The sequence below is a fragment of the Streptomyces sp. NPDC003300 genome, from assembly GCF_040610915.1.
In the GTDB taxonomy this organism is placed as follows: domain Bacteria; phylum Actinomycetota; class Actinomycetes; order Streptomycetales; family Streptomycetaceae; genus Actinacidiphila.
This window is the reverse complement of the sequence record NZ_JBEXNE010000044.1, coordinates 1-47,481: the sequence shown is the minus strand read 5'-3', so window position 1 is coordinate 47,481 and position 47,481 is coordinate 1. Positions and strand designations below refer to the sequence as shown.

Below are 47,481 nucleotides of genomic sequence, written 5' to 3'. Positions count from 1 at the left end.
TCCTCCTGCGCGGCGGCCAGCGCCTCCGCGGCCTCCGTACCGAGGCGCTCGGCCGCCGCGGCGGCCTCCGCGCGGACCCGGTCCGCGTGTTCCTTGGCCTCCGCGCGCCGCTGCTCGGCCTCCGCCGCCGCCTCCGCCTGGAGCCGTACGGCGACGCTCTCGCCCTCCGCGCGGGTCTGCGCCGCGTCCGCCGCGGCCTCGTCCCGCAGCCGTACCGCCTCGGCCTCGGCCTGCTCCTGGAGGGTGCGGACCCGCTCGGCGGTCTCCTGGCGCAGCCGCTCGGCCTCCTCGGCGGCCTCCCGGCGCAGCCGCTCCGCCTCGGTGTCCGCGTCGCGCAGCGACTGCTCGGCGGCGGCGAGCCGGGCCTCGGCCTCCTCGCGGAGCCGTACCAGGTCGGTCTCGGCCTCCTCGCGCATCCGGGCGACGAGCGTCTCGCCCTCCGTGCGCTGCCGCTCGGCGGCCTGCTCGGCCTCCTCCTTGACCGTCGCGGCCTGCCGCTCCGCCTCCTGGCGCAGCTCCTCGGCCTCGGCGCGGGCGTGCTGGAGGGCCTCCTCGGCCTTGGTGTTCAGCGCGGAGGCCCGCTCGACGGACTCGGTCCGCATCCGGTCGGCCTCGGCGGCCGCGCCCTGCCGCAGCTCGTCGCCGTCGGCCTTCGCCTTGGCCAGCAGCTCCTCGGCGCGGCTCGCGGCCTCCTCGATCTGCTGGACGGCCTCCCTGCGGGCCTCACCGCGGATCCGCTCGCCCTCGGCGACCGCGTCGGCCCGCAGCTGCTCGGCCTCGCCGCGCAGCCGCCTGGCCTCCTCCTGGAGCTCGACGGTCCTGGCCCGGTACTCCTCGGTGTCGTCCTGGGCGGCGCCGCGCAGCTCCTGCGCGGACGCCTCGGCCTCGCTGCGCAGCCGCTCGGCCTCCGCCTCGGCCTCGCGCCGGATCCGCTCGGCCTCCTCGCCCGCCGACTTCGTGGTGGAGCGGGCGTCCTCCGACGCCTTGGTCAGGATCTCCTCGGCCGACCTGGCGGCCTGCGCCAGCTGGGCGGCGGCGTCCTCGGACGCGGCGGCGCGGGCGGTCTCCTGCGCCTCGGTACGGATGCGCTCGGCCTCGGCGCGGGCGTCGGCGACGGTCTGCTCGGCCTCGGCCTTGGCGCTGTCCACCTGCTTGGTGGCCTCGCCGACCATGCGGGCGATCTCGGCCCTGGCCGTACGGGTGCGCTGCTCGTTCTCCGTCTCGGTGGCCGCCAGGCGCTTGGCGGCGCCGGCCGTGGCCTCCTCGCGCAGCCGCTCGGCCTCCGCGCGGCCGGTGCGCAGCGCCTCGTCGGCCTCCCGCAGCCGCTCCTCGGCCAGCCGGGACAGCTCGATCGCCCGGCTTCTGGCCTCGTCGGACTCGCTGCGGGTGGAGGTGCGCAGCTGCTCGGCCTCGCTGGTGGCCTCCTGCGCCTGCGTCGAGGCGGCGGTCAGCAGCCGCTCGGCGTCGGTGCGGGCCCGGCGCAGCAGCTGCTCCGCCTCGTTGCGCGCGGCCTGCGCCTCCGAGGTCAGCCGCTCGCGGGTCTGCTCGGCGACCCGGGTGGCCTCGGCGCGGGCGGCGGCCAGCGCGGCCTCGGACTCGGCGCGGGTCTCGTCCAGCAGGCGGCGGGCCTGCGACTCGCTGCGGGCCCGCAGCTGCTCGGCCCACGCCACGTTCTCGTTGACGTGCGTCTCTACGGTCGCGCGGCGCTCGCCCAGCTCCTCGTCGAGCTGCCGCCGCCGGGCGATGGCCTCGGCGTGCCACTCCGCCTCAAAGCGGGCCTGGTGCTCGGCCTGCTCCTGGAGCAGCCGCTGGGTCTGGGCGCGGGCGTCGCGCAGCTCGCGCTCGGCGTCGGCGCGGAGCTGGTCGGCCTGGATCTGGGCGTTGCGCAGGAGCTGGTCGGCCTGGTGGCCGATGTTGTCGTAGGCAGGGCGGGACGCCAGATTGCGGCGCGCCTCGTGCAGCTTGGCGCGCAGCACCTCGACCTGGTATCCGAGGTCGTCGGCGTGGTCGACGGCCTTGCCCCGCTCGGTACGAAGCCGCTCCATCTCGGCTTCGAGCTGAGAGAGGTGGTCGTCAGCCTGGTAGCTGTCGTTGCCCCGCACTCCGCGGTCCCATCGGTCTCCTGGCGTACTCACCCGCCAACCGGGTGAGATTCCTCGTCACTCCGTTTGAAGACAGAGCTCTACGAAGAATGGTGTCAGATCAACGTCGCGGAGCGCGAGCGTACCCGCGTGCCCACCCCGGTCGGCCCGGTCACTCTACCGGGCAGGACGGGGGTTGGGTCAGTGGTCCCGGGAGCCCTTCGCTGTCTCTGCCGTGGTCTTTTCCGCCGAGGTGACCAGCTCGGTCAGTACGCCGTGGCAGTCCTTGGGGTGCAGGAACGTGATCCGGGAGTCCATCGAGCCCCTGCGCGGCTCGTCGTAGAGCACCCGTACGCCCTTGTCGCGGATCGCGGCGGAGTCGGCGTCCACGTCCGCGGTGCCGAAGGCGATGTGGTGCACGCCCTCGCCGTTCTTGGCCAGCCACTTGCCGACCGCGGAGTCCTCCCGGGTGGGCTCCAGGAGCTGGAGGTAGCTGGCGCCCCCGTCGGAGGTGCCGTTGATCCTGAGCATGGCCTCGCGTACGCCCTGCTCCTCGTTCACCTCGCTGTGCGCCACTTCGAAGCCGTAGGTGGCACGGTAGAACTCGACGGTCGCGTCCAGGTCGAAGCAGGCGATGCCGATGTGGTCGATGCGGGTCAGCCCAGTAGCCATGGACACAGTGCACCGCACCGGTATGTGGTCACGCAACGTGCGCGCCGTCACACGTTCCGACGGGTGACCGAGCGGCCTACCCCTCAGTACATTGACGATAACCCTCGTTAACTTCTCTCTTCAGCCGAAGGGGCCGCACCATGACCAGCCAGGCGCGTACATCCGTGATCGTCGCAGGTGCCCGAACCCCGATGGGCAGGCTCCTGGGCAGCCTGCGCACCTTCTCCGGGTCGGACCTCGGCGGTGTCGCGATCAAGGCCGCGCTCGACCGCGCCGGAATCGGCGGCGACCAGGTGCAGTACGTGATCATGGGCCAGGTGCTCCAGGCGGGCGCGGGCCAGATCCCGGCCCGGCAGGCGGCGGTCAAGGCCGGCATCCCGATGAGCGTGCCCGCGCTCACCGTCAACAAGGTGTGCCTGTCCGGCCTCGACGCCATCGCGCTGGCCGACCAGCTCATCCGGGCCGGCGAGTTCGACATCGTGGTCGCGGGCGGCCAGGAGTCCATGACCAACGCCCCGCACCTGCTGCCCAAGTCCCGCGAGGGACACAAGTACGGCGCGATCGAGATGCTGGACGCGATGGCGTACGACGGGCTGACCGACGCCTTCGAGAACATCGCGATGGGCGAGTCGACCGAGACGCACAACGGGCGGCTCGGCATCGAGCGCGCCCCGCAGGACGAGTTCGGCGCGCTGTCCCACCAGCGGGCCGCCGCCGCGCAGAAGAACGGCGTCTTCGACGCCGAGATCACCCCGGTGGAGATCCCGCAGCGCAAGGGCGACCCGGTGGTCTTCAGCCAGGACGAGGGCATCCGCCCCGAGACCACCGCCGAGTCGCTGGGCAAGCTGCGGCCCGCCTTCAAGAAGGACGGCACGATCACCGCCGGTACGGCCTCGCAGATCTCCGACGGCGCCGCCGCCGTGGTCGTCATGAGCCGCGCCAAGGCGGAGGAGCTGGGGCTGGAATGGCTCGCCGAGATCGGCGCCCACGGCAATGTCGCCGGCCCGGACAACTCGCTCCAGTCCCAGCCGTCCAACGCCATCAAGCACGCGCTCGGCAAGCAGGGCCTGACCGTGGACGACCTCGACCTCATCGAGATCAACGAGGCGTTCGCGGCCGTCGCCGTCCAGTCGATGAAGGACCTGGGCGTCACCCCTGAAAAGGTGAACGTGAACGGCGGCGCCATCGCCCTGGGCCACCCGATCGGCATGTCGGGAGCACGTATCGTGCTGCACCTGGCCCTCGAACTGAAGCGGCGCGGCGGCGGTACGGGAGCGGCGGCGCTGTGCGGCGGCGGCGGACAGGGCGACGCGCTGATCATCACGGTCGCGGGGAACTGACGGGCCCCGGCCCTTCGGCGCCACGGCTTTTCCGGGTTCTTCCCGGGTCTTTTCGGGCTTTTTCGGTAGTGAGCGGGAAGAGGGAGCGAACAGACGTGGTGGACGTCCTCACCTTGGTCGAGCAGGCGCGGCAGGGGCGGCCGAGGGCCGTGGCCCGGCTGATCTCGCTCGTGGAGGGGGCGTCCCCGCAACTCCGCGAGGTGATGGCCGCACTCGCGCCGCTGACCGGCGGCGCGTACGTGGTCGGCCTCACCGGGTCGCCGGGCGTCGGCAAGTCCACGTCGACCTCGGCGCTGGTCACCGCGTACCGCAAGGCGGGCAAGCGGGTCGGCGTCCTGGCCGTCGACCCGTCGTCGCCGTTCTCCGGCGGCGCCCTGCTCGGCGACCGCGTCCGTATGTCGGAGCACGCCTCCGACCCCGGCGTCTACATCCGCTCCATGGCCACCCGCGGCCACCTCGGCGGCCTCGCCTGGGCCGCCCCCCAGGCCATCCGGGTGCTGGACGCGGCGGGCTGCGACATCGTCCTCGTCGAGACCGTCGGCGTCGGGCAGTCCGAGGTCGAGATCGCCGCGCAGGCCGACACCTCCGTCGTGCTGCTCGCCCCCGGCATGGGCGACGGCATCCAGGCCGCCAAGGCCGGAATCCTGGAGATCGGCGACGTCTACGTGGTCAACAAGGCCGACCGCGACGGCGCCGACGCCACCGCCCGCGAGCTGAACCACATGCTCGGCCTCGGCGAAGCCCGCGAGGCGGGGGACTGGCGGCCCCCCATCGTCAAGACCGTCGCCGCGCGCGGCGAGGGCATCGACGAAGTCGTCGAAGCCCTGGAGAAGCACCGCGCCTGGATGGAGGAGCGCGGCGTCCTGGCCACCCGCCGCCGGGCGCGCGCCGCCACCGAGGTCGAGCACATCGCCGTCACCGCCCTGCGCTCCCGCATCGGCGACCTCCGCGGCGACCAGCGCCTGGACTCCCTCGCCGAGCGCGTCACCGACGGCACCCTCGACCCCTACGCGGCGGCCGACGAACTGATCGCCGGCCTCACCTCGAACGAGCCCCGGGACCTCTCCTGAGGACTGAGGCGCTGAGGCGCTGAGCCCCTGAGCCCCTGGGACCCGCGGGGCTACTTCTCGCGGACCGTGCGGAGGTGGTCGGCCACCGGGGCCATGGCGCGGCGGTAGGTCGCGAGGTCCTCCGGCGCGATGAGGTCGATGAAGTGCGCGCGGACCGCGGCGACATGACGGGGGGCGACCTGGCGCATGGTGGCCCAGCCCTGGTCGGTGAGGACCGCGTAGAGACCGCGGCGGTCGGACTCGCAGTTCTCGCGGCGGACGAGACCGGCCGCCTCCATGCGGGTGATCTGGTGCGAGAGGCGGCTCTTGGACTGGAGCGTGGAGCGCGCCAGATCGCTCATGCGCAGCCGCCGCTCCTCGGCCTCGGAGAGGTTGACCAGGATCTCGTAGTCGTTGTTGGTCAGGCCGAAGGACTGGAGGTCCCGCTCGAGTTGGTACATGAGCAGCCGGCTGACGTCCAGATGGATGCGCCAGGCGCGCTGCTCGTCCTCGGTGAGCCAAGCCGTAGCGCTTTCAGCTTCTGCTGTCACGGTCTCCATAGAGTGAATTCTACCGGCGGTCACACCGCGGATGATCGTCAGGGTAGCGGGACGGTCACCGTCCGAAACGGCCCTGCCCGGGTGCGCCCGCGCCGGGGACGCCGGGTCCGGCCTGTCCCGGCACGCCGCCGGTGTCGACCTCGGCCATCAGCGTCTCGGTGGACTGGAGCAGCACCTGCCCCGCGCCGACGAACTCGAACTGGTGCTCCTCGCCCGACGCCCCGCCGAGCCCGGTCATCGCGCGGATACCGCCGAGGACACCGCGCAGATACGCGTGGTCGTAGTGGTGGCAGGGGGACGGGCAGTCCGCCCAGCCGACCAGCGCCTGCGGGTCGACCCGGATGGGCGGCTCCACGAAGTGCACCGCGCCGTTCGACGCGGCCACGAACTTCCCCGTGCCGATCAGCGTCAGAAAGCCGGGAATGATCGACTGCTTGAGCGCCAGCGTGGGCTCGAAGGCCAGCAGATTCCCCGACCTGATGGTCAGATTGCCGTCCTCCAGATCGTACGAATTGATGTCGTACGACCGGTCGGCGAGCAGCATCTTGCCGCGCCCCTGCGCCACCACCCAGTCCGCGGCGTGCAGCGGCGAGTGGAAGCTGGTGGCGACCAGCCGGTCCAGCGGGCCGTGCCCGATCGCGTGGAAGTCGACCTGCCCGTAATAGGCGATCATCTTCCCCTTCTGGAGGAACCACTGCCCGTCCAACTCCACGCAGAAGGCGTACGGGTTGACGTTGTCGTTCACCGGCAGCGTGTACGGGTCGTACACCACGGGCCCGCCGCTGTCGCCCGGCGCGCCGCCCCCCGGAGGGCCCCAGCCCATCGGACCGCCGCTCACAGCTTCTCCTCCGACGCCTGTACGTAGACCATTCCCTGCCCGGACAGCTCCAGTTGGAACGCCTCGCCCGAACCGCGCCCGACCATCTCGCGCCAGCCGAGCGCCGCGGACAGCTTGTTGCGTACGTCGCCGCGGTGGGCGACATACGCCTGCGGATCGACGTGCACCGGGCGCTGCGGGGCGATGGGCAGTTCGATGACACCGCCGTGCGCCATGACGGCGACCGACCCCTTGCCCTGGAGCGTGGTGGTGAACAGGCCCTGCCCGGTGACCTGACCGCGTATGACGCCCATGACACCGCCCTGCGAACCCATGAACATGGTGCCCTGCCGGAGCGAGCCGTCGAAGGCGAGCAGCCGGTCGGCCTCGACGTACAGCGTCTCGCCCGCGAGGTCGATGGAGTGGATGTGGTGCCCGCCGTGCCCGAACATCACCGAGCCGTCGCCCTCGATGGTCATCAGCGGCGTCGCCTCGTTGGCGACCCGGCGGCCGATCATCGACATCACACCGCCCTGCCCGCCGGTGATGCTCGGCGTGAAGGAGACCTCCCCGCGGTACGCCAGCATCGCCCCGCGCTGGCTGAACATCCGCTGGCCCGGGGCGATCGCGGCCTCCACCATCTTGGAGTTGATCCTGGTGAACGGCATCAGAGCTGACCCCCGATCGTGGTGCGCTCGCTGGGCTGCACGTACACCAGCCCCTCGCCCTCGAAGCGGATCTGGAAGCTCTCGCCCGACCCCTCGCCGATCACCGTGCGCCAGCCCACCGACTGCTGGAGCTGCTGCCGCAGATTCCCGGTGTGCGCGATGTACGCGCCCGGGTCCACGATCAGCGGCGTCGCGGCCGACACCCGCAACACGATCGCGGGCCCGTCGGACATCACGGCCGCCTGCCCGGTGCCCTCGACGGTCGTGGTGAACAGGCCGTTGCCCTGCGAGGCGCCGCGCAGCCCGGTGAAGGTGGTGCCGGTGCGCAGCGCGGAGTCGGTGGCCAGCAGATTGCTCGCCTCGACGTACAGCTTCTCGCCGTTCAGCCGGACCAGATTGATCTCGGTGGCCCGGTCGGCGAAGTAGCACGTGCCGTGCCCCTTCACCTCCATGACGGCCATCGACTCACCGGTGATCCGGCGGGTGACCAGGCCGCGCAGGCCCTCGCCGCCGCCGGTCATCTTCTTGAACGTCATCTCGCCCTCATAGGCGACCATCGCGCCGTTCTTCGCCTTGACGGTGTCGCCGGTGAGGTCCACGGCGAGCACCCGGGTGCCCTGGAGCCGGAAGCGTGGCATCGCGGATCAGACGCCGTCCGCTGTGGACCGCTGCCGCACCGGCAGCGGCGGCTTGGGCGCGTGGTCGCCCGGCACCTCGCCCGCGGCCTCCTCGACCTCCAGCAGCGACGCGCTCCGGCGCTCGGCCTCGAACGCCTTGTGGCCGCCGCGCAGCCCGAACAGCCGCTTGCCGAGCAGGATGTAGAGGACGGCCAGCACATTGAGCGTGATCGTGGCGACCTTGAACCAACTGACCCGCTCGGTCAGCTCGTAGCCCTCGATCGGCAGGAACGCGGCGGTCGCCACCACCGCCAGATACTCCGCCCAGCGCTTGCCCCACCACAGGCCGAAGCCCTCGATGATCTCGATCAGCGCGTACGCCAGCAGCAGCGCGGCGACGAGCTGGAGGGTGGAGTGCTTGTAGTCGAACGTCTTGCGGATGGTGTCGACGACCGGCGAGTGGTCCAGGTCGTAGTGGAAGTGCTCGGCGACCGGCTTGAAGACGGTGAGGTCCTTCTCGAACAGGTCGCGCACCGCGTTCTGCGAGTTGCTGAACCGCCAGACCGCCCAGGCGGCGATCAGGACCAGCAGGCCGCGCAGGATTCGCTCGACGGCCAGGAAGCGCAGGATGAACAGGTCGCGCAGCGCCCGGCCGCGCGGCACCTCGGGGGCGCGGTCGGCGGGGCCGGCGCCGTGCGGGTCGCCGAGGACGAAGTCCCCGCAGCGCAGACAGCGCCACACCGTGCCGACGGCGGTGCTCGCGTGCAGCTTCTGCCGCAGGTGGTTCTCGTCGGGCGCGTAGGTGATGTGCCCCTTGCGGGCGCAGTGCCGCCGGTCCCAGTCCATCGTCATCGTGTCTCGGTCCCCGTTGGGTGGTCGGTCAGGTCGTGCGGATCACGTCGTGCGGGTGGTGCGTACGGGTCGTGTCGTGGACAGGGACGCTATCGCCCGTCCCGCGGTTTCCTACCCCCGGGGCGGACCATCGATACGGGCCGGTGATAATGGGGTGGTCTTGTGATCACGTTCACAAGCCTGTTTCCCGTCACCGACAGTGAGGTTCTCGTGGACCTGAAGACCGCCACCGCCCTGCGCAGACTCCGTCTGATCTCCGCCCCGGAAGCGGTGTCGTTCCTGCTGCTGATGGTCTGCTCGGTGCTCAAGCGGACCACCGACTTCAACGCGGTGCCCGTCATGGGCATGGTGCACGGAGTCCTGTTCGTCCTCTACGTCGTCTTCTGGGCGGACGCCTGGCGCCGCGCCAAGTGGTCGCCGGCCCGCGGCGCCCTCTTCTTCGTGCTGTCCGTCCTGCCCACCGGCGGCTTCTTCGCCGAGCGGATGCTGCGCCGCGAGTCCGAGGAGTCGGTCGTGGCCGCGCGCGGCGCTCAGGGCGAGGCGGTCGGCGCATGATCGTCGCCTTCTCCGTCACCCCGCTGGGCGTCGGCGAGGACGTCGGCGAGTACGTGGCCGACGCCGTCCGCGTGGTCCGCGAGTCCGGGCTGCCGAACCGTACGGACGCGATGTTCACCTCCGTCGAGGGGGAGTGGGACGAGGTGATGGACGTCGTACGGCGGGCCGTCGCCGCGGTCGAGGCGCGTGCGCCCCGGGTGTCGCTGGTCCTCAAGGCCGACATCAGGCCGGGCGTGACGGACGGACTGACCTCGAAGGTCGAGACGGTGGAGCGCCACCTCTCCGAGTAGCGGAGCGGCGGGGCGGCGGAGTGCCGCAATGGCGGACGCCCGGATGGCGGCGGGCGCCGTCAGCGGCCCGTTGTCCCGCGCGCGCTCAGAACAGCCCGCCGGTCGTGAGCGCGATCCCCAGCGGCGTCCGTTCGTACAGCACCTGGTGCCCGTAGCGCCGGGACGCCAGCAGACCCGCGTCGCGCAGCACCGCCAGATGCGCGGAGACCGACGACAGCGCGAGGGCGTGCCGGTGGGCCAGCGCCGTCGTGGTGCTGGGCGCGTCGAGGTCGCTGAGGATCGCGGCCCGGTTGGCGCCGAGCAGCGCGATCATCGCGGCGGACGCGGTCGGCCCGGTCTCGGCCCACAGCCCGCCGATGCCGCGTGCCGGATAGACGACGGTGGGCTGCCAGGGCGGGTCGAAGGCGTTGCCCGCCTCGGGCCAGAAGAAGACGCTGGGCACCAGCACCAGCCCCTGGCCGCTGAGATCCGGCAGGTGCGAGGTGTGCCCCGCCGCCGTCAGCGCGCCCTCCGACCAGCTCAGCTTCGGGTGCAGCGCGGTGAACAGCCGCTGCATGCCGCCGTCCGCCAGCCGCCGCGCGTGATAGGCGATGTCCGCCTCGAGCACCGCCCGCAGCCGGGGCCAGTGCGGGGCGAGCAGGGCAGCCCACACATGCTCGTACAAACCGGCCAACTGCCGTACGGTTCCGGCCGGATCGGCGAGCATCGCGCGGCCCCGCTTGCCGTGCTCCGCGCCCGGGGTCTGGGCCAGCGCGGCCTGGATCTGGCGGTGCGCCTCGTCCGGGTCCGTGGCCCGTACGACGTCGAGTTCGTCGTCCAGGGTGCCCAGGGGCGCCTGGGGCGGGGGGTGCAGAAAGTCCGGGGGGTGCCCGTGATCCGGTGCCAGCAGCCACAGCGGAGCCAGGTCGAGACCGGCCGCGGCGGCCCTGACCTGCCGCAACCAGGGCAGGTGGTAGCCGTGTCGGTCCGGCCGGGACAGGGTACGTATCGCCCCCTGGGTCTCCCGCAGCGGTGAGATGGCGAAGCGGCACCGCAGAAGGTCCTCAGCCGCAAATCGCATACGAAACGACATCACGACCCCCAAGATTCGGCTCAGTCCGAAACACTACGATATGCAGTGCTCATGCCACCAGGGTGATGTCATGACAACGGACAGCGAGCACCCCCCACCAGGTGGACGCACCCCATCGCCGACCGGTTCGCAGCCCGCTCCCACCACCCACGGGAAGGGCGACGGCACGCCTCCTACCAGCGGCGCGACCGCCCCCGGCGACAGCACCCCCACCGGCTACGGTGCCGTTTTCGCGGTCAGGGAATTCCGCCCGATCTTCGCCGCGCATGTCCTGTCCGTCCTCGGCAGCGTCTTCGCCGAGGTCTCGCTGGCCGTCCTCGTCTTCCGGCAGACCGGCTCCGCCGTCCTCACCGCGCTGATCTTCGCGCTCGGTTTCCTGCCCTACGCGCTCAGCGGCATCCTGCTGTCCGGAATCTCCGACCGGTACCCCACCCGCCGTGTCCTGGTGGCCTGCGATCTGCTCTGCGCGGCCTTCGTCGCGGTGATGGCCGTGCCGGCCACGCCGCTCGCCCTTCTCTTCGTGCTACGCGTGTCCGTCTCGATGATCACGCCGCTGTTCACCGGCACGAGGGCCGCCAGCCTGGCCGACATCCTCCACGGCGACGTCTTCGTGCTCGGCCGCTCCCTGGTGCGGATCGTCGGCCAGAGCTCGCAGATCATCGGCTACGGAATCGGCGGTCTCGTCCTGGTGTGGCTGTCGCCGCGCGCCGCGCTGCTGGTGACGATCGGCACCTTCCTCAGCTCCGCGCTGCTGCTGCGCTTCGGCACCCGCGACCGGCCCGCCCGGGTCACCGGGACCGGCGCCATGATGCGCGACTCGATCGGCTCCGCGGGGCGGCTGTTCCGCAACGCGCGAATCCGCTCGCTGATGCTCATGTGGTGGGTGCCGCCGATGTTCTGCGTCGTCGCCGAGGGCGTCGCCGCGCCCTACGCGGACGCGGCGGGCGCGGGCTCCGCGGGCTTCGGCATCCTGCTCGCCGCGATGCCCGCGGGCACCGTCGTCGGCGAGGTGCTGGCGGGCACGCTGCTCACCCCGTCCGCCCGCGAACGGATCGCCATCCCGCTCGCCGCCGTCTCGATGCTGCCCTTCGTCTGCTTCCTCGTGCACCCCTCGCTGCCGCTGGCGATCGTGCTGCTGCTGATCACCGGGGTCACCACCGCGTACGCGCTCGGCATCGACAAGTGGTTCGTGCACGACGTGCCCGAGGACATGCGCGGCCGGGCCATGTCGCTGCTCGGCGCGGGGATCATGACGCTCCAGGGCGTCGGCATGACGGTCGGCGGCGCCGTCGCGGAGTGGGTGCCGCCCTACGCGGTGATCGCGGGCGCGGGGATACTCGGCACGCTCAGCGTCGTGCCCGTGCTGCGGTCGGTACGCCGTACGCAGCCGATGGGCGCCGCGGCCAGCCCCGCCTGAGCGGCAACGGCCCTTTCGGGGCTACGCGTTGAGCCCGTGAGCCCGTGGGCCCGTGAGCCCGTGAATTTGTCAGCCCGTGGCCCCCGAGCGTTCAGCGCCGGGTCAGATACGCGTGCATCGCCCGGTGCAGCGTCTTGTTGACCGCGCCCTGGAGCGGCAGCTCCCACTCGCCCACCGTCTCCACCGCCTCCCCGCCGGTGCCCAACTTCCAGCGCAGCAGCCCGTAGGCGCGCGCCGCAGGGTCGAGGCCGTCGGGCACCCCGCGCATGTCGTAGACCGCCGCGCCCATCGCCTGCGCGTCGCACAGCATCCGCCACTGGAGCGCGTTGCTCGGCCGCACCTCGCGGCGGTGGTCGGCCGAGGCACCCGTCTGGTACCAGACCCGGCCGCCGTCCGGCGCGGTCAACAGCGTGTGCGCGGCGAGGAGTTCGCCCTCGTGCCGCGCGGTGTACAGCCGCATGCGGCCCGGCTCCTCGGCGTTGAGCGCCTCGTACTGCCGCCGGTAGTAGTCCAGCGACCGGCCGAGGTCGAAGCCGTCGCGGGCCTCGGTGACCCGCAGCAGCTCGTGGAAGGCCGGCAGCGCCTCCGGGCCCTCGACACCCGTGCGCACACCGCACTTGGCGGCCTTCTTCACGTTGCGCCGCCACTCCTGGTTGAGGCCGGTCCACAGGTCGTCCAGACCGCGCCCGGCCAGCGGTATCTCGAACACCAGCCGCGGCTGCGCGTCCCCACCCTGCCCGTCCTCGCCGCAGCGCCGCCAACCGCCCTCGCGCAGCCGGTCGGAGACCGCCGCGCCCAACGGCTCGACCAGGTCGGGCAGCACGTCGCCGACCCGGCGCCCGGGGCCCGACGCGTCCTTCAACGTCCGCGCCGTCCACCGCCGGTACGCCAGCGGCGGCCCCATCCGTACCGCGAACGCCCCCGTACCGCGCAGGTGTTCCAGCAGCGGGTCGAGCCAGCGGTCCAGGCGCGGATCGGCCCAGTCCACCGCGGGGCCCTCCGGGAGGTACGCGAACGACCGCCGTACGCCCGGCAGTTGGCGGTACAGGACCAGCGCGGAGCCGACCGGCCGGTCGTGCTCGTCCAGCCAGGCCAAGCTCTCCGCCTGCCAGCCGGACTTCACCCGCGCCCAGGCGGGCGTCTGGAGGAAGCTCGCGGTGTACGGGCCGGGGCGGCGGACGAAGTCGGCGTGCGCGGAGGCGGGCATCGGCAGCAGCCGCAGAGCACCGGTGCCGGTGCCGGTGCCTTTGTCGCTCGCGGCGCGGTCGGAGCCGGAGCCGGAACGCTGGTGAGTGGTCATCGTCAAGGCGTCGTCCTCCGCGCTGCGGGGCGGGCCGGGGCGGCCCGCTCACGAAGGACACGCCCGGCGCGGCCGTCAGGTGACAGAGACTTTTCCGACACCCGCCGTACCGCCCCGCGACTTCCGTCAGCCGTGACCGCCGGGGCAGACTGCGCGTCTGCCCAGGGGACGGGGACCCGCGCGACCAGCCGGTACCGGGCACAGGACGATCAGCGTGAACAGGGGACCGACGGGTGACTTCAGCAGTGGACGGCTCCACGCACCGCAAGGGGCGGCGGGCGCACGCCCGCGACACCAACTCCCTGCGGCGCAGCGGCGGTCTGATGATGGCCGGGTCGCTGGTGTCCCGCGCCACCGGCTTCCTGCGGCTGGCGACGATCACCGCAGCGCTCGGCACGGCGGCGGCCGGAGACGCCTTCGGGGTCGCCAACACCGTGCCCAACATCATCTACGCGCTGATGATCGGCGGCGCCCTCCAGTCCGTCTTCGTCCCCGAACTCGTCCGCGCCGCCCGCGAGCACGCCGACGGCGGCCAGGCGTACACCGACCGGCTGCTCACCCTGTGCGCGGTCGCGCTGCTCGCCGTCACCGCCCTCGCTGTGCTCGCCGCGCCCTGGCTGGTCAGCGCGTACGCGCCCGGCTTCAGCGGCGGCCAGCGCGACCTGACCGTGTCGCTGGCCCGCTACTGCCTGCCGCAGATCCTCTTCTACGGCCTGTTCACGCTCCTCGGCCAGGTCCTCGGCGCCCGCGACCGGTTCGGCGCCATGATGTGGACCCCGGCGCTCAACAACCTCGTCGTGATCGCCGTCTTCGGCCTGTACCTCGCGGTCGCGAGCGGGGGCATCGGACACCGGGACGCGCTGCTGCTCGGCCTCGGCAGCACCGCGGGCATCGCGGTGCAGGCCCTCGCGCTGCTGCCGTCGCTGCGCGCCACCGGCTTCCGCTGGCACCCGCGGTTCGACTGGCGCGGCGCCGGACTCACCCAGCCGATGCGGGCCGCCGTGTGGACGCTGCTGCTGGTCCTGGTCAACCAGGGCGCGTACTGGGTGGTGACCCGGCTGTCCACCTCCGCCGGACTGCGCGCGCTGGCCTCGGGCCACTCCACCGGCGTCGGCTACGCCGCCTACAGCAACGCGTACAGCCTGTGGGTCGTCCCGCAGGGCATCGTCACCGTGTCGCTGGCCACCGCGCTGCTGCCGCGCATGAGCCGGGCCGCGGCCGACGGCGACCACGCGGCGATCGGCGCCGACCTCACGCGCGGCCTCACCGTCTCCGGCACCGCCGTCGTCCCCGCCGTCTTCGCCTTCCTCACGCTCGCCCCGCAGATCACCGGCGTCGTCTTCCAGCACGGCGCCACCAGCGAGGCGGACGCCCGCGCCATCGCCTGGATGCTGGTCGCCTTCGCCGTCGGCCTGCCCGCCTTCGCGGGCCAGTACCTGCTCGCGCGCGGCTACTACGCGCTCGGCGACACCCGTACGCCCTTCTTCCTCAACGTCCTCATCGCCGCCGTCAACGCCGCGAGCGCCGCCGCCTGTTACGCGCTGCTCCCGGCCCGCTGGGCGGTCACCGGCATGGCCGCCGGATACGCGCTCGCCTGTACGGTCGGCCTGCTGGCCACCGCCGCGCTGCTGCGCCGCCGCCTGGGCTGGCGGCCCCGCGTCCTGGGCCACCACGTACGGCTCACCGCGGCCTTCCTGCCGGGCGCGGCCCTGGCGCTGCTCACCGCCCACGCCGTCACCGCCCGGCTCGGCGGCGGCCCGGCAGGCGACCTCACGGGCCTGCTGCTGGGCGCCGCCGCCCTGTGCCTGCCCGCGCTGGTGCTGGCCCGGCCGCTCGGGCTCGACCTCGGACCGGTGTCGCGGCTCACGGGAGGGCCTGCCAAGAGGCGCGGCGCGGGGCCCACGGAAAAAAACTCCCGTCCGCCTGTCACATAAGGCCGCCGCCGCGCGTGTAGTTCTGAGGGAGGGAAGAACCACATGACCGCACAGCCAGAACCGGCGGCGGACTTCGACCAGTTCTACGCCGCCACGGCGAAGCGCATGGTGGCCGTCGTCTACACGATCACCGGGGACCTGGGTGAGGCGGAGGACGCCGTGCAGGAGGCGTACGCCAGGGCATGGCAGCGCTGGCCGAAGCTCACCGCGGAGGGCGACCCCGCGCCCTGGGTGCGTACCGTCGCCGTACGTCTGGCGGTGAGCACCTGGCGCAAGGCCCGCAACCGGGTGCGCGCGCACTTCCGGCACGGGCCGCCGCCCGACGCCCCGGCGCTCGCACCCGACCGGGTCGCGCTGATCGACGCCCTGCGCGCGCTCGGCGACGACCAGCGCACCGCCGTGGTCATGCACCACCTCCTCGACCTGCCGGTGGAGGAGATCGCCCGGCAGACCGGCGTGTCCAGCGCCGCCGTACGGACCCGGCTGAGCCGGGGGAGGAGAGCACTGGGGGCCCTGCTCAAGGACGACCCGGCGGACGACGCGGAGCCCGAACCCGCCGCGTCCGCGTCCGCCGCCCACGACACCGCCGGTCGCGGCGCTCACGACCCCGCCGGTCGGGACGCCGCCACCGCTACCGCTACCGCCACAGCCGACGACGCACGCCACGCACGTGCGGCGCGCCACCGCACCGAGGAGGTGCCCCTCCATGGCTGACCCGTTCGGCCGCCCGGCCGGTCCCGACCCCCTCGGCACCGCCGCCGACACCCCCGCCGCCGACACCCCCGCCGCCGACATGGACACCGACATCGGCCCGGACTCCGACATCGGCCCGGGCTCCGCCGATCCGCTGGACGAGCGGCTGCGCGGACTCGCCCGCGACACCGAGCCGTTGGTCGTACTCGCCGGGGCCCCGGCCGCCCGCAGGCTCGGCGAACGGCGGCGCGCCCGCCGCAGGACCGGGGCCGTGTCGCTGGTCGCGGCCCTCGCGGTCGCTGTCGGCACCTGGCAGTTGCTGCCCGGCTCCGACGGCCCGCGCGGCACCGGCGCGCTGCCGGGCACCGTCGCGTCCACCACGCCCCCGCCGGAGCCGCCCGACCCGGCCGCCCTGGCCCACCGCCTCACCGACGAGCTGCTGCCGCCCGGCGCCCTGCCGTTCTTCCCGGTGGCCCCCTGGAAGACCCTCGCCCCGGGCACCGCGCTCAAGCTCATGGGGGCCTGCCCGGTACCGTCTCCCGCCGGAGACGTACAGGCCGGCGCGGTGCGGTTGTACGGCGCGTCGGCGGGGGAGGAGGCGGAGTACCTGCTCTACGCGTTCACCGACGCCGAGGCCGCCCGCTACCGGACGGAACGGTTCGGCGAGGCGGTGAAGGACACGTGCGGTGTCGAGCTGACCACCGACCTCGGCACGACCGGTGAGGCCGCCGACAGTCCGGTCACCTACCAGGGCAGCAGCAGAACGGGCACCGGGGTGCAGATCCTGATGAACCGGCAGGGCGCCTACCTCGCCGTGCTGCTGATCCGCGGGCTGGGGAACCCGCTGGGCTCCGGGAGCGACTATGCCAACAAGCACCCGCAGCCGATCGCCTGCATCGCGGCGTCGCTGAACCGGCTGACGGAGGCCGGCGCGCGACCGAGCGCTTCCATGTCGCCGCCGGACGTCTCCATCGACGGCACCAGCGGCGGGGTCGGCAGCGGGGTCGGCGGCGGGTCCACGATGTCGCGCGGCTTCGTCGGCGACGGGAAGTCGTGCTGAGCCGCCGCGTTCTGTCCTGACCTCATCCGCCGCCGACCTGCCCGCCGCCGAGCCGAACACCGCCGCCCCGATCACCGCCGATCCGAACACTCTTCGCCCCGACCACCGTTCGCCCCGACCACCTCTGACAAGGAACCGACTGCCGTGTACCGCACTCGCATACGCAACCCCCGACCGCGGGCGCTCGCCGTGCCCGCCCTCCTGCTGGCCGTGGCGATGGGCGTCACCGCGTGCGGCGGCCACGACGGCGACAAGGCGGGCGGCTCGTCCGACGGCAAGGGCGCGGGCCGGTCCGCGTCCGCCGACTCCGGCGCGCGGATCACCGTCACACCGGCCAAGGACGCCGCGGACGTCGACCCGGCCGCGCCGGTCAAGGTCACCGTCGACGGCGGCACCCTCGGCACGGTCACCGTGACCCCGGAGGGCACGTCCAAGGACGGCGTGACGCCGATCGAGGTGACCGGCGCCCTGGACGCCGCCAAGCACACCTGGACCTCCGACCGCACGATGACCCCCGGCACCGCCTACACCGTCCAGGTCACCGCGGCCGACAGCGCGGGCAAGCAGACCCGTACCACCAGCGCCTTCCGCACCCTGACGGCGGCCAAGGTCAACGGCGTCACCCCGACCCCGCTGAACACCGCGGTCGTCGGCGTCGGCCTGCCCGTCTCCCTCGCCTTCGACAAGCCGGTCACCGACAAGGCGGCCAGGGCGGCGGTCGAGAAGGCGCTGACCGTCACCACCAGCCCGGCCGTCCAGGGCAGTTGGGGCTGGATCACCGACCCGCTGACCGGCATCCAGCGGGTGGACTGGCGGCCGGACGCGTACTGGACGCCGAACACCAAGGTCACGCTGACCGCCAGGCTCAGCGGCATCGACACCGGGGGCGGGCGCTATCTGCGCCGCGACATCCACGACACGTTCACCATCGGCACCGCCCGGATCTCGTACGTCGACCTCAAGGCGCACACCATGCGGGTCACCGAGAACGGCAAGACCGTCAAGAACTTCAAGATCTCCGGCGGCAAGCCCGCCTTCCCCACCTGGAACGGGCAGATGGTGGTGATCAGCAAGCAGTCCACCGTGCGGATGACGTCCTCGTCGGTCGGCATCGCCACCTCCGAGGACTCGGCGGACTTCTACGACAAGGACGTGAAGTACGCGGTCCACATCACCACCTCCGGCACGTACACCCACGCGGCGCCCTGGAACGACGCGATGATGGGCGTGCAGAACGGCAGCCACGGGTGCATCGGCATGCACACCGCGGACGCCAAGTGGTTCTTCGACCGGGCGGTCCGCGGCGACCTGGTGATCACCTCGGGCTCCACGCGCGCCACCGTCGACAAGGGCAACGGCTTCGGTGAGTGGAACCTCGGCAAGGACGCGTGGCGCCGGCTCAGCGCGCTCGCCTGACGAGACACTTGTGCCCACTATGTGACCGACGGGTAGGCTCTTCGCCGTGTCAAAGCCGCTGAGCCTGCCCTTCGATCCGATCGCCCGCGCCGACGAGCTGTGGACCCGGCACTGGGGCGGGGTCCCCTCGATGGGTGCCATCACCTCGATCATGCGCGCCCAGCAGATCCTGCTCGGCCAGGTCGACGCGGTGGTCAGGCCGTACGGGCTGACCTTCGCGCGGTACGAGGCGCTGGTGCTGCTCACCTTCTCCAAGGCGGGCGAGCTGCCGATGTCCAAGATCGGCGAGCGGCTGATGGTGCACCCGACGTCCGTCACCAACACCGTGGACCGGCTGGTCTCCGCCGGTCTCGTCGCCAAGCGCCCCAACCCCAACGACGGCCGCGGCACCCTCGCCTCGATCACCGACAAGGGCCGCGAGATCGTCGAGTCCGCCACCCGCGACCTGGTCGCCATGGACTTCGGCCTCAGCGCCTACGACGCGGAGGAGTGCGGCGAGATCTTCGCGCTGCTGCGCCCCCTGCGGATAGCGGCGGGCGACTTCGAGGAGTCCTGACCTGCGGTCGACTGCGCGCGTCCCGTCGTCCCCCGACCCGGATGAGCCCGGCATTTCGGGGCGGCTAGGCTCGATGCCATGAAATCCAGCGTGCTGACCCGCTACCGCGTGATGGCCTACGTGACAGGCGTGCTGCTGATCGCGCTCACCCTGGGCGTGATCGCCAAGTACGTGTTCGACATCAATGGCGCGGGGACCTTCACCAGCGCGGTGGGCTTCGCCCACGGCTGGCTCTATGTTGTTTACCTCGTTATGGCCTTCGACCTGTGCAACAAGGCGAAGTGGCCGATCGGCCGGATGGCCTGGGTGCTGCTGGCGGGCACCGTCCCGACCGCCGCGTTCTTCGTGGAGCGCCGCGTGACGCGTGAGCTGGCGCCGAAGGTGATCCAGCCGGAGAAGCCCGAGCCCGTCAACGCCTGAGCCTGTCGACGCCTGAGCCCGTCGACCGCCTGGGCGCGTCAAGCCCGCGCCCGTCAAGCCCGAGCGCGTCAAGCCCGAGCGCGTCAAGGCCGTCATGCCCGGGCCCCGGCCCTCTGAGACCCGGCTCACCCCAAGGGTGAGCCGTGTTCCCATCGACATTTACTAGGACGTCCTAGTAAATTCAAGGGTATGGACTCCCAAGGCATCGAGACAGGCCGCCAGCGCTGGCAGGCACGGTACGACTCAGCCCGTAAGCGGGAGGCCGACTTCAGCACGCTCTCGGGCGACCCCGTGGAGCCGGTGTACGGCCCGCCGGCGGGTGCGGACGTCCCCGGGTTCGAGCGGATCGGCTGGCCGGGCGAGTACCCGTTCACACGCGGACTGCACCCGACCGGCTACCGGGGGCGTACGTGGACGATCCGGCAGTTCGCCGGATTCGGCAACGCGCGGCAGACCAACGAGCGCTACAAGATGATCCTGGCCGCGGGCGGCGGCGGCCTCTCCGTCGCCTTCGACATGCCGACCCTGATGGGCCGCGACTCCGACGACCCCCGCTCGCTCGGCGAGGTCGGCCACTGCGGTGTCGCCATCGACACGGCCGCCGACATGGAGGTCCTGTTCGACGACATCCCGCTCGGCGACGTCACCACCTCGATGACCATCTCCGGACCCGCCGTCCCGGTCTTCTGCATGTACCTGGTCGCCGCCGAGCGGCAGGGCATCGACCCGGCCGTGCTCAACGGCACGCTCCAGACGGACATCTTCAAGGAGTACATCGCCCAGAAGGAGTGGCTCTTCGAGCCCGCCCCGCACCTGCGGCTGATCGGCGACCTGATGGAGCACTGCGCCGCCTCCATCCCCGCGTACAAGCCGCTGTCCGTCTCCGGCTACCACATCCGCGAGGCCGGGGCGACGGCCGCGCAGGAGCTGGCGTACACCCTGGCCGACGGCTTCGGCTACGTGGAGCTCGGCCTGTCGCGCGGCCTGGACGTCAACACCTTCGCGCCCGGCCTGTCCTTCTTCTTCGACGCGCACCTCGACTTCTTCGAGGAGATCGCCAAATTCCGCGCCGCGCGCCGCATCTGGGCCCGCTGGATGCGCGACGAGTACGGCGCCACCAGCGACAAGGCGCAGTGGCTGCGCTTCCACACCCAGACCGCCGGGGTGTCGCTGACCGCGCAGCAGCCGTACAACAACGTCGTACGTACCGCCGTCGAGGCGCTGTCCGCCGTGCTCGGCGGCACCAACTCGCTGCACACCAACGCCCTCGACGAGACGCTGGCGCTGCCCAGCGAGCAGGCCGCCGAGATCGCGCTGCGCACGCAGCAGGTGCTGATGGAGGAGACCGGCGTCGCCAACGTCGCGGACCCGCTGGGCGGTTCCTGGTACGTCGAGGCGCTGACCGACCGCATCGAGGCCGACGCGGAGAAGATCTTCGACCGGATCAGGGCGCTGGGCGCCAAGGCCGTGCCGAGCGGCGAGCACCCGATCGGGCCGATGACCTCCGGCATCCTGCGCGGCATCGAGGACGGCTACTTCACCGGTGAGATCGCCGAGTCCGCCTTCCAGTACCAGCGCTCCCTCGAAAAGGGCGACAAGCGCGTCGTCGGTGTCAACGTGCACCACGGCTCCGTCACCGGCGACCTGGAGATCCTGCGGGTCAGCCACGAGGTCGAGCGCGACCAGGTCCGCGACCTCGCCTCCCGCCGTACCGCCCGCGACGCCGCCGCCGTCCGCACCGCCCTGGACGCCATGCTCACCGCCGCCCGCGACGGCTCCAACATGATCCCGCCCATGCTCGACGCCGTCCGCGCCGAGGCCACCCTCGGCGAGATCTGCGACGCCCTGCGCGCCGAATGGGGCACCTACACCGAGCCCGCCCGCTTCTGACCCGCGGTGGTACGCCGCCGGTCGGGCCGTGGCCTGTCGTCCGTCCGGCGCGCCGTGTAGTCCGTCGTCGTCACGGCCCGTTCCGTTCGCTGTTCGCTGGGTAGCCTCGACATCTCGTGCGCAATCCACCGGCCCTCCAGCGAAAGGACGTTCGTGGCCCTTGAAGCGACCGTCGGCGACGACGGGATGATTCACATCCGCGAAACCGAGCAGCCGGAGATCGTGGCCGTGACCACCCCCGCCAAATGGGAGGCCTTCGTCAAGGGCGTCCGCGCCGGGGAGTTCGACCACTTCGTGGCAGGCGTGGAGACCCCGGAGTGCGGCGCTGTGAACGCGACCCCCTGACGCCGGGGCCGGCCGCCTCCGGCCCCCTGGCTCCGGCCCCTAGCTCCTGACGCCGGTGAGGCCGGTGGTCAGGAGGAGGGCGAGGCGGTCGGCCCAGTCGGGGTCGACCGGGCCGGCGCTGACCATCACGCGGTGGACGACGGTGCCGGCGATGACGTCGAAGATGAGGTCGGCGTCGCGGCCGGCGAGGGCGGGGTCGCACGGAGCGGGCGGGTCCGGGGGGAGTTCGCCGCGCTGCTGGGCGCGGTGGCGGCCGAGGAGGACGAGGTGCTTCTGGCGGTCGACGATCGCCTCGCGGATGCGCAGCCGCAGGGCGTCGTCGTGGGTGGCCTCGGCGACGACGGCCATCAGGCCCGTTCTGATGGCGGGCCGGTTGAGGAGTTCGGCGAAGCGCAGGACCACGCCGCGGATGTCGGCGTGCAGGCTGCCGAGGTCCGGGAGGTCGAGCTGCTCCTCGAACAGGGCGGCGATGGCGTCGACGACCAGCTCGTTCTTGCCGTTCCAGCGCCGGTAGAGGGTGGTCTTGGCGACGCCCGCGCGGGCCGCCACGTCGCTCAGCGTCAGCTTTCCCCAGCCCAGTTCGACCAGCGCCTCGCGGGTGGCGCCGAGGATCGCGCGGTCCGCCTCGGCACTTCGCGGGCGGCCGGTGCGTCTGTGAGGGGCGGGGGGCTCCACGAGCGGCTCCATAAGGCGGACCATACCGGCCGGTAGGTTACGTGACGAGTGACCGGTATCACATCGGGCGGCTTCCGCCGGGCAGCTCAGGGCAGTTACGCTACGACCCGTAGCGAAACGTGCGACAACCACGGGTGCGGATGGGGATCCGTACCGACAGCACCGCTCAGCACCACCAGATCCGGGGTCTATCCGGGGTCTGTGCACGATCGGCTCCGGTAGGGGGGAGGATTGACCTCATGCAGCCACGGAACATGTCCATGAGCGGCGTGGTCGACCTCGCCGCGGTGAAGGCGGCCGGTGAGGCCAAGGTGAAGGCCGAGCAGGCCAGGGCGCAGCGGCAGGACCCCGCGAACGCCGACGCCCACACCGCTTCGCCGCTCGTCATCGAGGTGACCGAGGAGACCTTCGAGAGCGACGTCCTCCAGCGCTCCGCCGAAGTCCCGGTCGTCATCAGCTTCTGGGCCGACCAGGCCGACGCGAGCAAGCAGCTCAACGCGGTACTGGAACGGCTCACCGCCGAGTACCGCGGGCGCTTCGTCCTCGCCACCGCCGAGGTCTACGCCAACCAGATGCTCTTCCAGCAGTTCGGTGTCCAGGGAGTGCCCGCGGTCTTCGCGGTGCTGGCCGGGCAGGCCATGCCGCTCTTCCAGGGCAGCGCGCCCGAGGACCAGATCACCGAAGTGCTGGACCAGTTGATCGCCGTCGCCGAGCAGCGCTTCGGCATCGTCGGCCCCGAGGTCGACACGGACGCCGCCGCCCAGGGCGCGGCCCCGGCCGCCGAGGCGCCCCCGCGCCCGGCCACCCCGCAGGAGCTGGCGCTGTCCGCCGCGCACGACGCGCTGGACGCCGGTGACCTGGGCGGCGCCATCCAGGCGTACCGCAATGTGCTCTCCGACGAGCCGGGCAACGCCGAGGCCAAGCTGGGCCTGGCCCAGGCCGAGCTGCTCGACCGCGTACAGGGCGCCGACCAGCAGGCGGTCCGCGAGGCCGCCGCCGCGTCACCCTCCGACGTCACCGCGCAGCTCGCCGCCGCCGACCTCGATCTGGTGGGCGGTCATGTGGAGGACGCCTTCTCGCGTCTGGTGGACACCGTGCGCCGCACCGCGGGCGACGACCGCGACGCGGTCCGCGTACGGCTGCTGGAGCTGTTCGAGGTCATCGGCCCCGACGACCCCCGGGTGGTCGCCGCGCGTACGGCGCTGATCAGAGTCCTCTTCTGAGGCGGCCGGGCGGCTGAACGGGACGCTCCGCCGAGCTGACCGTGCGGTCAGTTACCGCCGGTTCCCCGAGTGCCCGCCTCGGTTTTACTCAGAGATTTAGCGATACGGCGACCGCACTTTATCAAACCGTGACAATGGGCGGTCGCCGTTACCTCCGGTAAGAAATCAGCTCCGTTTCGACCGCTGATGTTCTTTATGTCGGATTTACCTGCCCCGGTCTTCCTCACTCTGCGTGAAATCGCCCCGTCCGGGGCGCACGGCCGCGACACCCATCCGTTACTCGCTAGTAATGAGCCCCTTGTGCGGCGCGCCCGAATGGACCACGATCGGCCAAGCTCGGTCCGTTGCCACAGCCCGGCCGCCAGTCGGCGCCACGGTCCGCGGGTCCCCGCCGAGTGGGTGCGTACGGCTCATGCCGCCGCTCCGGGACAGGGGGGTCTTCGCCTACCGGCGGAGCCTGTCCAGCAGGTTGCGCGAGAGCGTGGCCAGTGGTTGTCGCTCGGGGGTGATCGCCGAAGATTCGGACACCGCCGTCCGTACTCCTTGCTTCTTCGTGGGGAGGGACGGTCCGCCGATCACCGGCGCTCTCCTTCCCGAGGACGTAGCACTTCTCCCATCCCAGGCCAGGACCCGAACATCCCGGCCGGAGATGTACGTCCGAGAAGGAGGAAAAATGGAGTCGCTCGTTCGTGGCGGTACCAGATGGCGGCGGTTCGCCGTCGTCATGGTGCCGAGTGTCGCGGCTACGGCCGCGGTGGGTATAGCCATCGCTCAGGGCGCGCTCGCCGCGTCGTTCAGCGTGTCAGGTCAGCAGTTCAAGGTAACGGCGGATCACCTGGACGGCACCGGCTTCGAGCAGTACGGCGCGCTCGACGTTCAGCACGGTGGCAAGTACATTCCGGTCGCGGTCTCGGCGTTCACCGACGCCACCATCAACGGCCTGTGCCAGTCCGTGGTCGTCCCGACGCCGATCGGTGACGTGACCCTGAAGTTGACCGCCGGCAAGGACCCGAAGAAGCCGGTTGTGGCACACAACCTCTACATCGACCTCGACCAGCTCGACGCCGATGCGGAGTTCCGGAACATCAACATCGGTGTCGCGGCCGGTGACAGTCACAAGGGTCCTGGCATCAAGGACAAGGACGCGACGGACCCAGGGTCGTTCGCCCAGGAGGCCGACCGGGCCATCCTCGACGGCGTGCACCAGACCGCCTGGGCCACCAGCGCGGGCACCTTCAAGCTCGCGGGCCTCAGCCTCGGCGTCAAGAAGGGCTCCGGCGCCGGGGTGGAGTGCTACTAAGCACCGCCTGAGTGGTCCGGGTGAGCCGCGCGGGACGCGGCTCACCCGGCGCCACCGATCGATCTCTCAGCAAAGCCAGTCCCAGGGAGCTGTTTCCTATGAGCGCCGAGTCAACAGGACTGAGTGCCCGGATCCGTTATTGGCGGCTGTCGTTCCGCCACTGGCGTTGGGGGCGCCCGTTCTGGGCGGGTCTGCTGACCCTCCTCGCCGGAGTGCCGATCGCCTACTTCCCGTACGCGAACCTCACGCTCGGCCAACTGACCGTCCGGATGGCGACGACCGCGGGCTCCGGCTCGCTGATCATCGGTGTCCTGCTGTTCGTGCTCGGCCTCACCATGTGGTTCCAGAGCGCGGTACGCATCTTCGCCGGTGTCGCGTCGATCCTGCTCGCCCTGGTGTCGCTGGTGGTCTCCAACTTCGGCGGCTTCCTCGTCGGCTTCCTGCCCGCGCTGCTCGGCGGCGCGCTCGCCGTCTCCTGGGCGCCGGGTGTCCCGGCGACCGACGAGCCGGGCGAGAAGGCGGAGCTGCCCGACGGCGCCCCTGAGGGCGGCGGCGACGAGAACGCTCCGCCCACCCTGCCCGCGCAGTCCCAGGGGCCCCACGAGCCCGCTGAGGCGTACGGACAGCCCGAGCCGGTCCACGCCGGAGCGCGGCCCGACGAAGAGAACACCGAGGAGAACGGGAGGCACCGTGCTGGGTGACGACGCTCAGCAGGCCGAGAGCGACGGGTCCCGTAACCGGGCCACCTCGGGACCGCGGCACGCGGCTCCCCGCAAGTCCCTGCTGACCAAGCTGCACGTGCCCGCCGGGAAGGCGGTCGCCCTGGCCGCGATGCCCACGGCCGTGCTGATGGGCATGGGCTTCACGCCGCACCTCGCGCAGGCCGACGAGATGCCCAAGAACCCGTACAAGCCCGGCCCCTGCGTGACCCAGTCGGACACCCCGAGCCCTTCGGCCTCCAAGAGCGCGGCGGACGGCAAGGCCACGGACAAGCCGGGCGGGCAGGAGACGTCGAAGCCGACGACCGGCCCGAGCCCGTCGAGCAGTCCGAGTCCTTCCACGAGCCCGGAGGCGCCCGCGCCGACCGACTCGGCGAAGGCCCCGTCGTCCGACGGCGGCACCGACAGCAAGACCGAGAACACGTCCCGGGCGACCGGCACGCCGAGCGCGACCCCGAGCCCGACCAAGTCGGTCAACCCGTGGGACCCGCTGGGCCTGGGCGACCTGGTGAGCGGGCTGCTCGGCGGCGGCAAGACCCCGACCGCGACGCCCACCACCCAGGCCCCGCAGCCGGACCCGGCGCCGACGACCGCGAAGCCCGAGCCGAGCACGTCGCCGTCGGCGAGCGCGCCCGCCAAGGGCGACGACCCGGTGGGCACGGCCGGCAAGACCGTCAAGGACAGCGTGGACACCGCCGTCGGCGGTCTCGACAAGACGGTGAAGGACGCCAAGGACGCCAAGGACGCGGCCAAGGACGCCAAGGACAAGGCGTCGCCCAGTGCCACCCCGAGCGCGGGCGGCACCGACGACCCGCAGTCCTACCCGTGCCCGGTGTACGACGCGAAGGCGCTCGCCGACGCCGATGTCGAGCAGGGCATACCCCTGCTGCCGGACACCCCGTGGGTCCTGAAGACCACGAAGCTGACCCTGCACGGTCTGTCGTACCACGGCATAGTCAAGGTCAAGACGCACAACGGCACGGTGAAGGACGTCCTGAAGTTCACCGTCTCCGGCATCGACATCGACAATCTGCACCAGATAGTCGACGGCCCCAAGGGCACGAAGACGAACGTCGAGGCGGCCAAGGGCTCCACCTCGAAGTTCACCAACGGCACGGTGACGCTCTACACCGAGTCCCTCAGCGGCAATCTCCTCGGGCTGATCCCCATCACCTTCACCCCGAAGGCGCCCCCGCCGCTGACCCTCCCCGAACTGTTCTTCACCAACGCCACCGTCATCCAGGCGGCCCAGTTCGGCGGCACCCTCCACGTCCCCGGCATGCACATCTACGGCACCCCCGGCTAGCCGAGCCCCCAACGCCGCGCGGCCCGCACCCCTTTCGGAAGGGGCGCGGGCCGCGGGCGGTTGCTGGTCGCTGGTCTCTGGTTTCTACGGGGGAGGGGGCGGTCAGTCGCCGAGGTGGTGGACGCGGACGAGGTTGGTGGTGCCGGGGACGCCCGGAGGGGAGCCGGCGGTGATGATGACGGTGTCGCCCTTGGCGTACTCGGAGAGCTTGAGCATCTCGCGGTCGACGAGCTCGACCATGGCGTCGGTGTTGTCGACGTGCTCGACCACGAAGGACTCCACACCCCAGGTCAGCGCGAGCTGGTTGCGGGTGGCGGGGTCGGTGGTGAAGGCCAGGACCGGCTCGGGCACGCGGTAGCGGGCCAGGCGGCGGGCGGTGTCACCGGACTTGGTGAAGGCGACCAGGGACTTGGCGTCCAGGAAGTCGCCCAGCTCGGCGGCGGCGCGGGCCACGGCGCCGCCCTGGGTGCGGGGCTTCTTGCCGGGGGCCAGCGGCTGGAGCCCGCGGCACAGCAGCTCCTCCTCGGCGGCCACGACGATCCGCGACATCGTCTTGACGGTCTCGATCGGATACTTGCCGACCGACGACTCGGCGGACAGCATGACCGCGTCCGCGCCGTCCAGGATCGCGTTGGCCACGTCGGACGCCTCGGCGCGCGTGGGCCGCGAGTTGGTGATCATCGACTCCATCATCTGGGTCGCCACGATCACCGGCTTGGCGTTGCGCCGGCACATCTCGACCAGCCGCTTCTGCACGACCGGCACCTGCTCCAGCGGGTACTCCACGGCGAGGTCGCCGCGCGCCACCATCACCGCGTCGAACGCCGCGACGACGCTCTCCATGTTCTCGACCGCCTGCGGCTTCTCCACCTTGGCGATGACCGGGACGCGGCGCCCCTCCTCGTCCATGACGCGGTGCACGTCACGGACGTCCTTAGCGTCGCGCACGAAGGACAGCGCGACCATGTCGACGCCCATCCGGAGCGCGAACCGCAGGTCGTCGATGTCCTTCTCGGACAGCGCCGGCACGTTCACCGCGGCGCCCGGCAGGTTGATGCCCTTGTGGTCGGAGATCACGCCGCCCTCGACCACCAGCGTGCGGACCCGCGGGCCCTCGACCTCGATGACGCGCAGCGCCACGTTGCCGTCGTTGATCAGGATCGGGTCGCCCTTGGAGACATCGCCCGGCAGACCCTTGTACGTGGTACCGCAGATGGACTTGTCGCCCGCGACGTCCTCGACGGTGATGGTGAACTCGTCGCCCGCGATCAACTCGACCGGTCCGTCGGCGAATTTGGCGAGGCGGATCTTGGGACCCTGGAGGTCGGCGAGGACTCCGATCGCCCGGCCGGTCTCGGCGGCGATCTTACGGACGCGCTGGTAGCGCTCCTCGTGCTCGGCGTGGCTGCCGTGACTGAAATTGAAACGGGCCACATTCATGCCCGCCTCGACCAACGACTTGAGCTGGTCGTAGGAGTCGACGGCGGGACCCAGGGTACAGACGATCTTGGCTCGGCGCATGGGCGCTATCCTATCGGTTTGTTCCGCTCCGGAATATTCCAGGGGCGGTCGTGGCTGCGGGACGGTCAGCCATGCTTATTCGGTCGCCAGTACGTAAGTATCGCGGGCGATCTCCAGCTCTTCGTCAGTGGGCACCACCGCGACGGCCACCCGCGACGCCGCCGCCGAGACCAGCCGGGCCGCAGTGCCGCGAAGCGCGTTGCGTACAGGGTCCATAGTGACACCTAGATTGTCGAGACCCAACAAAGCCGCTTCGCGAACTGCGGCCGAATTCTCGCCGACGCCCGCCGTGAAGGCGATCGCGTCCACCCGGCCCAGCACCGCGCTGAAGGCCCCCACGTAACGGCGGATCCGGTGCGCGTAGACGTCGAAGGCGAGCTGCGCCGCCCGGTCGCCCTCGGCCATCCGGCGGCCGATCTCCCGCATGTCGTTGTCACCGCACAGGCCCAGCAGACCGCTGCGCTTGTTCAGCAGCGTGTCGATCTCGTCGGTGCCCATGCCGGCCACCCGCTCCAGGTGGAACACCACCGCCGGGTCGAGGTCGCCGGAGCGGGTGCCCATGACCAGGCCCTCAAGGGGCGTCAGGCCCATCGAGGTGTCCACGCACACCCCGCCGCGCACCGCGGAGGCCGACGCGCCGTTGCCCAGGTGCAGCACGATCACGTTGACGTCGGCCGGCTCCCTGCCGAGCAGCTCCGCCGTCGCCCGCGAGACGAAGGCGTGCGAGGTGCCGTGGAAACCGTAGCGGCGGATGCCGTACCGGTCGGCGGTCGCCGCGTCGATCGCGTACCGCGCCGCGGCCTCCGGGATCGTCGAGTGGAAGGCGGTGTCGAAGACCGCGACCTGCGGCAGATCGGGCCGCAGCTCACGCGTCACCTTGATACCGGTGATGTTGGCCGGATTGTGCAGAGGTGCCAACGGCACCAGCTCCTCGATCGCGGCCACCACCTCGTCGGTGATCAGCGTCGGCTCGGTGAAACGCGTACCGCCGTGCACCACCCGGTGGCCGATCGCCGCCAGCTCCGGCGAGTCCAGGCCGAGGCCCTGCTCGTCGAGCTGCTCCGCCACGGTGTGCAGCGCCGCCGTGTGGTCGGGCGCACCGCCGCCCTCGCCGATCCGCTCCACCAGACCGGTCGCCAGACGTGCGTGGTCGGCCATGTCCAGCAGTTGGTACTTCACCGACGAGGAGCCGGAGTTGATGACCAGTACACGGGTCGCGCTCACGGGTTCTCTCCCTGGGCCTGGATCGCGGTGATCGCGACCGTCGTGACGATGTCCTGCACCAGCGCGCCGCGCGACAGGTCGTTGACCGGCTTGCGCAGACCCTGGAGCACCGGTCCGACGGCGACCGCGCCCGCCGAGCGCTGCACCGCCTTGTACGTGTTGTTGCCGGTGTTCAGGTCGGGGAAGATCAGCACGGTCGCCTGCCCGGCCACCGCGGACCCCGGCATCTTGGTGGCCGCCACCGAGGGCGCCACCGCCGCGTCGTACTGGATCGGCCCCTCCACCAGCAGGTCGGGCCGCCGCTCGCGGACCAGCTCGGTGGCCGCCCGCACCTTGTCGACGTCCGCGCCCGAGCCCGAGGTGCCGGTCGAGTACGACAGCATCGCGATCCGCGGCTGTACGTCGAAGCGGGCCGCGGTGCCCGCCGCCTGGATCGCGATGTCCGCCAACTGCTCGGCGTCCGGGTCCGGATTGACGGCGCAGTCGCCGTACACCAGCACCTTGTCCGCCAGGCACATGAAGAACACCGAGGAGACGATCGCCGCGTCGGGGCGGGTCTTGATGATCTCGAAGGCCGGGCGGATCGTCGCCGCCGTGGAGTGCACCGCGCCCGACACCATGCCGTCGGCCAGGCCCTCCTGGACCATCAGGGTGCCGAAGTACGACACGTCCGCGACCACGTCGTACGCCAGCTCGTAGCTGACGCCCTTGTGCGCGCGCAGCTGCGCGTACAGCGCGGCGAACCGGTCCCGCAGCGGTGAGGTCTGCGGGTCGACGACGCTCACGCCCGGCTGGTCGAGGGAGATCCCGAGGTCGGCCGCCTTCTTGCGCAGCGTGTCCTCCTCGCCGAGCAGGATCAGGTCGCAGACCCCGCGGCGCAGCAGCACCTCGGTGGCCCGCAGGATTCGTTCCTCGCCGCCCTCGGGCAGCACGATCCGCTTGCGCGCCGACCGCGCCCGCTCGATCAGCGCGTGCTCGAACATCATCGGCGTCACCCGCGCCGACCTGGCGACCGACAGCCGCTCGGTCAGCTCCGCGGTGTCCACATGCGTCTCGAACACGCCCAGCGCCGTCTCCGCCTTGCGCGGTGTGCCCGCGCCCAGCTTGCCGTCCAGCGCGAACAGCCCGGCCGCCGTCGGGAAGGAGCCGGTCGCCACCGACAGCACCGGGGTGCCGGGCGCCAGCCGGTTCGCCAGCGCCAGGATGTGCGGCGGCGGCTTCTCGTCCAGCGTCAGCAGCACCCCCGCGATCGGCGGCGACCCGGCCGAGTGCGCCGCCAGCGCCCCGATCACCAGATCCGCCCGGTCGCCGGGCGTCACCACCACACAGCCGGGGGTCAGCGCGGGCAGGAACGTCGGCAGCATCGCGCCGCCGAACACGAAGTCCAGCGCGTCCCTGGACATCCCCGCGTCGTCGCCCAGCAGCACCCGCGCGCCCAGCGTCTCCGCGATCTGCGCCACCGTCGGCGCGGACAGCGCGGGCTCGTCCGGCAGCACGTACACCGGCACGTCCGGGACCCGGCCCAGCCGCTCCGCCGCCTCCGCGACCTCCGCCGGGGCCACCCGGTTCGCGATCATCGCGATCACGTCGCAGCCCAGATTCGTGTACGCGTGATACGCGTTGCGCACCTCGGCGACCACCGACTCCGCCGACTGCTCGAGACCGCCGATCACCGCGAGCACCGACGCGCCGCACTCGTTCGCCAGCCGCGCGTTGACGCCCAGCTCCGCCGGGAGGTTGGTGCCCGCGAAGTCGGACCCGAGGATCAGCACCGTCTCGTACTCCGCCGCCACCCTCAGGTAGCCGTCCACCAACCGGGCGGTCAGCGCCTCCTGGCCCTGCTCGGCCTGGAGCGCCGCCGCCTCCTCGTACCCCATGCCGAAGACGCTCGCCGCGTCCTGGGTCAGCCGGTAGCGGCTGCGCAGCAGCTCGAAAATACGGTCGGGGGTGTCGTGGACCAGCGGGCGGTAGACGCCGACCCGGTCGACCTGGCGGGTCAGCAGCTCCATCACCCCCAGCTCGATCACCTGGCGGCCGTCGCCGCGGCCGATCCCCGTGAGGTAGACGCTGCGCGTCACGCTTGATCCGTCCGTTCTGCCCTGAACCCTTCGCGTACGGCCGTACGCACCCCTGACGCTAACGCTCCCGGGTACCGCCTGCCGCCCAGGGGCACCGGCCCGCCTCCGCGAGGCGTGGCGCGGGGCGCGCGGCGCGCACGTAGAGTGAGGAAGGACTCACGTAAGGAGGGCCGGTCCTGTGGACGTGTTGGCGACTGGGGTGCAGCGCGACGAGCGCCCTCTGCTGGAGGCGGCCTTCGGGGCGCGCCATCAGGTGCGGTGTCTTGAGACGTTCCTCACCAAGGACACCCTGCCGCTGGCGGCGGGGTACGAGGCCGTGTCGACGAGTGTGAACGCGGTGCTGGACGCGCCGGTGCTCGAAGCCCTGGTGCGCGGCGGCACGAAGCTGATCGCGCAGCGCTCGACGGGCTACAACAACATCGACCTGGACCACGCGGAGCGGCTTGGGATGACGGTGGCGCGCGTGGCCCGCTACTCCCCGTATTCGGTGGCGGAGTTCGCCTGGACGCTGGCCTCGGCGCTGAACCGGCGGATCGTCCGGGCCGCGAGCCGCACGCGCGACTTCGACTTCCGGCTCGACGGCCTGCTCGGCCGGGACTTCCACGGCCGTACGGTCGGCGTGGTCGGCACCGGCAAGATCGGCACCGCCTTCACCGCCATCGCCCGCGGCTACGGCATGCGGATTCTCGGCTGGGACATCGCGGTCAACCCCGCCTGCACCGAACTGGGGATGGAGTACGTCGAACTGGACCGGCTCTTCCGGGAGTCGGACCTGATCAGCCTCCATGTGCCGCTGATGCCCTCCACCCACCACCTGGTCGGCGAGCGGCGGCTGGCGCTGATGAAGGACGACGCGATCCTGATCAACTCCAGCCGCGGCGGCCTGATCGACTCCGCCGCGCTGGTCGAGACGCTGCGCGAGGGCAGGCTCGGCGGCGTCGGGCTCGACGTGTACGAGGAGGAGGCCGGGGTCTTCTTCTACGACAAGTCGCTGGAGGTGATGACGGACGACACCCTGGCCCGGCTGCTGACCTTCACGCATGTGCTGATCACCTCGCACCAGGCGTACTTCACGGTGGACGCGATCGACGAGATCGTCGCCGCCACCGTCCGCAATGTGGACGACTATGTGGCGGGCCGGATCACCGAGTGCACGCTGGTCCCGAAGTCCCCGTGACCTGGAGCCCCGCTCCGGGGTGACCAGGCGCTGTGATCCACTGGATACCGACAGCGCGTGACAGCACGCGCCACAGCAGCAGCCGACGACCGTCTGGAGAGACAGGCCCATGCGTATCGGAGTCCTCACCGCCGGCGGCGACTGCCCCGGCCTCAACGCCGTCATCCGGTCGGTCGTGCACCGCGCGCTGACCGGGTACGACGACGAGGTCATCGGCTTCGAGGACGGCTTCGTCGGCCTGCTGGAGGGCCGCTTCCGGCCGCTCGACCTCAACTCGGTGAGCGGCATCCTCGCCCGCGGCGGCACCATCCTCGGCTCGGCCCGGCTGGAGCGCGCCCGGCTGCGCGAGGCGGCGGACAACGCGGACGAGATGTGCGCCGAGTACGGCATCGACGTGCTGATCCCGATCGGCGGCGAGGGCACGCTGACCGCCGCCCGGATGCTCTCCGACGCCGGGATGCCGGTGGTGGGAGTGCCCAAGACCATCGACAACGACATCAACGGCACCGACCGCACCTTCGGCTTCGACACCGCCGTGACCGTCGCCACCGAGGCCATAGACCGGCTGAAGACCACCGCGGAGTCCCACCAGCGCGTGATGGTGGTCGAGGTGATGGGCCGGCACGCCGGGTGGATCGCCCTGGAGGCGGGCATGGCGGGCGGCGCGCACGGCATCTGCATCCCCGAACGCCCCTTCGAGCCGTCCCAGTTGGTGGCGATGGTCGAGGAACGCTTCGCGCGCGGCAAGAAATTCGCCGTCATCTGCGTCGCCGAGGGCGCCCACCCGGCCAAGGGCAGCATGGACTACGGCGTCGGCGAGATCGACAAGTACGGGCACGAGCGCTTCGCGGGCATCGGCGCCACGCTGGCCATGGAGCTGGAGGAGCGGCTGGGCAAGGAGGCCCGCCCGGTCATCCTCGGCCACGTCCAGCGCGGCGGCGTGCCGACCGCGTACGACCGGGTGCTGGCCAACCGCTTCGGCTGGCACGCGGTGGAGGCCGCCCACAAGGGCGCCTTCGGTCACATGACCTCGCTCCAGGGCACGACGATCGGCCTGGTCCCGCTGGCCGACGCCGTCACCCAGCTCAAGACCGTCCCCGAGGAGCGCATGGAAGAGGCGGAGTCGGTCTTCTGACCCCGCCCCTTCCTCCGCTGCCCTCGCCCGAGGCCGGCTGAGGCCGTCTGACGCGGCCTCAGCCGGTGTACGCGGCCAGGGCCTTGGTGAAGTCGTACGTGTTCTGCGTGATGCCGCTGCACGAGTCGCCCGCGGACTCGCCGGAGCCGCACTTGCGGTCCCGGTTGAGGGCCCAGAAGCTGACGCGGGCCAGGTGGTGGCCGGTCGCGTAGGACACGATCGACTTGAAGTCCGCGAGCGAGACGGTCTCGCCCGCGCTGTCGGTCTTGCCGTTCATCGAGGACAGGCCGACCTTGCGGTAGGCGGCGTCGGAGGACAGCCCGTACGCGCTGGCGACGGCGTTCTTCAGGCCGTCCACCGCGGACTTGGTGGTGGCCAGCATGTCGGTGGTGCCGCCCTGGTCGTAGTCGAAGGGCATGACGGCCCAGGCGTCGATGTTCAGCCCGGCGGCGGCGCCCTTCTTGATCAGGTCCTTGCCCGCGGAGTCGGGCCCGGTCGGCGTGGTGCCGAAGGTGACGTAGATCTTCAGGGCGCTGTTGTTCGCGCGGACCGTCTTGAGCGCGTCGACCACCCGCTGCCGCACGGTCGCGTTGCTGAACTCGCCCGCCTCGATGTCGATGTCGATCGACTTCAGGGAGTAGGCGTCGATCACCTTCTGGTACGCCCCGGCGAGCGCGGACGCCGATGTGCACTTCTGGCCCAGCTTGTTGCCGCTGTAGCCGCCGAAGGAGACGGTGACGTCACCGCCCGCGTTCCTGATCGCGTTGATCGTGGACTGGTCGGTGCCGCCGGTCAGCGCGCGGCTGCCGTCCCACTTCGGGTTGCAGCCGCCGTCGGAGAGCATGAAGGCCATCGTGAACTGCTTGATGCCGGTCGCCGACATCACCGACGTGGCCGAGGGCGGGTTGCCCCAGCCCAGGTAGAGATAGGGCGCCGAGATGCCGCTGGGCAGCGCGGTCGCCGCCGCGTGGGCGGAACCGGCCGCCGTGCCGAGGCCGAGCGCGAGGGCGGCGGTCAGCCCGGTGGCGGCGGCGAGGGCAGTCCTGCGGAGGCGGGGGGTTGCGGAGGACGACATGGGGGGACACTCCTTGCCTGAGCGGGGAGTCGAGCTTCCGGAAGGGCCCGGAAAGGCGTTGCCGGAACGGTAGTAGCGCTGGCGTGTCCGCAACAAGGGTTTTGGTTAGGAAACTTTCCTGTCTTGCTGGTGGGGCGCAAACGGCCCCCGCGGGCCGGGCCGTCGCCCGGCCCGCGGGGGCCGTGTCGGTCACGCGAGGGCTACGCCGGGCGCAGCCAGAGGGTCGCCAGCGGGGGAAGGGTCAGCGAGATGCTGTGGGGCTGGCCGTTCCAGGGCGTCGGCTCGCTCTTGACGGGCTCGGCGACCACGACGCCGCTGCCGCCGTAACGGGCCTCGTCGGTGTTCAGCACCTGCTTCCAGACGACGTCGGGGGAGCCGAGGCGGTAGTTCTCGCGGACGACGGGGGAGAAGTTGCTGACGCACAGCAGCGGGTCACCCGCCTCGTCGTAGCGGAGGAAGGAGAAGGTGTTGTCCTCCACCGCGCCGCCGTCGATCCAGGTGAAACCGCTGGGGTCGGTGTCGAGCTGCCACAGCGCGGGCGCGGCCGTGTACGCCGCGTTCAGGTCGCGGACCAGGTCGCGTACGCCCTTGTGGTCGGCCGCGGCCGGGTAACTCTCGTCCAGCAGCCACCAGTCGGGGCCGTTCTCGTGCGACCACTCGGCGCCCTGCGCGAACTCCTGCCCCATGAAGAGCAGTTGCTTGCCGGGGTGCGCCCACATGAAGCCCAGGTACGCCCGTACGGTGGCCCGCTGCTGCCACCAGTCGCCGGGCATCTTCGCCACCAACGAGCCCTTGCCGTGCACCACTTCGTCGTGCGAGATGGGCAGCACGTAGTTCTCCGAGTACGCGTACACCATGGAGAACGTCATCTCGTTGTGGTGGTACTTGCGGTGCACCGGCTCGTGCGAGACGTAGTCCAGCGAGTCGTGCATCCAGCCCATGTTCCACTTCAGGCCGAAGCCGAGGCCGCCGAAGCCGGCCGGGCCGACCAGGTGGGTGGGCCGGGTGACTCCGTCCCAGGCCGTCGACTCCTCGGCGATGGTGACGGTGCCGGGACAGCGCCGGTAGACGGTCGCGTTCATCTCCTGGAGGAACGCCACCGCGTCCAGATTCTCCCGGCCGCCGTACGCGTTGGGCAGCCAGTCGCCGCCCTCGCGGGAGTAGTCGAGGTAGAGCATCGAGGCCACCGCGTCCACCCGCAGCCCGTCGATGTGGAACTCCTCGCACCAGTACACGGCGTTCGCCACCAGGAAGTTGCGCACCTCGGTACGGCCGAAGTCGAACTCCAGGGTGCCCCAGTCCGGGTGTTCCGCCCGGCGCGGGTCGGCGGGCTCGTACAGCGGCGCGCCGTCGAACCGGGCCAGCGCCCAGTCGTCCTTGGGGAAGTGCGCGGGCACCCAGTCCATGATCACGCCGATCCCGGCCGCGTGCAGGGCGTCCACCAGGTACCGGAAGTCGTCGGGCGAGCCGAGCCGCGAGGTCGGCGCGTAGTACGACGTCACCTGGTAGCCCCAGGAGCCGCCGAAGGGGTGCTCGGCGACCGGCATCAACTCCACGTGCGTGAAGCCGAGTTCCTTCACGTACGCGGGCAACTGCTCGGCCAGCTCACGGTAGGTCAGCCCCGGCCGCCACGAGGCCAGGTGCAGTTCGTAGACGGAGAACGGCGCCCGGTGCACCGGGAGTTCGCCCCTGCGGGCCATCCACTCCTGGTCGGCCCACTCGTACGCCGACTCCGTGACGACCGACGCGGTCGCGGGCGGCACCTCGGTGGCCCGCGCCATCGGGTCGGCCTTCATCCCGCGCGAGCCGTCGGGCCGGGTGATCTCGTACTTGTACGCCGTCCCGGCGCCGACGCCCGGCACGAACAGCTCCCACACCCCGGTCGCGCCCAGCGAGCGCATCGGGAAGCCGGTGCCGTCCCAGTAGTTGAACTCCCCGGCCACGCGCACCCCGCGCGCGTTCGGCGCCCACACCGCGAAGCGCGTACCGGTCACGCCGCCGTGCGTCATCGGCCGGGAGCCCAGCGCCTTCCACAGCTCCTCGTGCCGCCCCTCCCCGATCAGATGCAGGTCCAGCTCCCCGAGGGACGGCAGGAAGCGGTACGGGTCCTCCACGATGTGCTCGCCGTCGTCGTACGTGACGGCCAGCCGGTACTCCGGCACGTCGGTGCGGGGCAGCACCGCGGAGAAGAGGCCGTCGGCCTCGTCGGTGAGGTCGAACCGCTCGCCGTCCACGACGGCCGCCACCGCCCGTGCGAACGGCCGCAGCGCCCTGATCCGGACGCCGCCGTCCACCGGGTGCGCACCCAGCACTCCGTGCGGGTCGTGGTGCGCGCCGTCCAGCAGCCGCCGTCGGTCGTCGCCGACCAGGCTTCCGGGTTCCGGCCCGAAGGAGGGCTCGGGGTCGGCCCCGGACCTCCCGCCGGTGGTGGGCTGCTCGCGCTCACGCGGCGGCAGCCGCACGTCGGACTCGGCCCCGCGCCCCTGAGGGGCGCTCTCGGCGAGCCGGCCGGTCGCGGCCGGGCCCGCGCCGGGCACTGTGACCGCCGGGGCCACAGGGCCCGCGCCCGGCACCGGGGCGGCCGGTACCGCCGGGGCGTCGGACGGTGGGGCAGGCGGGGTCGTATCCGCGAGCGGGGCCGGTCCCGGCGCCGTGCCGGAGGCGGCCGGGTGGGGGGTGCCGCGGTCGTAGCCGCGCGCCTGGGCCTCGGGGAGGAAACGGTCGTCGGGGCGTGTCACGGGCTGGACTCCTCAGAAGGGGCGGCGTCAGAAGTGGCGGCGGCCAGGCGGGCCAGGGCGGAGAGCGGGATGGGGAGCCAGGCGGGGCGGTGCCGCGCCTCGTACCGGGCCTCGTAGACCGCCTTGTCGGTCTCGAAGGCCCGTATCAGCACGGGCTGTTCGCGCGGGTCCACCCCGGACACGGCGGCGTACCCGGCGCAGAAGGCGTCCCGGTGGCGGGCGGCCCAGGGACCGTTGCCGCTGTGGTGGGCGGCGTAGTCGAAGGACCGCAGCATGCCCGCCACGTCCTGGACCGGCGGCGCCGCCCGGCGCCGTTCGGCCAGCGGCCGGGCAGGCTCGCCCTCGAAGTCGATCAGCACCCACTCGCCGTCCGGACCGCGCAGCGCCTGCCCCAGGTGCAGGTCGCCGTGGATCCGCTGGGCGGTCACCGCGTTGCCGGGGGCCGCGCCGAGCCGCGCGAGGTCGTCGAAGGCCGAGCGCAGCGCCGCGACGTGCGGCCGTACGGCCGGGACCTCCTTCGCGGTCTCGTCCAGCCGCCGGGTCATCGCCGAGGCGATACGTTCCAGCGCTGGGCCGTCCAGGGTACGCACCGGCAGCGCGTCGGCCAGGGCGCCGTGCACCTCGGCCGTGGCGCGGCCGAGCGCCGCCGCCTCGCCGGTGAAGTCGCCGTCCTCGGCGACCGAGGCCAGGGCCAGGGCCCAGCCGTCGGACGAGCCGGGCAGGAAGCGCTGGAGCACACCGAGCGTGGTCGGCTCCGTCGTGCCCGCCGCCGCGCCCTGCGGGCCCATGACGCCCTCCGGCGGCAGCGCCTCGAACCAGGCGACCGGCTCCGCGACCCGCCGCGAGCCCTTGTGGGCCAGCGCGAGCGACAGTTCCAGATCCGGGTTGGTGCCGGGGGAGACGCGGCGGAACAGCTTGAGGATGTAGGCGTCCCCGTACACGACCGAGGTGTTGGACTGCTCGGCGGTGGAGACGCGCGGGGTGAGCCCCGGCGGGAACTCCTCCTGCGGCTCGACGCTGAAGCGCAGCCGCCCGGTGGTGCCGGGCGCGCGGAGCCGTTCGAGCAGCAGCGCGGCCAGCCGGGGGTCGTGCGGCGCGTCGTAGAGCGTCAGGCCGTCGTACGGGCCGCCGACGGCCGGGCCGAGCGCGGCCCGTACCAGCGCCGACGGCAGCAGCGGGTGCGCGCCGAGCAGCAGTTGGTAGCAGTCGGCGGGGCGGCCGGGCTGCTCGACGTCCACCAGGACGTGCAGCAGCCCCAGCGGGCCGAGCCGGCCGCCGGGAGGCATCAGCTCGGTGGCCGCGGCCAGCCGGAAGCCGCCGATGGGCAGGCCCTTGCCGGCGAACCAGCGCTGTTTGGGCAGCCAGGAGCGCAGCAGCGGTTCGAGCGACCGCAGCAGGCCGGGCGCCAGCGGCCGCCCGGCGACGGGCGGCACACCGCTCGCGGACGGCACGTCCGGGCCGGTCGGCGAAGCGGCGGCCGAGGCCGCGGCCGAGGCGGCGGCCGGGGCGGATGAGGAAGCCGCGGCCGAGCGCGCGTCCGTCACGGGGCGTGACCCCGACACGGATGGTGAACTCGATGGTGAATTCGATACGGACGGTGAGGTGGATCCGGATGGTGAGGTGGGTACGGAAGGAGCACGGGTCCAGGAGCGGTCCGACATGACGTCCTTTCCCCGGGGAGTCGCGCACCCGGCCGCTTCGACGCGCGGCGGGGGCGCCAGCCTCCCGGATGACGGGTTCGGGCTGTCCGGCGACACGGGGAGCCTGCCCCGGGCGGGTGACAGGAAACCGCCGTACGGCCCGCCCGCGTGACGATCATGTGTCAGCGAGCCGACGTACGACGGAATGCGCCCCGCGGGTGCTGCTGGGGTACTCCGGATACTGCCAGGGGTCCGGGATGCCCGCTACTCGGAGCGGGGGCCGGCCGCGGGGGCGGTGTGCCACCCGCGTCGGCTGCGGGGGGCCGGTCGCTCCGGCCCCCCGCCGTCACACCTGCTCGCGGCGGAGCCGGAACCAGTAGAAGCCGTGGCCCGCGAGGGTGAGCAGGTACGGCAGTTGACCGATCGCGGGGAAGCGCACCCCGCCGATCAGCTCCACCGGGTGCCGCCCGGCGAAGCTCCGCAGATCCAGCTCGGTGGGCTGGGCGAACCGCGAGAAGTTGTTCACGCACAGCACGAGGTCGTCGCCGGACTCGCGCAGGAACGCCAGCACGGCCGGGTTGCTCGACGGCAGCTCGGTGTAGGAACCGAGCCCGAAGGCACGGTTCTGCTTGCGGATCTCGATCATCCGCCGCGTCCAGTGCAGCAGCGAGCTGGGTGAGCTCATCTGCGCCTCGACATTGGTGACCTGGTACCCGTAGACCGGGTCCATGATCGTGGGCAGGTAGAGCCGTCCGGGGTCGCTGGACGAGAAGCCCGCGTTGCGGTCGGGGGTCCACTGCATCGGCGTACGGACCGCGTCCCGGTCACCGAGCCAGATGTTGTCGCCCATGCCGATCTCGTCGCCGTAGTACAGGATCGGGGATCCCGGCAGGGAGAGCAGCAGCGCGGTGAACAGCTCGATCTGGTTGCGGTCGTTGTCCAGCAGCGGTGCCAGCCGCCTGCGGATGCCGATGTTGGCGCGCATCCGCGGGTCCTTGGCGTACTCCGCGTACATGTAGTCGCGTTCCTCGTCGGTCACCATTTCGAGGGTCAGCTCGTCGTGGTTCCGCAGGAAGATGCCCCACTGGCAACTCGCCGGGATGGCGGGAGTCTTCGCCAGGATTTCCGACACCGGGTAGCGCGATTCCCGCCTGACCGCCATGAAGATGCGCGGCATGACGGGGAAGTGGAACGCCATATGGCATTCGTCGCCGCCCTTGCGGAAGTCGCCGAAGTAGTCGACGACGTCCTCGGGCCACTGATTGGCCTCGGCCAGCAGCACGGTGTCGGGGTAGTGCGCGTCGATCTCGGAGCGCACCTTCTTCAGGAACTGGTGGGTACGCGGCAGGTTCTCGCAGTTGGTGCCCTCCTCCTGGAAGAGATAGGGCACCGCGTCCAGCCGGAAACCGTCGATCCCGAGGTCGAGCCAGAAGCGCAGCGCGGCCAGGATCTCCTCCTGCACCCGCGGGTTCTCGTAGTTGAGATCCGGCTGGTGGGAGAAGAACCGGTGCCAGTAGTACTGCTTGCGCACCGGGTCGAACGTCCAGTTCGAGGTCTCGGTGTCGACGAAGATGATGCGGGCGCCGTCGTACTGCTTGTCGTCGTCCGCCCAGGTGTAGAAGTCCCCGTACGGTCCCTCCGGGTCGCTGCGAGACTGCTGGAACCACTCGTGCTGGTCGCTCGTGTGGTTCATGACGAAGTCGATGATCACGCGCATGCCGCGCTGGTGCGCGGCGTCCACGAATTCCACGAAGTCCGCCAGGTCGCCGAATTCCGGCAGCACGGCCGTGTAGTCGGCCACGTCGTATCCGCCGTCCCGCAGCGGTGACGCGAAGAACGGCGGCAACCAGAGGCAGTCCACGCCGAGCCACTGGAGATAGTCCAGCTTGGCGGTGATGCCTTTCAGGTCGCCTACGCCGTCTCCGTTGCTGTCCTGGAAGGACCGGACGAGGACTTCGTAGAACACCGCCCGTTTGAACCAGTCGGGATCACGGTCCTTGGCCGGTGTGTCCTCGAAGGTGTCAGGGACGGGTTCGTTGACGATCAACTGAGTGACCCTCCGATCGAAGGAGACGGTCGCAGCGACAGGACATGCGCGGGCGCGCGGCCCGGCTCAAGGCGCACATAGTTGTCTCTGCCCCAGTGGTAGGTGTCCCCGGTGAGCTCGTCGCGCACCGGGTATGACTCGTGCCAGGAGAGCCCGAGTGCCGGCATGTTCAACGAGACGGTGGCCTCCTGGGTGTGGAACGGGTCCAGGTTGACGACCACCAGTACGACATCGTCGTCGCGGCGCTTGGAGTAGGCCAGTACCGCGCTGTTGTCCACTGGGTGAAATGTGATGTCCCGTAGCTGCTGGAGCGCCGGGTGACGGCGGCGCAGCCGGTTGAGCGTAGTGATCAGCGGGGCGAGCGAGCGGCCCTCGGCCTCGGCCGCCGCCCAGTCCCGCGGCCGGAGTTCGTACTTCTCCGAGTGCAGGTACTCCTCACTGCCGGGCTTGGCAGGGGTGCCCTCACACAGTTCGAAGCCCGCGTAGACGCCCCAGGTGGGCGAGAGCGTCGCGGCGAGCACCGCCCGCGCCTCGAAGGCCGGACGGCCGCCGTGCTGGAGGAAGGCGTGCAGGATGTCGGGGGTGTTCACGAAGAAGTTGGGCCGCATCCACGCTGCCGCCTCCCCGCTCAACTCCCGCATGTAGTCGGTCAGTTCGCTCTTGTCGTTACGCCAGGTGAAGTACGTGTACGACTGCTGGAAACCGATCTGGCCGAGGGTGGCCATCATCGCGGGACGGGTGAACGCCTCCGCCAGGAAGATCACGTCCGGGTCGGTGCGGTTGATGTCCGCGATGACCTTCTCCCAGAACACCACCGGCTTGGTGTGCGGATTGTCCACCCGGAAGATCCGCACCCCGTGCGCCATCCAGTGCCGCAGCACCCGCAGGGTCTCCCTGACGATGCCCGCGAAGTCCTCGTCGAAGGCGATCGGGTAGATGTCCTGGTACTTCTTCGGCGGATTCTCCGCGTACGCGATCGTGCCGTCCGCGCGGTGCGCGAACCACTCCGGGTGCTTGGCCACCCACGGGTGGTCGGGCGAGCACTGGAGCGCGAAGTCCAGCGCCACCTCCATCCGCAGCTCGCGGGCCCGCTCCACGAAGTGGTCGAAGTCCGCCAGGGTGCCCAGGTCCGGGTGGACGGCGTCGTGCCCGCCCTCGGGGGAGCCGATCGCCCACGGCGATCCGACGTCGTCGGGGCCGGGCGTCAGGCTGTTGTTCGGGCCCTTGCGGAAAGCTGTGCCGATCGGGTGAATGGGCGGCAGATAGACCACGTCGAAACCCATCGCGGCCACCGCGGGCAGCCGCTCGGCCGCGGTACGGAAGGTGCCCGAGCGCGGCGGGGCGCCCTCTTCGAGCACCGCCCCCTCCGAGCGGGGGAACAGCTCGTACCAGGACCCGTACAGCGCCCGCTCCCGCTCCACGTGCAGCGGCAGCGGCCGGGAGGCGCTGACCAGCTCGCGCAGCGGATACCGGTCGAGTGCGCCGACCACGTCGTCCGCCAGCGCCGCCGCGTGCCGGGCGGCGGGGGTGCGCGAGGCGTCCCGCAGCGCGTCCACCGCGGCCAGCACGCCCGCCCTGCCGTCGCTCTTGGGCACCCCGGCCGCCGCCCGCTCGTGCAGCAGCGCGCCCTCGGCCAGCACCAGTTCGGTGTCGATCCCGGCGGGGATCTTGATGCCCGCCGCGTGCCGCCAGGTCGCCACCGGGTCGGACCAGCCCTCCACGCAGTACGTCCAGCGCCCCTCGGCCGTCGGGGTGACGCGCGCGCCCCACCGGTCCGTGCCGGGCTCCAGCTCGCGCATCGGCGTCCACGGCCCCGACCTGCCGGTCGGGTCCCGCAGCACCACGTTCGCGGCCACCGCGTCGTGCCCCTCCCGGAACACGGTGGCGGTCACCTCGAAGGTCTCTCCTGCCACCGCCTTCGCCGGGCGGCGGCCACAGTCCACCAACGGACGGACATCGACGACGGGAATACGACCGATCATTGCCTCACCTGACAGCGCTGTGGATGGGACGGCGGAGATGGGGGGCGCCGGACAGCGGCCCACGGCGGCGGCGAGCAGCGTCGCGACGGGCCGCTCCCTCGCGGGCCCCCGCTCTTTTTAGCTGTTCCGGGCAGTGCGGGCTTGCCTGCATGGCCGCTCCAGTCCGCGTTCACTCGTGTGGAGGTGATAGGTGACGATCCGGGACGATTGCTGCCATGACTGTGGTGCCGTACGTGTGGTGCCGTGGGACCTGACGGTGCGTTGTGACGCTGTGTGGTGCAGTCTCGTGCTCCGCGCGAAGCCCCGCAATCGGAGCCTGCCCACGCTCCGCGAGACGAAAGCACCTCACCGAAGCGTTTCGGGAGCGCGTCACGAATGCTCAATCCGCCACCCCCGACCTGCCCCTGACGCCATTGTGGGGCCGACCACGGGCGCGCCTGACACGCGCCCCCGAGAGCGCCCCCGCGCACGCCCCCACCGTACGCGAAGCACCCGACACGCCCGCGTACGGCCGTACCCTCACGTCACCCGGAACCCCCAGGGCGACGGCGGTCACGCGCCGGGCCGGTGACCCCCGACCGGGCCCGTACGACCTGCCCCGCCCACCGGCGTGATCCGCACTGCGACCGGTCGCTTCCGTGAGCCGCCGTTCGCGCGTTTGAACCACCGGATCGTGGACACTGGCCGCAGGCCCCCCGCCATCGGGTCTACGGTCGAATACGTGAAGGCAATCCGTCGATTCACCGTGCGCACCGTCCTGCCGGAACCTCTGCGCCCGCTCGGGGAGCTGGCCCAGAACCTACGCTGGTCATGGCACCCGGAGACCCGGGAGCTGTTCCAGAGCGTCGACCCCGTGGGCTGGCGGGCCGCCCAAGGCGACCCCGTGCGGCTGCTCGGCGCCGTGTCCAAGGAACGGCTCGCCGCGCTCGCCGGGGACCGGCGCTTTCTGCGCCGCCTGGCCGCCGCGGCGGAGGAACTGGCCGACTACACCAGCAACCCCCGCTGGTATCAGGAACAGAGCGACCTGCCCGCAGCCATCGCCTACTTCTCACCCGAATTCGGCATCACCGCCGCGCTGCCGCAGTATTCCGGCGGCCTCGGCATCCTCGCCGGCGACCACCTGAAGGCCGCGAGCGACCTCGGCGCCCCGATCATCGGCGTCGGCCTGCTCTACCGGCACGGCTACTTCCGCCAGACCCTCTCCCGCGAGGGCTGGCAGCAGGAGCAGTACCCCGTCCTCGACCCCAACGAACTGCCCGTCACCCTGCTCCGCGAGACGAACGGCGCCCCCGCCGAGGTCTCCCTCGTCCTGCCCGGCGGCCGATCGCTGCGCGCCCAGATCTGGAAGGCCCAGGTCGGACGCGTCCCGCTGCTGCTCCTCGACTCCGACGTCGAGGCCAACGAACCCGCCGAGCGCGACGTCACCGACCGGCTCTACGGCGGCGGCAGCGAGCACCGGCTGCTCCAGGAGATGCTGCTGGGCATCGGCGGCGTCCGCGCCGTCCGCGCCTACTGCCGGATCACCGGCCACGCCGAACCCGAGGTGTTCCACACCAACGAGGGCCACGCCGGTTTCCTCGGCCTGGAGCGCATCCGCGAACTGGCCCTCGAAGGGCTCGACTTCGACGCGGCGCTGGAGGCCGTACGGGCCGGGACGGTGTTCACCACGCACACCCCCGTCCCCGCGGGCATCGACCGCTTCGACCGCGAACTGGTCGGCCGCCACCTCGGCGACGGCGGCGAGCTGCCCGGCGTCGACATAGGCCGCGTCCTCGAACTGGGCATGGAGACCTACCCCGGCGGCGACCCCAACCTGTTCAACATGGCGGTGATGGGCCTGCGGCTGGCCCAGCGCGCCAACGGCGTCTCCACCCTGCACGGCTCCGTCAGCCGCGAGATGTTCGCCGGGCTCTGGCCGGGCTTCGACCCGGAGGACGTGCCGATCACGTCCATCACCAACGGCGTGCACGCGCCCACCTGGGTCGCCCCCGAGGTGTTCCGGCTCGGCGCCCGGCAGATCGGCACCCAGCGCGCCGAGGACGCCCTGATGGTCGGCGGCGCCGACCGCTGGGAGGCCATCGCCGACATCCCCGACGCCGCCGTCTGGGAACTCCGCCGCGAACTGCGCGAACAGCTCGTGGAGGACGTACGGCGCCGGGTCCGCGAGTCCTGGCGGCAGCGCGGCGCGGGAGAGGCAGAACTGGGCTGGACCGACAGCGTCCTCGACCCCGACGTGCTCACCATCGGCTTCGCGCGCCGTGTCCCGTCGTACAAGCGGCTCACCCTCATGCTGCGCGACCAGGACCGGCTGATGGACCTGCTGCTGCACGCCGAGCGGCCGATCCAGATCGTGGTCGCGGGCAAGGCGCACCCGGCCGACGACAGCGGCAAGCGGCTGGTCCAGGAGCTGGTCAGGTTCACCGACGACCCCCGGGTCAGGCACCGCATCGTCTTCCTGCCGGACTACGACATGCGGATGGCGCGGCTGCTCTACCCCGGCTGCGACGTCTGGCTCAACAATCCGCTGCGCCCGCTGGAGGCCTGCGGCACCTCGGGGATGAAGGCCGCGCTCAACGGCTGCCTCAACCTGTCGGTGCTCGACGGCTGGTGGGACGAGTGGTTCGACGGCGACAACGGCTGGGCGATCCCCACCGCCGACGGCGTCGTCGACGAGGACCGCCGCGACGAGCTGGAGGCCGCCGCGCTCTACGACCTGCTGGAGAAGCAGGTCGCGCCGCGCTTCTACGACCAGGGCGCGCAGGGCCTGCCCGGCCGCTGGATCGAGATGGTCCGGCACACCCTCACCACCCTCGGCCCGAAGGTGGTGGCCGGCCGGATGGTCCAGGACTACGTCCGCACGCTGTACGCGCCCGCCGCCCGTTCGCACCGCGCCGTACACGGGGAGGAGGCCGGGGCGCTGGCCGCCTGGAAGCGGCGGGTACGGCAGCAGTGGCCGCGGGTCTCGGTCCAGCACGTGGAGACCGGCTCGGTCGGCGGCACCCCGGAGCTGGGCTCCACGCTCACCCTCCGGGTGGAGGTCGCCCTCGGCGAGCTGGACCCGACGGACGTCGATGTCCAGCTCCTGTCCGGCCGCGTCGACGCTGCCGACCGGCTCGCTGATCCCACCGTCGCCTCGCTCAAGCCCACCTCCCGCACCGACAGCGCGGGGCGCTACCACTACGAAGGGCCTCTCACCCTCGACCGCACCGGGCCCTTCGGCTACACCGTCCGCGTCCTCCCCACCCACCCCCACCTGGCCACTCCCGCCGAGCTCGGCCTGATGGCCATCCCCCCGGAAACGGAGGGCATGACCGCCGGCCTCCTCCGCTAACCGCCCTCCGACCGGGGCCCGCCTCCCCAGCGGAGTTGGCCTCCGGCCGGGGTCTGCCTCCTCAGCGGGGTGGGCCTCCGGCCGGGTGCTTGCCTCCGGCGTGGGGCTGGCCTTCCGGCCCGGGCTTCGCCTGGTGCCTCCGGCCTGCCCGGCTCGTGCGGTGCAGAGGGCCGGAGGCTTCGGGTCGCCCTGTCGGCCTGCGGCCGGGGGATCGCCTCCGGCGTGGGGCTGGCCTTCCGGCCCGGGCTTCGCCCAGCGCCTCCGGCCTGCCCGGCTCGTGCGGTGCAGGGGGCCGGTGGCCCCGATCCGCCGGTCGGCCTGCGGCCGGGGCTCGCCTTCGGCGTGGGAACCGTTGCGGCCCCGATCCGCCGGTCGGCCTGCGGCCGGGGGATCGCCTCCGGCGTGGGGTCGGCCTTCCGGCCGGGGCTTTGCCCGGTGCCTCCGGCTCGTGTGGTGCAGGGGTCGGAGGCTTCGGGTCGCCGATTCGGCCTGCGGGCGGGGGCTGTTTCGGAGCCGCTCGCCGGCCGAGGCGGTGCGGCGGAGAGGGGGAAGCGCCCCTGCCGAGGGGATCGGCGGGGGCGCTTCGGTGTGCGGGGTGGGGTCAGGCCGCGCGGCCTGAGCTGCCGGTGTCGCCGGCGCCGGGGGGGCGGGCCGATCCGGAAAAGGTGGGGGGTTGGAAAAGATTTGAGGAACAAAAGGAATTATA

At 71.8% G+C, this 47,481-nt stretch carries 37 protein-coding genes and 1 pseudogene; 20 read left to right on the top strand and 18 right to left on the bottom strand.

Translation table 11 applies throughout. The features are described from left to right. A pseudogene (locus ABZX65_RS35070) lies at nt 1-2,045 on the bottom strand (hypothetical protein); the annotation flags it as partial. Between the two features lie 237 nt (nt 2,046-2,282). Next, the gene (mce, locus tag ABZX65_RS35065; RefSeq protein WP_355349668.1) at nt 2,283-2,753 is read right to left on the bottom strand and encodes a methylmalonyl-CoA epimerase; all 471 of its coding nucleotides are present in this window, start codon (nt 2,751-2,753) and stop codon (nt 2,283-2,285) included. A 140-nt stretch (nt 2,754-2,893) separates the two neighbouring features. On the opposite strand from mce, the gene ABZX65_RS35060 reads away from it, so the two are divergent. Both ABZX65_RS35060 and meaB read left to right on the top strand, forming a co-directional pair. Continuing rightward, nucleotides 2,894-4,093, top strand: a complete 1,200-nt coding sequence (locus tag ABZX65_RS35060; RefSeq protein ID WP_355349665.1) for an acetyl-CoA C-acetyltransferase — start codon at nt 2,894-2,896, stop codon at nt 4,091-4,093. A gap of 95 nt (nt 4,094-4,188) precedes the next feature. Further along, a complete protein-coding gene (gene meaB / locus ABZX65_RS35055) occupies nt 4,189-5,163 on the top strand; it encodes a methylmalonyl Co-A mutase-associated GTPase MeaB (RefSeq protein WP_355349662.1) in 975 nt (324 codons plus the stop codon). A 50-nt stretch (nt 5,164-5,213) separates the two neighbouring features. On the opposite strand, the gene ABZX65_RS35050 is transcribed toward meaB, so the two are convergent. From ABZX65_RS35050 to ABZX65_RS35030, 5 genes are read right to left on the bottom strand one after another with little or no spacing between them, the layout of a single operon-like run. After that, entirely contained in the window at nt 5,214-5,702 is a 489-nt protein-coding gene (locus ABZX65_RS35050; RefSeq protein WP_355349659.1) for a MarR family transcriptional regulator, read from the bottom strand. A gap of 55 nt (nt 5,703-5,757) precedes the next feature. Beyond that, nucleotides 5,758-6,525 carry an AIM24 family protein gene (locus tag ABZX65_RS35045; RefSeq protein ID WP_355349680.1) on the bottom strand — a complete coding sequence of 256 codons (768 nt, stop codon included), beginning with the start codon at nt 6,523-6,525 and terminating at the stop codon, nt 5,758-5,760. An 11-nt stretch (nt 6,526-6,536) separates the two neighbouring features. Then, nucleotides 6,537-7,187 carry an AIM24 family protein gene (locus ABZX65_RS35040; RefSeq protein ID WP_355349656.1) on the bottom strand — a complete coding sequence of 217 codons (651 nt, stop codon included), beginning with the start codon at nt 7,185-7,187 and terminating at the stop codon, nt 6,537-6,539. Then, a complete protein-coding gene (locus ABZX65_RS35035) occupies nt 7,187-7,825 on the bottom strand; it encodes an AIM24 family protein (RefSeq protein WP_355349653.1) in 639 nt (212 codons plus the stop codon). The genes ABZX65_RS35040 and ABZX65_RS35035 overlap by 1 nt, the downstream gene beginning before the upstream one ends. 6 nt (nt 7,826-7,831) lie before the next feature. Beyond that, nucleotides 7,832-8,656 carry a DUF2127 domain-containing protein gene (locus ABZX65_RS35030; protein WP_355349651.1) on the bottom strand — a complete coding sequence of 275 codons (825 nt, stop codon included), beginning with the start codon at nt 8,654-8,656 and terminating at the stop codon, nt 7,832-7,834. Nucleotides 8,657-8,866: 210 nt separating this feature from the next. On the opposite strand from ABZX65_RS35030, the gene ABZX65_RS35025 reads away from it, so the two are divergent. Beyond that, nucleotides 8,867-9,211, top strand: coding sequence for a DUF3817 domain-containing protein (locus ABZX65_RS35025; protein WP_188281912.1), 345 nt, complete (start codon nt 8,867-8,869; stop codon nt 9,209-9,211). Further along, nucleotides 9,208-9,501 carry an MTH1187 family thiamine-binding protein gene (locus ABZX65_RS35020; RefSeq protein ID WP_189873200.1) on the top strand — a complete coding sequence of 98 codons (294 nt, stop codon included), beginning with the start codon at nt 9,208-9,210 and terminating at the stop codon, nt 9,499-9,501. The genes ABZX65_RS35025 and ABZX65_RS35020 overlap by 4 nt, the downstream gene beginning before the upstream one ends. A gap of 85 nt (nt 9,502-9,586) precedes the next feature. Here ABZX65_RS35020 and ABZX65_RS35015 read toward each other — a convergent pair whose 3' ends face one another. Beyond that, the gene (locus ABZX65_RS35015; protein ID WP_355349647.1) at nt 9,587-10,573 is read right to left on the bottom strand and encodes a DUF5937 family protein; all 987 of its coding nucleotides are present in this window, start codon (nt 10,571-10,573) and stop codon (nt 9,587-9,589) included. A 70-nt stretch (nt 10,574-10,643) separates the two neighbouring features. Here ABZX65_RS35015 and ABZX65_RS35010 point away from each other — a divergent pair, with 70 nt between their 5' ends. Further along, nucleotides 10,644-11,990 carry an MFS transporter gene (locus tag ABZX65_RS35010; protein WP_355349644.1) on the top strand — a complete coding sequence of 449 codons (1,347 nt, stop codon included), beginning with the start codon at nt 10,644-10,646 and terminating at the stop codon, nt 11,988-11,990. 91 nt (nt 11,991-12,081) lie between these two features. Here the strand turns inward: ABZX65_RS35010 and ABZX65_RS35005 are convergent, their stop codons facing one another. Then, nucleotides 12,082-13,197 (bottom strand): peptidoglycan bridge formation glycyltransferase FemA/FemB family protein, encoded by a 1,116-nt coding sequence (locus tag ABZX65_RS35005; protein ID WP_355349677.1) that lies wholly within the window; start codon nt 13,195-13,197, stop codon nt 12,082-12,084. A gap of 338 nt (nt 13,198-13,535) precedes the next feature. Here ABZX65_RS35005 and murJ point away from each other — a divergent pair, with 338 nt between their 5' ends. The 8 genes from murJ to ABZX65_RS34965 all read left to right on the top strand — a co-directional run bounded on the left by murJ (nt 13,536) and on the right by ABZX65_RS34965 (nt 21,604). Further along, on the top strand, nt 13,536-15,224 hold the full coding sequence (gene murJ / locus ABZX65_RS35000; protein ID WP_355349674.1) for a murein biosynthesis integral membrane protein MurJ: 1,689 nt from the start codon (nt 13,536-13,538) through the stop codon (nt 15,222-15,224). A gap of 42 nt (nt 15,225-15,266) precedes the next feature. After that, nucleotides 15,267-15,938: a SigE family RNA polymerase sigma factor gene (locus ABZX65_RS34995; protein WP_355349641.1), complete on the top strand. Its 672-nt coding sequence runs from the start codon at nt 15,267-15,269 to the stop codon at nt 15,936-15,938. Next, nucleotides 15,931-16,977, top strand: coding sequence for a hypothetical protein (locus ABZX65_RS34990; RefSeq protein ID WP_355349638.1), 1,047 nt, complete (start codon nt 15,931-15,933; stop codon nt 16,975-16,977). The genes ABZX65_RS34995 and ABZX65_RS34990 overlap by 8 nt, the downstream gene beginning before the upstream one ends. 144 nt (nt 16,978-17,121) lie before the next feature. Then, complete coding sequence (locus tag ABZX65_RS34985; protein ID WP_355349635.1) at nt 17,122-18,393, top strand: Ig-like domain-containing protein; 1,272 nt, start codon at nt 17,122-17,124, stop codon at nt 18,391-18,393. Nucleotides 18,394-18,439: 46 nt separating this feature from the next. After that, a complete protein-coding gene (locus tag ABZX65_RS34980) occupies nt 18,440-18,949 on the top strand; it encodes a MarR family transcriptional regulator (RefSeq protein ID WP_188282203.1) in 510 nt (169 codons plus the stop codon). A gap of 78 nt (nt 18,950-19,027) precedes the next feature. Then, nucleotides 19,028-19,369, top strand: coding sequence for a DUF3817 domain-containing protein (locus ABZX65_RS34975; protein ID WP_355349631.1), 342 nt, complete (start codon nt 19,028-19,030; stop codon nt 19,367-19,369). Between the two features lie 189 nt (nt 19,370-19,558). Next, nucleotides 19,559-21,259, top strand: a complete 1,701-nt coding sequence (locus tag ABZX65_RS34970; protein WP_355349628.1) for a methylmalonyl-CoA mutase family protein — start codon at nt 19,559-19,561, stop codon at nt 21,257-21,259. Nucleotides 21,260-21,412: 153 nt separating this feature from the next. Further along, nucleotides 21,413-21,604, top strand: a complete 192-nt coding sequence (locus ABZX65_RS34965; protein ID WP_355349625.1) for a DUF397 domain-containing protein — start codon at nt 21,413-21,415, stop codon at nt 21,602-21,604. A 39-nt stretch (nt 21,605-21,643) separates the two neighbouring features. Here ABZX65_RS34965 and ABZX65_RS34960 read toward each other — a convergent pair whose 3' ends face one another. Next, nucleotides 21,644-22,291, bottom strand: coding sequence for a TetR/AcrR family transcriptional regulator (locus tag ABZX65_RS34960; RefSeq protein WP_355349622.1), 648 nt, complete (start codon nt 22,289-22,291; stop codon nt 21,644-21,646). Nucleotides 22,292-22,518: 227 nt separating this feature from the next. Between ABZX65_RS34960 and ABZX65_RS34955 the strand changes: the two genes are divergently transcribed. The 4 genes from ABZX65_RS34955 to ABZX65_RS34940 all read left to right on the top strand — a co-directional run bounded on the left by ABZX65_RS34955 (nt 22,519) and on the right by ABZX65_RS34940 (nt 26,827). Next, complete coding sequence (locus tag ABZX65_RS34955; RefSeq protein ID WP_355349619.1) at nt 22,519-23,502, top strand: tetratricopeptide repeat protein; 984 nt, start codon at nt 22,519-22,521, stop codon at nt 23,500-23,502. A 673-nt stretch (nt 23,503-24,175) separates the two neighbouring features. Beyond that, nucleotides 24,176-24,802, top strand: a complete 627-nt coding sequence (locus ABZX65_RS34950) for a DUF6230 family protein (protein WP_355349616.1) — start codon at nt 24,176-24,178, stop codon at nt 24,800-24,802. A 98-nt stretch (nt 24,803-24,900) separates the two neighbouring features. Beyond that, nucleotides 24,901-25,503 carry a DUF6114 domain-containing protein gene (locus tag ABZX65_RS34945; protein WP_355349613.1) on the top strand — a complete coding sequence of 201 codons (603 nt, stop codon included), beginning with the start codon at nt 24,901-24,903 and terminating at the stop codon, nt 25,501-25,503. Beyond that, the gene (locus ABZX65_RS34940; RefSeq protein ID WP_355349610.1) at nt 25,493-26,827 is read left to right on the top strand and encodes a hypothetical protein; all 1,335 of its coding nucleotides are present in this window, start codon (nt 25,493-25,495) and stop codon (nt 26,825-26,827) included. The genes ABZX65_RS34945 and ABZX65_RS34940 overlap by 11 nt, the downstream gene beginning before the upstream one ends. A gap of 102 nt (nt 26,828-26,929) precedes the next feature. Here the strand turns inward: ABZX65_RS34940 and pyk are convergent, their stop codons facing one another. From pyk to pta, 3 genes are all read right to left on the bottom strand, one after another. Further along, a complete protein-coding gene (gene pyk, locus ABZX65_RS34935; protein ID WP_355349607.1) occupies nt 26,930-28,348 on the bottom strand; it encodes a pyruvate kinase in 1,419 nt (472 codons plus the stop codon). Between the two features lie 75 nt (nt 28,349-28,423). Further along, a complete protein-coding gene (locus ABZX65_RS34930; RefSeq protein ID WP_355349604.1) occupies nt 28,424-29,572 on the bottom strand; it encodes an acetate kinase in 1,149 nt (382 codons plus the stop codon). Continuing rightward, on the bottom strand, nt 29,569-31,650 hold the full coding sequence (gene pta, locus ABZX65_RS34925; RefSeq protein WP_355349601.1) for a phosphate acetyltransferase: 2,082 nt from the start codon (nt 31,648-31,650) through the stop codon (nt 29,569-29,571). Before pta ends, ABZX65_RS34930 begins: the two co-directional genes overlap by 4 nt. A gap of 178 nt (nt 31,651-31,828) precedes the next feature. On the opposite strand from pta, the gene ABZX65_RS34920 reads away from it, so the two are divergent. Both ABZX65_RS34920 and ABZX65_RS34915 read left to right on the top strand, forming a co-directional pair. After that, entirely contained in the window at nt 31,829-32,827 is a 999-nt protein-coding gene (locus tag ABZX65_RS34920) for a 2-hydroxyacid dehydrogenase (protein WP_355349598.1), read from the top strand. 109 nt (nt 32,828-32,936) lie between these two features. Beyond that, entirely contained in the window at nt 32,937-33,962 is a 1,026-nt protein-coding gene (locus tag ABZX65_RS34915) for an ATP-dependent 6-phosphofructokinase (RefSeq protein WP_355349595.1), read from the top strand. Between the two features lie 58 nt (nt 33,963-34,020). Here the strand turns inward: ABZX65_RS34915 and ABZX65_RS34910 are convergent, their stop codons facing one another. From ABZX65_RS34910 to ABZX65_RS34890, 5 genes are all read right to left on the bottom strand, one after another. Next, nucleotides 34,021-35,037: a chitinase gene (locus ABZX65_RS34910; RefSeq protein WP_355349592.1), complete on the bottom strand. Its 1,017-nt coding sequence runs from the start codon at nt 35,035-35,037 to the stop codon at nt 34,021-34,023. Between the two features lie 200 nt (nt 35,038-35,237). After that, nucleotides 35,238-37,775, bottom strand: coding sequence for a 1,4-alpha-glucan branching enzyme (gene glgB, locus ABZX65_RS34905; RefSeq protein WP_355349589.1), 2,538 nt, complete (start codon nt 37,773-37,775; stop codon nt 35,238-35,240). After that, complete coding sequence (locus ABZX65_RS34900) at nt 37,772-39,208, bottom strand: maltokinase (RefSeq protein ID WP_355349671.1); 1,437 nt, start codon at nt 39,206-39,208, stop codon at nt 37,772-37,774. The genes glgB and ABZX65_RS34900 overlap by 4 nt, the downstream gene beginning before the upstream one ends. Nucleotides 39,209-39,761: 553 nt before the next feature. Next, entirely contained in the window at nt 39,762-41,462 is a 1,701-nt protein-coding gene (gene treS / locus ABZX65_RS34895) for a maltose alpha-D-glucosyltransferase (protein WP_355349586.1), read from the bottom strand. Continuing rightward, the gene (locus ABZX65_RS34890; RefSeq protein WP_355349583.1) at nt 41,459-43,444 is read right to left on the bottom strand and encodes an alpha-1,4-glucan--maltose-1-phosphate maltosyltransferase; all 1,986 of its coding nucleotides are present in this window, start codon (nt 43,442-43,444) and stop codon (nt 41,459-41,461) included. Before ABZX65_RS34890 ends, treS begins: the two co-directional genes overlap by 4 nt. Before the next feature lie 721 nt (nt 43,445-44,165). Here ABZX65_RS34890 and glgP point away from each other — a divergent pair. After that, nucleotides 44,166-46,775, top strand: coding sequence for an alpha-glucan family phosphorylase (gene glgP / locus ABZX65_RS34885; protein ID WP_355349580.1), 2,610 nt, complete (start codon nt 44,166-44,168; stop codon nt 46,773-46,775). Nucleotides 46,776-47,481: the final 706 nt, after the last annotated feature.

Excerpts from the sequence above, each read along its gene's own strand:
- ABZX65_RS35035 (WP_355349653.1), bottom strand. The coding sequence starts at position 7,825 with ATGCCACGCTTCCGGCTCCAGGGCACCCGGGTGCTCGCCGTGGACCTC.
- mce (WP_355349668.1), bottom strand. The coding sequence starts at position 2,753 with ATGGCTACTGGGCTGACCCGCATCGACCACATCGGCATCGCCTGCTTC.
- ABZX65_RS35045 (WP_355349680.1), bottom strand. The coding sequence starts at position 6,525 with ATGGGCTGGGGCCCTCCGGGGGGCGGCGCGCCGGGCGACAGCGGCGGG.
- ABZX65_RS34975 (WP_355349631.1), top strand. The coding sequence starts at position 19,028 with ATGAAATCCAGCGTGCTGACCCGCTACCGCGTGATGGCCTACGTGACA.
- ABZX65_RS35020 (WP_189873200.1), top strand. The coding sequence starts at position 9,208 with ATGATCGTCGCCTTCTCCGTCACCCCGCTGGGCGTCGGCGAGGACGTC.
- ABZX65_RS35010 (WP_355349644.1), top strand. The coding sequence starts at position 10,644 with ATGACAACGGACAGCGAGCACCCCCCACCAGGTGGACGCACCCCATCG.
- ABZX65_RS35005 (WP_355349677.1), bottom strand. The coding sequence starts at position 13,197 with ATGCCCGCCTCCGCGCACGCCGACTTCGTCCGCCGCCCCGGCCCGTAC.
- ABZX65_RS35015 (WP_355349647.1), bottom strand. The coding sequence starts at position 10,573 with ATGTCGTTTCGTATGCGATTTGCGGCTGAGGACCTTCTGCGGTGCCGC.
- ABZX65_RS34950 (WP_355349616.1), top strand. The coding sequence starts at position 24,176 with ATGGAGTCGCTCGTTCGTGGCGGTACCAGATGGCGGCGGTTCGCCGTC.
- ABZX65_RS35040 (WP_355349656.1), bottom strand. The coding sequence starts at position 7,187 with ATGCCGTTCACCAGGATCAACTCCAAGATGGTGGAGGCCGCGATCGCC.
- ABZX65_RS34960 (WP_355349622.1), bottom strand. The coding sequence starts at position 22,291 with ATGGAGCCGCTCGTGGAGCCCCCCGCCCCTCACAGACGCACCGGCCGC.
- ABZX65_RS34915 (WP_355349595.1), top strand. The coding sequence starts at position 32,937 with ATGCGTATCGGAGTCCTCACCGCCGGCGGCGACTGCCCCGGCCTCAAC.
- ABZX65_RS34995 (WP_355349641.1), top strand. The coding sequence starts at position 15,267 with ATGACCGCACAGCCAGAACCGGCGGCGGACTTCGACCAGTTCTACGCC.
- pyk (WP_355349607.1), bottom strand. The coding sequence starts at position 28,348 with ATGCGCCGAGCCAAGATCGTCTGTACCCTGGGTCCCGCCGTCGACTCC.
- ABZX65_RS35050 (WP_355349659.1), bottom strand. The coding sequence starts at position 5,702 with ATGGAGACCGTGACAGCAGAAGCTGAAAGCGCTACGGCTTGGCTCACC.
- ABZX65_RS34955 (WP_355349619.1), top strand. The coding sequence starts at position 22,519 with ATGCAGCCACGGAACATGTCCATGAGCGGCGTGGTCGACCTCGCCGCG.
- ABZX65_RS34990 (WP_355349638.1), top strand. The coding sequence starts at position 15,931 with ATGGCTGACCCGTTCGGCCGCCCGGCCGGTCCCGACCCCCTCGGCACC.
- ABZX65_RS34890 (WP_355349583.1), bottom strand. The coding sequence starts at position 43,444 with ATGATCGGTCGTATTCCCGTCGTCGATGTCCGTCCGTTGGTGGACTGT.
- ABZX65_RS34945 (WP_355349613.1), top strand. The coding sequence starts at position 24,901 with ATGAGCGCCGAGTCAACAGGACTGAGTGCCCGGATCCGTTATTGGCGG.
- ABZX65_RS35030 (WP_355349651.1), bottom strand. The coding sequence starts at position 8,656 with ATGACGATGGACTGGGACCGGCGGCACTGCGCCCGCAAGGGGCACATC.
- ABZX65_RS35060 (WP_355349665.1), top strand. The coding sequence starts at position 2,894 with ATGACCAGCCAGGCGCGTACATCCGTGATCGTCGCAGGTGCCCGAACC.
- ABZX65_RS34910 (WP_355349592.1), bottom strand. The coding sequence starts at position 35,037 with ATGTCGTCCTCCGCAACCCCCCGCCTCCGCAGGACTGCCCTCGCCGCC.
- ABZX65_RS34970 (WP_355349628.1), top strand. The coding sequence starts at position 19,559 with ATGGACTCCCAAGGCATCGAGACAGGCCGCCAGCGCTGGCAGGCACGG.